48 protein-coding genes and 3 tRNA genes (1 of these 51 cut by a window edge) are annotated in these 57,671 nt (G+C 40.9%); 32 read left to right on the forward strand and 19 right to left on the reverse strand.

What is annotated here, in order from left to right:
• Positions 1–9: 9 nt before the first annotated feature.
• Positions 10–1,068, reverse strand: a complete 1,059-nt coding sequence (thiL, locus tag DDZ16_RS11410) for a thiamine-phosphate kinase (protein WP_109264603.1) — start codon at positions 1,066–1,068, stop codon at positions 10–12.
• 230 nt (positions 1,069–1,298) lie between these two features.
• Here thiL and sufB point away from each other — a divergent pair, with 230 nt between their 5' ends.
• The 7 genes from sufB (at position 1,299) to queG (ending at position 8,113) form a co-directional block, all read left to right on the forward strand.
• Positions 1,299–2,747, forward strand: a complete 1,449-nt coding sequence (gene sufB / locus DDZ16_RS11415) for a Fe-S cluster assembly protein SufB (protein WP_109264604.1) — start codon at positions 1,299–1,301, stop codon at positions 2,745–2,747.
• A gap of 78 nt (positions 2,748–2,825) precedes the next feature.
• Positions 2,826–3,581 carry a Fe-S cluster assembly ATPase SufC gene (gene sufC, locus DDZ16_RS11420; RefSeq protein ID WP_109264605.1) on the forward strand — a complete coding sequence of 252 codons (756 nt, stop codon included), beginning with the start codon at positions 2,826–2,828 and terminating at the stop codon, positions 3,579–3,581.
• Positions 3,582–3,624: 43 nt separating this feature from the next.
• Entirely contained in the window at positions 3,625–5,016 is a 1,392-nt protein-coding gene (gene sufD, locus DDZ16_RS11425; protein ID WP_109264606.1) for a Fe-S cluster assembly protein SufD, read from the forward strand.
• Between the two features lie 72 nt (positions 5,017–5,088).
• Positions 5,089–6,309, forward strand: a complete 1,221-nt coding sequence (locus DDZ16_RS11430; RefSeq protein ID WP_109264607.1) for an aminotransferase class V-fold PLP-dependent enzyme — start codon at positions 5,089–5,091, stop codon at positions 6,307–6,309.
• Between the two features lie 45 nt (positions 6,310–6,354).
• On the forward strand, positions 6,355–6,777 hold the full coding sequence (locus DDZ16_RS11435) for a SufE family protein (protein WP_109264608.1): 423 nt from the start codon (positions 6,355–6,357) through the stop codon (positions 6,775–6,777).
• Positions 6,778–6,829: 52 nt separating this feature from the next.
• Positions 6,830–7,147, forward strand: a complete 318-nt coding sequence (locus DDZ16_RS11440; RefSeq protein WP_109264609.1) for an SUF system Fe-S cluster assembly protein — start codon at positions 6,830–6,832, stop codon at positions 7,145–7,147.
• Positions 7,148–7,162: 15 nt separating this feature from the next.
• Positions 7,163–8,113: a tRNA epoxyqueuosine(34) reductase QueG gene (gene queG / locus DDZ16_RS11445; protein ID WP_109264610.1), complete on the forward strand. Its 951-nt coding sequence runs from the start codon at positions 7,163–7,165 to the stop codon at positions 8,111–8,113.
• A gap of 170 nt (positions 8,114–8,283) precedes the next feature.
• Here the strand turns inward: queG and DDZ16_RS11450 are convergent, their stop codons facing one another.
• The gene (locus DDZ16_RS11450; RefSeq protein WP_109264611.1) at positions 8,284–8,694 is read right to left on the reverse strand and encodes a secondary thiamine-phosphate synthase enzyme YjbQ; all 411 of its coding nucleotides are present in this window, start codon (positions 8,692–8,694) and stop codon (positions 8,284–8,286) included.
• A 213-nt stretch (positions 8,695–8,907) separates the two neighbouring features.
• On the opposite strand from DDZ16_RS11450, the gene DDZ16_RS11460 reads away from it, so the two are divergent.
• The 7 genes from DDZ16_RS11460 to glgP all read left to right on the forward strand — a co-directional run bounded on the left by DDZ16_RS11460 (position 8,908) and on the right by glgP (position 20,587).
• Positions 8,908–9,759 (forward strand): alpha/beta hydrolase, encoded by an 852-nt coding sequence (locus DDZ16_RS11460; protein ID WP_109264613.1) that lies wholly within the window; start codon positions 8,908–8,910, stop codon positions 9,757–9,759.
• Complete coding sequence (locus tag DDZ16_RS11465; protein WP_109264614.1) at positions 9,749–10,744, forward strand: GSCFA domain-containing protein; 996 nt, start codon at positions 9,749–9,751, stop codon at positions 10,742–10,744. The genes DDZ16_RS11460 and DDZ16_RS11465 overlap by 11 nt, the downstream gene beginning before the upstream one ends.
• A gap of 700 nt (positions 10,745–11,444) precedes the next feature.
• Entirely contained in the window at positions 11,445–13,382 is a 1,938-nt protein-coding gene (locus DDZ16_RS11470; protein WP_109264615.1) for an amylo-alpha-1,6-glucosidase, read from the forward strand.
• Positions 13,379–14,680, forward strand: coding sequence for a glycosyltransferase (locus DDZ16_RS11475; protein ID WP_109264616.1), 1,302 nt, complete (start codon positions 13,379–13,381; stop codon positions 14,678–14,680). The genes DDZ16_RS11470 and DDZ16_RS11475 overlap by 4 nt, the downstream gene beginning before the upstream one ends.
• Before the next feature lie 63 nt (positions 14,681–14,743).
• A complete protein-coding gene (locus DDZ16_RS20740; RefSeq protein WP_158275654.1) occupies positions 14,744–14,890 on the forward strand; it encodes a hypothetical protein in 147 nt (48 codons plus the stop codon).
• A 52-nt stretch (positions 14,891–14,942) separates the two neighbouring features.
• Complete coding sequence (locus tag DDZ16_RS11485) at positions 14,943–16,304, forward strand: glycoside hydrolase family 57 protein (RefSeq protein WP_109264618.1); 1,362 nt, start codon at positions 14,943–14,945, stop codon at positions 16,302–16,304.
• Positions 16,305–16,354: 50 nt separating this feature from the next.
• A complete protein-coding gene (glgP, locus tag DDZ16_RS11490; RefSeq protein WP_109264619.1) occupies positions 16,355–20,587 on the forward strand; it encodes an alpha-glucan family phosphorylase in 4,233 nt (1,410 codons plus the stop codon).
• 479 nt (positions 20,588–21,066) lie between these two features.
• Here glgP and DDZ16_RS11495 read toward each other — a convergent pair whose 3' ends face one another.
• On the reverse strand, positions 21,067–23,085 hold the full coding sequence (locus DDZ16_RS11495) for an alpha amylase C-terminal domain-containing protein (RefSeq protein WP_109264620.1): 2,019 nt from the start codon (positions 23,083–23,085) through the stop codon (positions 21,067–21,069).
• Positions 23,086–23,155: 70 nt separating this feature from the next.
• The gene (gene kdsB, locus DDZ16_RS11500) at positions 23,156–23,914 is read right to left on the reverse strand and encodes a 3-deoxy-manno-octulosonate cytidylyltransferase (protein WP_109264621.1); all 759 of its coding nucleotides are present in this window, start codon (positions 23,912–23,914) and stop codon (positions 23,156–23,158) included.
• Positions 23,915–24,836: 922 nt separating this feature from the next.
• Between kdsB and DDZ16_RS11505 the strand changes: the two genes are divergently transcribed.
• The 6 genes from DDZ16_RS11505 (at position 24,837) to groL (ending at position 30,369) form a co-directional block, all read left to right on the forward strand.
• Positions 24,837–26,108, forward strand: coding sequence for a sigma-54 interaction domain-containing protein (locus tag DDZ16_RS11505; protein WP_109264622.1), 1,272 nt, complete (start codon positions 24,837–24,839; stop codon positions 26,106–26,108).
• A gap of 5 nt (positions 26,109–26,113) precedes the next feature.
• Positions 26,114–26,641: an LptE family protein gene (locus tag DDZ16_RS11510; protein WP_109264623.1), complete on the forward strand. Its 528-nt coding sequence runs from the start codon at positions 26,114–26,116 to the stop codon at positions 26,639–26,641.
• Positions 26,642–26,656: 15 nt separating this feature from the next.
• Positions 26,657–27,751, forward strand: coding sequence for a hypothetical protein (locus DDZ16_RS11515; protein WP_109264624.1), 1,095 nt, complete (start codon positions 26,657–26,659; stop codon positions 27,749–27,751).
• A gap of 11 nt (positions 27,752–27,762) precedes the next feature.
• Positions 27,763–28,119 carry a preprotein translocase subunit SecG gene (gene secG / locus DDZ16_RS11520; protein ID WP_109264625.1) on the forward strand — a complete coding sequence of 119 codons (357 nt, stop codon included), beginning with the start codon at positions 27,763–27,765 and terminating at the stop codon, positions 28,117–28,119.
• A gap of 294 nt (positions 28,120–28,413) precedes the next feature.
• On the forward strand, positions 28,414–28,692 hold the full coding sequence (locus DDZ16_RS11525; RefSeq protein ID WP_109264626.1) for a co-chaperone GroES: 279 nt from the start codon (positions 28,414–28,416) through the stop codon (positions 28,690–28,692).
• 33 nt (positions 28,693–28,725) lie between these two features.
• Positions 28,726–30,369 (forward strand): chaperonin GroEL, encoded by a 1,644-nt coding sequence (gene groL, locus DDZ16_RS11530; RefSeq protein ID WP_109264627.1) that lies wholly within the window; start codon positions 28,726–28,728, stop codon positions 30,367–30,369.
• A gap of 87 nt (positions 30,370–30,456) precedes the next feature.
• Here the strand turns inward: groL and DDZ16_RS11535 are convergent, their stop codons facing one another.
• Complete coding sequence (locus tag DDZ16_RS11535; RefSeq protein ID WP_109264628.1) at positions 30,457–31,428, reverse strand: GDP-mannose 4,6-dehydratase; 972 nt, start codon at positions 31,426–31,428, stop codon at positions 30,457–30,459.
• Between the two features lie 479 nt (positions 31,429–31,907).
• Between DDZ16_RS11535 and lepA the strand changes: the two genes are divergently transcribed.
• Positions 31,908–33,695, forward strand: coding sequence for a translation elongation factor 4 (gene lepA, locus DDZ16_RS11540; RefSeq protein ID WP_109264629.1), 1,788 nt, complete (start codon positions 31,908–31,910; stop codon positions 33,693–33,695).
• Positions 33,696–33,850: 155 nt separating this feature from the next.
• Here the strand turns inward: lepA and rprY are convergent, their stop codons facing one another.
• The 5 genes from rprY to DDZ16_RS11565 all read right to left on the reverse strand — a co-directional run bounded on the left by rprY (position 33,851) and on the right by DDZ16_RS11565 (position 38,486).
• Positions 33,851–34,534 (reverse strand): response regulator transcription factor RprY, encoded by a 684-nt coding sequence (rprY, locus tag DDZ16_RS11545; RefSeq protein ID WP_109264630.1) that lies wholly within the window; start codon positions 34,532–34,534, stop codon positions 33,851–33,853.
• On the reverse strand, positions 34,507–36,108 hold the full coding sequence (locus DDZ16_RS11550) for a sensor histidine kinase (protein WP_109264631.1): 1,602 nt from the start codon (positions 36,106–36,108) through the stop codon (positions 34,507–34,509). Before DDZ16_RS11550 ends, rprY begins: the two co-directional genes overlap by 28 nt.
• A 110-nt stretch (positions 36,109–36,218) precedes the next feature.
• On the reverse strand, positions 36,219–36,959 hold the full coding sequence (gene rnc / locus DDZ16_RS11555; protein ID WP_109264632.1) for a ribonuclease III: 741 nt from the start codon (positions 36,957–36,959) through the stop codon (positions 36,219–36,221).
• Positions 36,960–36,961: 2 nt separating this feature from the next.
• Complete coding sequence (fabF, locus tag DDZ16_RS11560; protein ID WP_109264633.1) at positions 36,962–38,212, reverse strand: beta-ketoacyl-ACP synthase II; 1,251 nt, start codon at positions 38,210–38,212, stop codon at positions 36,962–36,964.
• A gap of 37 nt (positions 38,213–38,249) precedes the next feature.
• On the reverse strand, positions 38,250–38,486 hold the full coding sequence (locus tag DDZ16_RS11565; protein WP_010421658.1) for an acyl carrier protein: 237 nt from the start codon (positions 38,484–38,486) through the stop codon (positions 38,250–38,252).
• A gap of 172 nt (positions 38,487–38,658) precedes the next feature.
• On the opposite strand from DDZ16_RS11565, the gene purN reads away from it, so the two are divergent.
• Positions 38,659–39,231 (forward strand): phosphoribosylglycinamide formyltransferase, encoded by a 573-nt coding sequence (gene purN / locus DDZ16_RS11570; RefSeq protein WP_109264634.1) that lies wholly within the window; start codon positions 38,659–38,661, stop codon positions 39,229–39,231.
• On the opposite strand, the gene DDZ16_RS11575 is transcribed toward purN, so the two are convergent.
• From DDZ16_RS11575 to leuS, 3 genes are all read right to left on the reverse strand, one after another.
• On the reverse strand, positions 39,200–40,519 hold the full coding sequence (locus DDZ16_RS11575; protein ID WP_109264635.1) for a M23 family metallopeptidase: 1,320 nt from the start codon (positions 40,517–40,519) through the stop codon (positions 39,200–39,202). The genes purN and DDZ16_RS11575 overlap by 32 nt on opposite strands.
• Before the next feature lie 223 nt (positions 40,520–40,742).
• Entirely contained in the window at positions 40,743–41,651 is a 909-nt protein-coding gene (locus DDZ16_RS11580) for a YitT family protein (RefSeq protein WP_232526623.1), read from the reverse strand.
• 64 nt (positions 41,652–41,715) lie between these two features.
• Entirely contained in the window at positions 41,716–44,505 is a 2,790-nt protein-coding gene (leuS, locus tag DDZ16_RS11585; RefSeq protein ID WP_109264636.1) for a leucine--tRNA ligase, read from the reverse strand.
• Positions 44,506–44,698: 193 nt separating this feature from the next.
• On the opposite strand from leuS, the gene DDZ16_RS11590 reads away from it, so the two are divergent.
• From DDZ16_RS11590 to DDZ16_RS11610, 4 genes are all read left to right on the forward strand, one after another.
• Positions 44,699–44,771 (forward strand) — tRNA-Arg (locus DDZ16_RS11590).
• A gap of 322 nt (positions 44,772–45,093) precedes the next feature.
• Positions 45,094–46,323: a hypothetical protein gene (locus tag DDZ16_RS11600; protein WP_109264638.1), complete on the forward strand. Its 1,230-nt coding sequence runs from the start codon at positions 45,094–45,096 to the stop codon at positions 46,321–46,323.
• Positions 46,324–46,468: 145 nt separating this feature from the next.
• Positions 46,469–48,826 carry a TonB-dependent receptor gene (locus tag DDZ16_RS11605; RefSeq protein ID WP_232526625.1) on the forward strand — a complete coding sequence of 786 codons (2,358 nt, stop codon included), beginning with the start codon at positions 46,469–46,471 and terminating at the stop codon, positions 48,824–48,826.
• Between the two features lie 3 nt (positions 48,827–48,829).
• Positions 48,830–49,732, forward strand: a complete 903-nt coding sequence (locus DDZ16_RS11610; protein ID WP_109264639.1) for a DUF4249 family protein — start codon at positions 48,830–48,832, stop codon at positions 49,730–49,732.
• On the opposite strand, the gene DDZ16_RS11615 is transcribed toward DDZ16_RS11610, so the two are convergent.
• Positions 49,712–50,077 carry an Mth938-like domain-containing protein gene (locus DDZ16_RS11615; RefSeq protein ID WP_109264640.1) on the reverse strand — a complete coding sequence of 122 codons (366 nt, stop codon included), beginning with the start codon at positions 50,075–50,077 and terminating at the stop codon, positions 49,712–49,714. The genes DDZ16_RS11610 and DDZ16_RS11615 overlap by 21 nt on opposite strands.
• Before the next feature lie 198 nt (positions 50,078–50,275).
• Between DDZ16_RS11615 and DDZ16_RS11620 the strand changes: the two genes are divergently transcribed.
• The gene (locus DDZ16_RS11620; RefSeq protein WP_109264641.1) at positions 50,276–50,545 is read left to right on the forward strand and encodes a hypothetical protein; all 270 of its coding nucleotides are present in this window, start codon (positions 50,276–50,278) and stop codon (positions 50,543–50,545) included.
• A gap of 109 nt (positions 50,546–50,654) precedes the next feature.
• On the opposite strand, the gene DDZ16_RS11625 is transcribed toward DDZ16_RS11620, so the two are convergent.
• The 3 genes from DDZ16_RS11625 to DDZ16_RS11635 all read right to left on the reverse strand — a co-directional run bounded on the left by DDZ16_RS11625 (position 50,655) and on the right by DDZ16_RS11635 (position 53,308).
• Entirely contained in the window at positions 50,655–51,197 is a 543-nt protein-coding gene (locus DDZ16_RS11625; RefSeq protein ID WP_109264642.1) for a flavodoxin, read from the reverse strand.
• Between the two features lie 235 nt (positions 51,198–51,432).
• Positions 51,433–52,095 carry an O-methyltransferase gene (locus tag DDZ16_RS11630; protein ID WP_109264643.1) on the reverse strand — a complete coding sequence of 221 codons (663 nt, stop codon included), beginning with the start codon at positions 52,093–52,095 and terminating at the stop codon, positions 51,433–51,435.
• Positions 52,082–53,308: a M16 family metallopeptidase gene (locus tag DDZ16_RS11635; RefSeq protein ID WP_109264644.1), complete on the reverse strand. Its 1,227-nt coding sequence runs from the start codon at positions 53,306–53,308 to the stop codon at positions 52,082–52,084. Before DDZ16_RS11635 ends, DDZ16_RS11630 begins: the two co-directional genes overlap by 14 nt.
• A gap of 212 nt (positions 53,309–53,520) precedes the next feature.
• Between DDZ16_RS11635 and DDZ16_RS11645 the strand changes: the two genes are divergently transcribed.
• The 3 genes from DDZ16_RS11645 (at position 53,521) to DDZ16_RS11655 (ending at position 54,877) form a co-directional block, all read left to right on the forward strand.
• Positions 53,521–53,596: transfer RNA gene (locus DDZ16_RS11645), tRNA-Phe, on the forward strand.
• A gap of 147 nt (positions 53,597–53,743) precedes the next feature.
• Positions 53,744–53,819 (forward strand) — tRNA-Phe (locus DDZ16_RS11650).
• A 527-nt stretch (positions 53,820–54,346) separates the two neighbouring features.
• A complete protein-coding gene (locus tag DDZ16_RS11655) occupies positions 54,347–54,877 on the forward strand; it encodes a hypothetical protein (protein ID WP_109264646.1) in 531 nt (176 codons plus the stop codon).
• A 57-nt stretch (positions 54,878–54,934) separates the two neighbouring features.
• On the opposite strand, the gene DDZ16_RS11660 is transcribed toward DDZ16_RS11655, so the two are convergent.
• Together DDZ16_RS11660 and DDZ16_RS11665 are read right to left on the reverse strand one after the other, a co-directional pair.
• Positions 54,935–55,354: a hypothetical protein gene (locus tag DDZ16_RS11660; protein WP_109264647.1), complete on the reverse strand. Its 420-nt coding sequence runs from the start codon at positions 55,352–55,354 to the stop codon at positions 54,935–54,937.
• Positions 55,355–56,001: 647 nt separating this feature from the next.
• Positions 56,002–56,376, reverse strand: coding sequence for a hypothetical protein (locus DDZ16_RS11665; protein WP_109264648.1), 375 nt, complete (start codon positions 56,374–56,376; stop codon positions 56,002–56,004).
• A gap of 391 nt (positions 56,377–56,767) precedes the next feature.
• Here DDZ16_RS11665 and DDZ16_RS21110 point away from each other — a divergent pair, with 391 nt between their 5' ends.
• Both DDZ16_RS21110 and DDZ16_RS11675 read left to right on the forward strand, forming a co-directional pair.
• A complete protein-coding gene (locus tag DDZ16_RS21110) occupies positions 56,768–56,881 on the forward strand; it encodes a helix-turn-helix domain-containing protein (RefSeq protein WP_158275655.1) in 114 nt (37 codons plus the stop codon).
• A 176-nt stretch (positions 56,882–57,057) separates the two neighbouring features.
• A protein-coding gene (locus DDZ16_RS11675; protein ID WP_158275656.1) for an ATP-binding protein crosses the window boundary here: on the forward strand, positions 57,058–57,671 show its beginning. It continues 2,179 nt past the right edge of the window; the window shows 614 of its 2,793 coding nt (coding positions 1–614); it begins with the start codon at positions 57,058–57,060; the stop codon falls past the right edge of the window.

Consider the following 57,671-nt stretch of genomic DNA (forward strand, 5'->3'; position numbering starts at 1 on the left):
AACAGCCGCTTAGTTTTTGCTTTCAGCATCTTCATTTCCCCATCCTCTTGCCTTTAATGCAATTTCTTCACCTGCATTGGTTTCGAGAGTGTATCCTTTTGATTCGGGGGTAATGTGACCGATTACAAAAATGTCTTTCAACGATTTCCCTTCTTTCTCTATCCGTTGATAATCCTCGAGGGAAATGGTGAAAAGCAGCTCGTAGTCTTCACCTCCATTCAGTGCTGCAACAACCGGGTTTATTTCCATTTCTTCACCCAGTGTATTTGTCGAATGATCTATTGGTAATTTGTTTTCATAAATGTTGCATCCGGTTCCTGAAGCTTTACACATTCTGATGAGTGCGGCTGCCAATCCCTCCCTGACTAAAGCCATTGAGGTTGGTTTCAGATGTGCGTTTTTGATTTGATCCAGCAAATCAAGTCGTGCTTCAGGTTTTAATTGCCTTTCCAATAAATAGTCGTACCCGCCAAAATCAGGATTTTTCTGACCTGTCTCTTTTAAAACCTGCTTTTCCCTTTCAAGGAGTTGCAGCCCCATAAAAGCGGATCCCAGATCTCCGGTTACACATATCAAGTCATTTTCCCGGGCCCCAATTCTTGTTGAAGGAGATGATTCGCTGGCAAAACCTATTGCTGATACGGCAATCGACAAACCCGTTAATGAAGATGAAGGCCGGAAATTTACTAAGTCTAAATCGTATTTTTCGCAGGCAGTAGCGACCCCCTCCATTAATAACTCAACTGCTTCGAGCGACATTTTTCCACTGAGACCAAGTGAAATGCTTATCTGTGAGGGTTTTGTGCCTGTGGCAATGATGTCAGATATTCCTGATACAACGGCTTTAAATCCCAGGTGCCTGAGTGGGTAATATGTGAGATCAAAATGAATGCCCTCCAAAAGCAGGTTTTGTGCGGTGATGAGTTTGGAACCTGAGCAACTGACGACAGCCGCGTCATTCTCAATCCCGGTCAGGCTGTTTTCGTTTCTTTTCGGGAAAGTCTTTTCAATATGTTCAATAAGACCGAAGAGACCTATTTCGGAAAGTGGTGTAATCTTTTTACTCATTTTTTGGCTTTTAGTGTGCAAAGATAAATGTTACTATGGACAAATTGTTTGAAGTCTTTAAAATAGTGTGAATAAGTTCTTCGAAAAGCAAAATAACTGTGTAAATTTAGATTTAATCTAAATGTTTGGTAACTTTGCAAAGTAATAAAAGAGTTTTTAGTCCTTTTGAGATTGAACCCTGCCTTTAGTTTGTTGTTAAATCCCCCAGGACTGCAAAGATTTGAAATGATATGGCAACAGAGCAAGATAAAATATTAGACGAAGTAACCAAAGGGGAATATAAATACGGTTTTTATACCGATATTGAGATGGATGCATTGCCCAAAGGTTTGAGTGAGGATGTTGTGCGTGAAATCTCCAGACGAAAGGGAGAGCCTGAGTTTATGCTTGATTATAGGTTGAAAGCCTACCGCAACTGGCTTAATATGAAAACCCCTGATTGGGCGCATCTGAACATTCCCGAAATTGATTTTCAGGACATTATTTACTATGCTGCTCCCAAAAGCAAACCTAAATTGGACAGCATGGATGATGTGGATCCCGAACTTAAAGCCACTTTTGACAAATTGGGAATTCCTCTTGAGGAACAAAAGCAGCTTGCCGGAGTAGCAGTTGATGCTGTGATGGATAGTGTTTCTGTAAAGACGACTTTTAAAGAAACACTTGCCGAAAAGGGGATTATTTTTTGCAGTATCAGTGAAGCCATTCGTGAATATCCTGATTTGGTGAAAAAACATCTCGGAAGCGTTGTGCCTCCCAATGATAATTATTTTGCGGCATTGAATTCTGCAGTGTTTTCAGATGGCTCTTTCGTTTATATTCCTAAGGGGGTAAGAAGCCCGGTGGAGTTGTCCACATATTTTCGGATTAACGCAATGAATACGGGGCAGTTTGAACGTACGCTGATTATTGCTGAAGACGACAGTTATGTGAGTTATCTTGAAGGTTGTACAGCTCCCAAGAGGGATGAAAACCAGTTACACGCCGCTATTGTTGAAATTGTGGCAATGGAACGGGCTGAAGTAAAGTATTCAACCGTACAGAACTGGTACCCGGGCGACAAAGATGGTAAAGGAGGTATTTACAACTTCGTAACGAAGCGGGGAATGTGTAAAGGCGATTATTCCAAAATATCATGGACGCAGGTGGAGACCGGGTCAGCAATTACCTGGAAGTATCCCAGTTGTGTGTTGATGGGTGACCACTCTTCCGGGGAGTTCTATTCTGTAGCCCTGACCAATAATCATCAGCAGGCCGATACCGGTACCAAAATGATTCATCTTGGTAAACATACCAAAAGCCTGGTGGTATCAAAAGGGATTTCAGCAGGTAAGAGTCAGAACAGTTACCGCGGACTTGTGAAGGTTTCGAAACGTGCCGATGATGCCCGAAACTTTTCTCAGTGTGATTCCCTGTTGTTGGGTGATAAGTGTGGAGCACATACTTTCCCTTATCTGGAAATCAACAATAATTCAGCTAAAATTGAACACGAGGCCACTACTTCCAAGATTGGGGAGGACCAGATCTTCTATTGTAACCAACGGGGCATTGCTACTGAAGATGCCGTGGGCCTGATTGTGAATGGTTACGTGAAAGAGGTCATTAATCAATTACCAATGGAATTTGCCGTAGAAGCCCAAAAACTTCTGGAGATTAGCCTGGAGGGAAGTGTCGGTTAACAATTTATTTGCACAAAAAATATAATGGGGGCAGAATTGCTTTCAAACAACAATTAATCATCTAACGATCTGATAAATATGCTTTCTATAAAGAATTTACATGCCAAAATAGAGGACAAGGAAATTCTCCGTGGGATTGACCTGAATGTTAAACCAGGAGAGGTTCACGCAATTATGGGACCAAATGGCTCTGGAAAGAGTACCCTCGCTTCAGTATTGGCAGGTAATGAGATGTTTGAAGTGAGCGAGGGAGAGGTGCTTTTTAATGATAAGGACATTTTGGATATGGCACCTGAAGACAGAGCCCGTGAAGGGTTGTTTTTGAGCTTTCAATATCCCGTCGAAATTCCCGGTGTCAGCATGGTTAATTTTCTTCGTACCTCACTCAACGAACTGAGAAAATACAGACGAGAAAAGCCCTTTTCAGCCAGTGAATTTCTGAAAATTATGCGCGAAAAGAAAAATCTGGTTGAAATAGACTCTAATCTCACCAACAGGTCCGTGAATGAAGGTTTTAGTGGCGGAGAGAAAAAGAAGAATGAGATTTTTCAAATGGCAATGCTTGAACCAAAGCTTTCCATTTTGGATGAAACAGACTCAGGATTGGACATTGATGCACTTCGTGTTGTGGCCAACGGGGTGAATAAACTAAAACGTCCTGATAATGCTACGGTATTGATTACTCACTACCAAAGACTGTTGGAGTACATTGTTCCTGATTATGTGCACGTTCTTTATCATGGTCGTATTGTAAAAACCGGAGGCAAGGAATTGGCGCATGAATTGGAAGCCAATGGATACGACTGGATAAAAAAAGAGTTTGAAGATCAATAGCTGGTCATTTCTCTTTTGAGTCGAACAATTAACCTACAATTGAATGGACAACGTTATCAAAAATATAATTGGGAAGGATATAAGTATTGGAGAACTTTTTGAAGAGTATAGATCTCAGATAGAAGAGCATTCCTCTGAGGTGCTCAATAGTTTCCGTGGCGAGGCTTTTGATACATTTCAGGAAACAGGAATCCCCTCCAATAAGGTTGAAAATTATAAATACACCAATCTTCAGCCTTTTTTTAAGGGAGACTTTAAATTTAGTATTGCCCCCGGAAAGTCGGAACAGAATGTAGAGGATGTATTCTCATGTGATGTTGATACCCTTGATACCTACACCCTTTATGTTGTAAATGGCTGGTATTATCCGTTGAATGATCTGGAAGGACTTCCTGCCGGAGTCAGAATAGGAAGCCTGGCTCAGTTATCCAAAGACGACCCTGCTTTTTTTAAAAAATACTACGGCAAAAGGGTTCCTTATCTTTCGGACGGAATTGCAGCCATGAATACAATGTTTGCTCAGGATGGATTTGTGATACACATCCCTAAAGGAGTGGTTGTTGAAAAACCAATTCAGATTGTAAACATATTGATGTCCGAAGAATCCCTGATGGCTACTCAGCGCAACCTTATCGTAATGGAAGAAAACAGTGAGGCCAAAGTTATGGTTTGCGACCACACACTTTCTACCGATAAGTTTGTGATGAACAGTGTTACCGAGGGGCACATTGCACGTGATGCCCGTCTGGATTTTTACAACCTGCAAAATCAACATAATGCAACCACTCAGGTGGCAGGTTTCTATTTTGAACAACATGAGAACTCACTGGTAAGCACCAATAATCTTACACTGCATGCCGGAGTGGCCCGTAACAATATTGAATTAAAACTTGCCGGTGAACATGCAGAAGGCCGGGCTTACGGCCTCTATCTTCTGGATAAAAATCAACATGTTGACAATTTCTCATACATCGATCACGCTGTAGCCGAGTGCTTCAGTGATGAGTTATTCAAGGGCGTATTAGACGACTATTCTACCGGTGCCTTTACCGGAAAAATAATGGTTCGCCCAGATGCTCAGAAGACCAACGCTTATCAGTCTAATAATAATCTTCTTCTTACCAATGATGCAAAAATCAATACCAAACCTCAGTTGGAGATTTATGCCGATGATGTAAAATGTAGTCACGGAGCAACGGTGGGACAATTGGATGAAGATGCTATGTTCTATCTTCGTACCAGGGGCATCAACAAAGAGGAAGCCACGATATTGCTGATGTATGCTTTTGCATATGAGGTGATTGAGAAAATTAAAGTGAAGCCGCTTCGGGAACAAATCCGTGGTTTGGTAGAACAACGATTTCGAGGGGAACTGGATAAGTGCCATTCATGTGTGGTATGCGGACAAAAGGGCACCGAAATTACCTGTTTGTAGACAAACGTTTTTTCTAAAATTTTTTCCGGTACGTGTTATGGACGGGTACCGGAATCGTTGTATTTAAAAGCTATGACCTTGGACATCCGAAAAATAAGAAACGATTTTCCTATTCTCAGCCAAACGGTTCATGGTAAACCGCTGGTTTACTTCGATAATGCTGCGACAACTCAAAAACCCACATCGGTAATTGAGGCTGAAGCCGATGTATATCGTAAATTCAACAGCAACATTCACCGGGGCGTGCATCATCTGAGTAATGTATGCACCGAAGCTTATGAGGAAGTCCGAAAAAAGGTTGCAGATTTTATTAATGCAGAGTCAAAGGAAGAAATAATCTTTACAAAGGGAACGACAGAATCTGTAAATCTGCTTTCATCAAGTTTTGGAGGATCATTTCTGAAAGAGGGGGACGAGGTGATATTGACAGAAATGGAACATCACTCCAATATTGTGCCCTGGCAGCTACTGGAAAAAAGACAAGGCATTAAGGTAAAGGTATTACCTGTCTCGGATAAAGGAGAATTGGATGTTGAAGCCTTCAAAGGGCTGGTTTCTTTCCGTACAAAGATGGTAGCTGTGACTCATATCAGCAATGTGATGGGAACGATTAATCCCATCAGGGAAATAATTGAATTGGCCCATTTAAAGGATGTTCCCGTCATGATTGATGGAGCTCAGGCCATTCATCATGTGCCTGTTGATGTTAAAAGTCTGGATTGTGATTTTTATGTTTTCAGCGGACATAAAATGTATGGACCAACCGGAGTTGGAGTGCTCTATGGTAAAAGAAAGTGGTTGAAAGAGATACAACCCTACCAGGGTGGAGGCGAGATGATTGATAAAGTCGCCTTCAGCGGAACAACATATAACGATTTGCCTTATAAGTTTGAGGCCGGTACACCTAATTATGCAGGTGTTATTGGCATGGGAGCAGCAATTGACTATTTATTAACCAATGATCGTGAGTCCATATGGTCTTATGAGCATGAGCTCTTTGAGTATGCTTTGGAAAAGATGAAAACCATTCCGGGTATTCGATTCATTGGTGAAGCAGAGAACCGTACAAGTGTTATTTCTTTTTTGTTAGGCAACTCGCATCCATTCGATGTGGGTACTTTGCTTGATAAATTAGGATTCGCTCTTCGCACCGGGCACCATTGTGCACAGCCGTTGATGGACAAGATGGGGATTCCCGGAACTGTGAGGGCTTCTTTTGCTTTTTACAATTCCCGCGAGGAGGTCGATCGATTGGTTGAGGCTCTTAACAGAGTTGGGGCAATGCTTGGATGACCACAAAAGGTTTTCTGAAGTTTCTATCTTTGCAAAAAAAATATCATGACAATAAAAGAGAAACAAGACGAAATCATTGAGGAGTTTTCAGCTTTTGACGACTGGATGGATAAATACTCCCTGCTCATCGAATTGGGCAATGAATTAGATTCTTTTGACGAAGCCCATCGAAAAGATCAAAACCTGATTGAGGGATGCCAGTCGAAAGTATGGCTGCATGCCGAGTTGAATGATGGTAAAATTGAATTTCAGGGAGACAGTGACGCTATAATTACCAAGGGTATTGTTGCTTTGTTGCTCAGAGTCTTGTCTGGTCACACTATGGATGAAATATTGGATACAGACCTTTATTTCGTTGATGAAATAGGACTTAAGGAACATTTATCACCTACTCGCAGCAATGGTTTGGTGGCCATGATTAAGCAGATTAAAGCCTATGCACTTGCCTTTAAAGCCAAACAGGCATAGGATTGAACTACAGGCTGGTGCGGATTGTTTTTTACAGAAAAAGGGAAAAGCCATGAGTACAGAATTTTTAAATATTGAAACGGATATTGTAAAAGCTCTTAAGACAGTGTTTGACCCGGAAATTCCGGTTAACATATACGATCTGGGGCTTATTTATGAAATTGAGGTACGTGAAGAGGGAAAAGTGAGAGTGGTGATGACACTTACCTCACCCAACTGTCCTGTAGCAGAATCGTTGCCCGAAGAGGTTTATGATAAGGTATTGGCTGTTGAAGGCATTAATGAGGTTGAGCTCAATCTTACATTTGACCCGCCATGGTCAAAAGATATGCTTTCGGAAGAAGCCTTGCTTGAACTGGGATTGCTTTAATCAAATCTTATTTCTATGGATTTGGTGCTGGAACAACGGGCAAAATTAATCCGGGAGTTTGCACAGGACCTTGGGTTTGATGACGTGGGGTTTGTATCTGCCGAACCCATGCAGAAAGAGTCTGACTTTCTGGAGCAATGGCTTGAAAAAGGCTATCATGCCGGAATGGATTACATGGAAAGGAATTTTGAAAAACGTACCAATCCGGCTAAGTTGGTTGAAGGTGCAAAGTCCGTTGTAGTATGTCTTCAAAATTATGCTCCATCAAGAAAGGAGAAACCTTCAGGCGATTATAAGATCTCCAAATATGCCTATGGAAGAGACTATCATAAAGTGGTAAAGAACCGTCTGAAAAAACTCTTTACCTTCATACAATCAGAAGTGGATCCCCAAGCGGATGGTAGGTTTTTTGTTGACTCTGCTCCCGTTTCAGAGCGAGCCCTGGCTGCCAGTGCCGGTTTAGGGTGGAGAGGGAAAAATACCAATCTCATTCATCCCCGGTTAGGATCTTTTATTTTTATAGGAGAAATAATTCTAAACATTGATTTACCGTCAGGTTCTCCTATCAAAGAAGCTTGTGGGGGTTGCACTCGTTGCATCGAAGCTTGTCCCACAGATGCCCTCAGATCGCCTTATGAACTTGATTCCAATCGCTGCATCTCTTACCTGACCATTGAAAATAAGGGGAGCATATCAGCCGAATTTGCCGGGAAAATGGAAGACTGGATCTTTGGCTGCGATATTTGTCAGGATGTTTGCCCCTGGAACTGGAAAGCAAGGCCACATTCTGAGCCGGATTTTAAATTATGGCCGGTTTTCAAGAATATGGAAAATCAAAGCTGGGAGGAGCTCGATGCCGGTTGTTTTGACGAAATCTCCCGAGGCAGCCCAATACGCAGAGCAGGATTTGATGGGATTAAGAGAAATATATCTTTTGTGGTGAATGCCAAAGATCCCGATAATTAGAAACTGTTTAAATTTTGTTTTTGGAAGATGTTTTTGAAGATTTGAGTTCTTAGACAAGTCAAAATTGACACGAATAGCAACGCTATTTAAGGAAATTTTGACGAAGTATAAGAGCTCAAGACCAGAAAACATCCCAAAGGATAAAACTTAAACAGTTTCTTAGATAAGCCTTATTTTTCGGAATCATAAACAGTAACTACTATTCTTCTTTCTTGCCTGGGGCCATCAAACTCGCAAAGGAAGATATTTTGCCATGTTGAAAGCCCAATTTCACCATTAGTAATCGGGATTGTTTCGGAAGGTCCTACAATGCCGGCCTTTAGGTGAGAATCCCCATTGTTGTCCTGGGCGTCATGTTGCCATATTCCATGAGGGATTATTTTTCGCAGCCAGTTTATGACATCCGTTTGAACCGAATCGTCCCAGTTTTCCTGAATCATTATTCCTGCAGTTGCTCCCTGAACATAGACATTTGCCAATCCTGTTTGTATATTGCACTGGGAAATTATTTTTTTGACCTGGGTCGTAATGTCCAGGAGCTGATCATGTTGATGGGTTTGAATTGTAATTGCCTTTTGCATGTTTAATCCTTTTTCTGATTTTTTTCATCCGAAAGCTAAGTTAAGACAATCCATTTCGAAGTCAAAAGAGGTATTTGAGAAATATTATATTTTTGTTTGTTTGCAAAAATTAACTAAATTTAGCGGTCCCGGAGGCACATTCTTTGCAGCACGTTTTAACGGTTATGCATATGTTTGTGAGCTTTATTCACCTTAGAAAAATCCATCCCTGAAATGCAAAACAGAGAGTTTAATCTGGTTGCCAGCGATGGCACCTTTCTGGTAGGTCGATTTTGGAAACCAAGTGGTTATCCTGCTGCAGTGATCTGTCTTGTACATGGTATAGGTGAACACTCAGGGCGCTATCACAGTTGGGCGCAGAAATTCTGCAATGACGGTTTTATGGTTTACTCTGTTGACCTTAGAGGGCATGGATTATCTGAAGGTAAACGCGGGCACATCGATCACTTATCTAATTATCTCGATGATATTAATAGTCTCGTTCGTAGAGTAAAGCATAATTGGGATGATATTCCCATATTTATTTACGGGCACAGCATGGGGGGAAATCTGGTTCTTAACTTTTTGCTAAGAAAGAGGCAGGATTTTTCAGGTGCCATAATTACCTCGCCATGGTTGAAATTGGTCCATCCACCTTCACCAATCGTTTTAAAATTGGCTGAGACTCTGGATAAAATATTTCCCAAATTGATTTTTCATACCGGGATAAAATCGACACAATTAACTTCTGATACCAACGAACAGGAAACGAGTGATAATGATTCTTTGATGCATGGTCGAATATCGCTTCGTTTATTTAATGAGCTCCATAAATCAGCTGAGGAACTAATTGAAAGAAGCAGTCGGATCGTAATTCCTGTTTTTTTTGCTCATGGCACCAGGGATGAAATTACCGATATTGAGACAACCCGCAATTTAGCTGATAAATTGGGTGAAACTGCTACCTTTTATGATGCACAGGACGCAAAGCATGAAATTCACCGCGAACCAGTTTCAGATAAACTATTTGAAAGTGTCACATGTTGGATAGACCTAGTATTAAAAAGAGTTGAGCATGCCATTTGAATTTCGAACTGTTGTTGATCCCGGTATATTTGAAGACAGAATCGATGTTGGGTCTCCGGTTTTTTTAATAGGTTCTTGTTTTGCCGATAATGTGGGTGAAAAATTATTGGAGAGCCGGCTTCATTCGCTGACAAATCCTTTTGGAGTTTTGTACAATCCTGTTTCAATAGCCAAAAGTATTGAAAGGATTATCAATCGGAATTTTTGTGAGAAAGAAGAGTTGGTCTTTCATAATAATTTATGGCATCACTTCGATTTTCATGGGCGGTTCAATAATGCTGACCAGGATCTTGTCTGCGATGCGATAAATGAGGAGATTGAAAGAGCACATGCTTTTCTTGGGAGATCTGAATTTCTTATTATCACTTTTGGTTCCTCTTTTGTTTATGAACGTAACGATACTTCCGAAATAGTAGCTAACTGCCACAAGTTTCCAAATAATTTCTTTGACCGATATAAGCTGGAGCCTGATGAAATTGTTTCTCTTTATAAAGATTTGATTATTTCTCTTCGGATTTTTAATCCCAATTTGAAAGTGATTTTTACCGTTAGTCCTGTTCGTCATTGGAAAGACGGGGCACATGGTAACCAGTTGAGCAAGGCAACATTGCTTTTAGCCATTGATAAGCTTTGCAATTTGTTTGAGAAAATATGGTATTTCCCGGCTTACGAGATTATGATGGATGATCTGCGAGATTACAGGTTTTATGAACCAGGCATGCTCAATCCTTCTGGTCAGGCTGTTGATTATATTTGGTCTCGTTTTACTGAAGTGCTTTTTTCAGAGAAGGCACAAAAATTCATATCCCGGATAAGAAAGATTCATTTGGCGCGCCAGCACCGATTTCTTAATGCCCCCGACGAACGATATTTCAATTTTATTCGCAAAAATCTCCAATTGATTGAGGATATTCAGCGACAGTTCATGGAAGCAAATTTGGAAGATGACCGCAATTATTTCAGTTCTTTGGCTGAAAAAAAATAAGTCCTGTCCTTTAGGTTTTTATATCCTCTTCATCTTCATAAATCCACTGATAGGGGAGGGATAATTTTTTCTGTCGGTTAATAAAGGTTAATTAATGTTTTTGTTTCGATAATAATTATTTTATCTTTAGTACAACAAAAACAGGAATTCTTTTCAGGAACATGGGGCTTGAGTCGAAAAGATTTATCGGCCTGCTTTGAGGTGAATCGTTCCAAAATCAATCATTCTAAAGGTTAAATGGAAAAGTTGAAAGTTGGTGAAAACATCTTTCAAAGGTGTATTTCGTCTCGTAATAAGTTGAATTTCATAATTATGGAAACGTTTTAATATACCGTTAATTTATTCAATAGATCGTTAGTCACAAAGCTCCGGGATAGATATAGGATAAATCATATAGTTCTGGTTGTTTGGGTTTTGAGTTGGGCTTACTCCTGGTCGCAAGTAGATGATTGTTTGCCTTTCACAAAAGCTTAACGGGGTATTGTTATCTTGTATTTGATGCATTGGTTGATTTCCTGAAAGCTCAATAAAAGATTAGAATGGTGTTTTTAACAATTGATTTTTGATATCATTCTCGTTAACTTGAATCCCGATATGAACTGCTGTTTTCAATAAAGAGTGGGGAGTATCTGGCCCCCAATAATTAATTAAATATGGAAGTTCTTAAAATGAAAAAATAAACTAACCTAAAATATATTATATGGCCTACTATCAACTTGAAAAAGCCCGGCTTGTTAATTTGGAATACGCCCTATACAGGGAAATTCTCAGAACCAACAGAGCCGGATCTTATTGCAGCACCACCATCATCGGTTGCAATACCCGTAAATATCACGGTTTATTGGTATGCCCGCTGGAGAATTTTGGTGGAGATCTTTTTGTTCTTTTATCGGCGTTGGATGTGTCGGTTGTTCAGCATGACCGGGAGTTCAATCTTGGTATCCACAAATATCAGGGCAGTCATTATGAACCTAAAGGACATAAATATCTTACCGGACTTGAGGTGGATGATATTCCCAAACGATATTACCGCGTGGGAGGTGTTATTCTCTCCACAGAAATGGTGCTTGTGGAAAAAGAAGAACAATTATTATTCAAAGTCACTCTTGAAGAGGCTCATTCAGATACCAAAATTCGCTTTAAACCTTTTCTGGCTTTTAGGAGTATTCATGAACTAACCCATCAGAATCTTAATGCCAACACACGGTACCAAAAGGTTAATAATGGAGTCTCGCTGAAAATGTATGATGGATTTCCCAGTCTCAATCTTCAGTCCAGTAAGGAAACCGAATTCATACCTGTTCCTGATTGGTATCTGGGCGTTGAATACCTTAAAGAACAACATCGGGGATACGCTTTTAAGGAAGATTTATTTGTTCCGGGATATTTTGAAACCGACATCCGGAAAGGTGAGAGTATTGTGATGTCCGCAAGTACTTCAGAGGTTAAGCCAAACGGACTTAAAGCTAAGTTTACAAGGGAAAAGAAGAAAAGAATTCCCCGCGACAGTATGATTAATAATCTCCTTAATTCAGGACAACAGTTTCTTTTGGACAAAGGAACCGATGTTCGCTTACTGGCAGGCTTTCATTGGTATGGAGAAAGACATCGCGATACCTTGCTTTCTCTTCCCGGTTTGTCAGTTTACCAGGAAGAAAAAAAGGCTTACAAGAATATTCTGGAGTATATCTCAAGGGAAATTGAGGAAAAATATCTATACAATAATAAAAGCCTTCTTAATAGAGACATTGATGTACCATTGTGGTTTTTCTGGACATTGAAAAAATGTCCTACCAATTGCAGTCCTGAAAATATCTGGTCCAAATACAAGGAGATTATGCAGGCAATTCTGGATCATTATAGAAATCTTGATCAGACAACTATGTATATGAACGGCTCAGGGTTGCTCTATGCAAAAAAGGCCGGAGTTCCTCTTACCTGGATGGAAGCAATTGTAGACGACGAACCGGTTACATGGCGTCCTGGCTTCACTGTTGAGTTAAATGCCTTGTGGTACAATGCTTTGATGACTTTTTCTGAACTTGCCAATAAAGCCGGGGAGGAAGAGATTGCAAAACCTTATCTGGATTTGGCGGAAAGAGTGAAGGATGCATTTGTTCCTGCCTTTTGGAATGGGGAAAGCGAGTGCCTCTTTGATTATGTTGACGGTAATTATAAGGACGCATCTATCCGGCCCAATCAAATATTTGCAGCTTCATTACCATATAGTCCTCTCTCCGTTGAGCAGCGGAAGGCTATTGTTGATGTCGTGAAAAAAGAATTGCTTACACCACGTGGATTAAGAACCCTCTCCCCACAGGATCCTAAGTATAAAGGTGTTTTTGAGGGGGGACAGCGCATGCGGGATAAATCAATGCATCAGGGGACTGTTTTTCCATGGTTGGCTGCTTTTTTTGCAGAGGCATACCTGGATATTCATAAGCAGGGAGGATTGTCTTTTGTTAAGCGGATATTAGAGGGCTTTGAGGAAGAAATGGGCAATCATTGTCTTGGATCCATCTCCGAGTGTTTCAATGGTAACCCGCCTCATTTAGGAAAAGGAGCGATATCAATGGCCTGGAATGTTGCAGGGGTTCTTCACATTATTTATTTAATCGAAAAATACAGTATCGCATGAGGGTATTAATGTTTGGGTGGGAATTTCCACCTCATATATCCGGAGGCTTGGGGACTGCTTGTTTTGGACTAACCCGCGGGTTGTCCTATATCTCCGATTTGCAGGTTTTATTTGTTGTGCCGAAGGCATACGGTGATGAAGAACAGCATGGGATTAGCCTTGTAGGGGCCAACAACGTACCTGTTAAGCATCGAAAACTCAATCTCAAACATTTCAGCAAAAAGCTTGATTATATTGAGGTGGGTTCCAGGCTTATGCCGTATACCGACCCGGATGAATATTATCAGATTCAAAAATCTAAAACCGAGAAAAAGGCTTTTCAATACATCCAGACCGATGAGTTTGGGAAAATCCCCTTTACAGGGGCCTATGGCGCCAGTTTATTACAGGAAATACATAACTACGGCCTGGTGGCTAATGTAATTGCACAGGATTATTCTTTCGATTTGATTCATGCCCATGACTGGCTTACTTATCCTGCAGGAATAGCTGCCAAAGAGGCTACGGGTAAACCTCTGGTAGTGCATGTTCATGCCACAGATTTTGATCGTAGCGGAGGTAGCGTTAACCCGGTTGTTTTCGATATTGAGAAAAGAGGAATGGAAGCCGCCGATAAGGTTATAGCAGTAAGTAACCTTACACGGCGTACTGTTATCGAGAAATATGGTATTCCCGCCGAAAAAGTGACAACTGTTTACAATGCGGTGGAACCTCTTGAAAAGAAAGATAAACCGGTATTTCAAAAAGGAACCAATGAAAAGGTAGTTACTTTTTTAGGGCGTATCACCATGCAGAAAGGGCCTGAATACTTTGTTGAAGCTGCCCACAGGGTGTTGCAGCGCATCGATAATGTGCGTTTTGTAATGGCCGGTAGTGGAGATATGATGCATCGGATGGTGCGACGGGCAGCTCAATTGAAAATTATGGATAAGTTTCACTTTACAGGGTTTTTGAGAGGAGATGAGGTTTTTAGTATGTTGGCGATGAGTGATTTGTATGTTATGCCGTCTGTTTCAGAGCCTTTTGGTATTTCCCCTCTCGAAGCCATGCAAAGCAATGTGCCTGTGTTGATTTCCCACCAATCGGGAGTTGCAGAGATACTTACCTACGCCATAAAGACAAACTTTTGGGATGTGGATGCTATGGCTGATTCTATTTATGGTGTTTTGAAATATCCCGCACTCTCCAAAATGTTTGTCAAGTATGGTAAAAAAGAAGTTGATTCCCTGAAGTGGGAGAAATCCGCGCTCAATGTTAAAGAGGTTTACGACTGGGCTGTTAAAGAACACAACCAATAAATGAGATATCCCGGGTTAGGTTGGTTTGCTGATTTAGAGTCGCTTCCGGAAAATCTTGAATTTATGGGAAAAGCATTGAAGCCCTGTTTTTACTTCATGAAAGTCGAAGCTCCGGGAATTGCATTTGAATGGAGCTTGGAAGAAAAGAATATAAATAGGAATAATAGAATGAAACAGGTATGGCTCAGTCTTTTTCCAAAAGTAGTATGAAAGAGACCAGTTGAGAGTTTCATACGATCATAAAATAGTAAATAATACAGTTATGAAAACAATATGCTTATACTTTCAGGTACATCAACCATTCAGATTTCGCCGTTACCGTTTTTTTGACATTGGTAATGATCATTATTACTTTGATGATTACACCAACGAGTCTATTCTCAATAAAATTGCCAAAGATTGCTATTTGCCGGCGAATGAACTTTTGTTGAAGATGATTAATAAACACAAGGGCAAATTTAAAGTGGCATTCAGTATCACCGGAGTTGCCATCGAGCAATTTAAACTATATGCCCCTGAGGTTTTGGAGAGTTTTCGGGCTCTTGCAGCTACCGGGCAGGTTGAATTTCTTGCCGAGACTTATGCCCACTCACTCGTTGCCTTAAAAGATGAGGAGGCTTTTAAAGATCAGGTGACCATGCATGCAAAAATGGTTGAAGAGCTATTCGGCCAGAAACCAAAGGTTTTTCGCAATACAGAATTAGTTTATTCAGATAAAATAGGGGATATGGTGGCTCGCATGGGCTTTAAAGCTATGCTGACAGAAGGGGCCAAACATGTGCTGGGGTGGAAGAGCCCAAATTTTTTGTATTGCAATGCTTTAAATCCCCGGTTGAAGATTTTGCTTAAAAACTTTAAACTGAGCGATGATATCGCTTTTCGTTTTGGCAATAAGGATTGGAGTGAGTGGCCTCTGACAAGTGCAAAATTTGCAAAATGGATTAAACAATTGGATAAAAAGGAGGAGGTGATCAATTTGTTTATGGACTATGAAACTTTTGGGGAACATCAGTCTAAAGAAACGGGTATTTTTGATTTTCTGGAACATTTACCTGCCGAAATTCTTAAGTATAAGGATATGAGTTTTTCTGTACCTTCTGAAGTTGCTTCCGAACTTCAGGTGGTAGCTCCTGCTAATGTTCCAAACCCCATTTCCTGGGCAGACGAAGAGCGGGATCTGACTGCATGGTTAGGAAATGAAATGCAACAGGAGGCTTTCGATAAACTCTATTCTTTGTTGCCAAAAATGAAAAGGTGCACCGACTCTAAGTTGATGAAGGATTGGAATTACATGCAGTGTAGTGACCATTTTTACTATATGTGCACCAAGTTTTTCTCTGATGGAGATGTACACGCATATTTTAACCCATATGAAACACCTTATGAGGCTTTTATTAATTATATGAATGTATTAAGTGACTTTACTTTACGGTTAAATGCAGCGGTTCCTTTTAACTCTGAAGAAAAGGAACTGGCTAATCTGGCAGGTATACTCGAAGAGCGAGACATTAAAATCAAGAAACTTGAAGAGGAGTTGCAAAAACTTCGGAGTCGAAAAAAACGAAACAGCAATAAAAAAAATCCAACGCAGAAAAGAACCCGCGCAAAGAAAGTTGAAGAGTGATACATAGGATAGTTCTATGTGAGTTAAGTAAAAATCAAAACTGAGAAAGAATGATGGATAGTTTTCTTAAGCCGGACTTTGTATTTGAAACAAGCTGGGAAGTCTGCAACAAAACAGGAGGAATTCATACCGTATTAGCTTCAAAAGCTAAAACTTTAGCAGATCAGTTTGGAGATCAACTGGTTTTTATCGGACCTGACGTCTGGCGTGGGCCTCATCAAAATCCTGAATTTATTCCGGATCATACCTTGTTTGCCGAGTGGCAGGAGGTTTTGAAAGGTGAAGGGTTAAGAGTTAAAACCGGGCGATGGAATATTCCGGGAACACCGATTGTTTTTCTGGTTGATTTCAGCCCCCTGGTTGCGAGAAAGAACGAAATTCTTGCCCGTCTTTGGGAATCTTTTAAACTGGATAGTTTGTCCGGACAATGGGATTATGTAGAACCTGCATTGTTTGGATATGCTGCCGGTATGGTGATCGATAGTTACTACAGGTTTTATATCCCCGACAGCGAAAAGGTTGTTGCTCATTTTAACGAATGGATGACCGGTAGCGGGGCCCTTTATCTGCGGGATCATTTGCTTCAGATCGGAACGGTATTTACTACTCATGCCACTGTTGTAGGAAGGGCTCTGGCTGGAAAGGGGGCTTTGGTTTATGAGCATCTGAATGAGTATGATGCCGATTCAAAAGCCGGGGAGTTAAATGTGGTTTCCAAACATTCCATGGAGAAAGTTACCGCAGGGAATGTGGATTGCTTCACCACCGTTTCTGATATCACCTCACATGAGTGCGCCCGGTTTTTGGCGCGAGAAGTGGATGTGGTTACCCCAAATGGCTTTGACACCAGCATTGTTCCATCGGAGGCGGATTATCAGGACAGACGAAATAAGGCCCGTGAGCGATTAATTAAAGTTACCGAGGCGCTTTTGGGAATAAAAGTGAGTGAAGATGCGTTTTTTATTGCCAACAGTGGAAGATATGAGTACCGTAACAAAGGAGCTGATGTTTTTCTCGATGTCCTGAAAAAGCTAAATGAAGAAGCGAATAGTCAGAGGGAAATACTGGCTTTTGTATTAATTCCCGCCAACACTTACGGGCCTCGAAAAGACTTGATGGGCAAATTGAAAAAAGGGGGTGATAAAAAACCTTTGCCAAATCCGTTTTTGACCCATGGACTTAACGACATTGGTTACGACCCCATTATTAATAAAATTCAGGACATCCATCTCAGCAATGAGGCTTCTGAACGAGTGAAGCTTATATTCGTTCCCAGTTATTTGAATGGGGATGATGGTATTTTTGATATTCCATATTACGATCTCCTGCTGGGGATGGATCTCACAGTTTTTCCATCTTACTATGAACCATGGGGATATACGCCGCAAGAAAGCGTGTCTTATGGGGTGCCTGCCGTTACAACCACCCTTGCCGGTTTTGGACTTTGGGCTTCAAAACATTCCAAAGGAATTGATGAAGGAGTGGAGGTAGTTCCCAGAAATGATAAGAATTACGATCAGGTTGTAACAAATATCGCATCTGTGGTGGAAAATTTCTCCCAAAAATCAGAGGAAGAAATTGTCACAATACATTCTAAAGCGCGTAAGTTAGGTCAACTTCTGGAATGGGAATCTCTGATAAAGAATTACTATCAGGCCTATGATATTGCCCTTAAGGAAGTAAACAACCGGCGCGATAAATTTACTGCTGTTAAGCGTGATGTTCGCATTCGTCTGGTACCTGAAACCAGTGCAGTTCCCGGTTGGAAAAAACTGGTTGTTAAGTCTCGCTTACCAGAGCGAATTAAAGTCTTGCACGAGCTTACCCGTAACCTTTGGTGGGCCTGGAATTACAAACTTGTAGAACTCTTCGAAACCATTGATCCTGAAAAATGGGAAGAGGTCGGCAAAAACCCGGTTCAATTGCTCGATAAAGTTTCTTTTGACCGTTTGAGTGAGCTGGCTTCTGATGATCAATTCGTGGAAAAACTGGATTCTATCTATGCAGAGTTCCGTGAATACATGGATCATGATTTCACACAAGAGCCTCGCATAGCCTATTTCAGTATGGAGTATGGCTTGAGCAATGTACTTAAAATTTATTCGGGAGGTCTTGGGATTTTAGCCGGAGATTATCTCAAGGAGGCAAGTGACAGAGGGGTGAAGATGGTTGCCGTTGGCTTACTCTATCGATTTGGATATTTTACCCAAACATTGTCGATTAATGGTGAGCAGTCTGCCAATTATGAAATGCAGGATTTCTCTCAGCTTCCATTGGAAGAAGTACGTGGTAAAGATGGCCAACCACTATATGTATTCATCGAACTTCCGGGAAGAAGTTTGTACGCCAAAGTCTGGAAAGCACAGGTCGGAAGAGTGTCTCTCTATTTAATGGATACTGATACTGATAGAAATACACCCGCTGACCGGCAAATAACACATCAACTGTATGGCGGTGATTGGGAAAATCGCCTCAAGCAGGAAATTTTACTGGGTCTGGGGGGAATTCGTTTATTGCAGGCACTCGATGCCCATGTGGATATTTTCCATGCAAACGAGGGCCATGCTGCCCTGATTAATGTTGAACGGCTTGTAAATCTCGTTGGTCAAAAGTACAGCTTTGCCGAAGCTATGGAGATTGTAAGAGCTTCTTCATTATTTACCACCCATACACCTGTGCCGGCAGGTCATGATAAATTTGAGGAGGACATGTTCAGGGTTTATCTCCGGCATATCCCTGAAAAGATCAATATCTCATGGGAAGAGTTTATGGATATGGGACGTGAGCATCCCGGGGGAAAAGAGAAATTCTCAATGAGTGTGCTGGCTGCCAAAACTTCTCAGGAAATGAATGGCGTAAGTCTTTTGCATGGAGATGTATCAAAGAAAATGTTCCAGAGTTTATGGCGGGGGTATTTCCCTGAAGAGTTACATGTGGATTATGTCACCAACGGAGTTCATTACGGAACCTGGACTGTATCTGAATGGCAAAATTTCTACAGGGAAATATTTGGAGAGAAATTTCTCAGTGATGTTTCCGATAAAAAATTCTGGAAAAAAATATACGATGTTCCGGATGAAAAAATATGGGAAGTTAGACACACTTTACGAAAGAAATTGATGGATTTTATCCGTTATCGTCTGGAGGGTAGTATGTCTCAGCGCCATGATTCCCCGGGGCATATTGTGGAGGTACTGGACATTTTGAATGAGGATGCTTTGACTATTGGGTTTGCACGGCGATTTGCCACATATAAAAGAGCTCACTTACTTTTCCGCGATCTGGAACGGTTATCCGAGATTGTAAATAATTCAGATTACCCTGTTCAGTTTATTTTTGCCGGAAAAGCTCACCCTGCAGATGAAGGAGGTCAGGCCCTTATCAAACATATTGTTGAGATATCCAAGCGACCGGAATTTGTAGGCAAAATAATTTTCCTTGAAAATTACGATATGGAACTGGCCAAAAGATTGGTCAGTGGTGTGGATGTCTGGTTAAATACACCTACAAGGCCGCTGGAAGCATCCGGAACCAGTGGGCAAAAAGCTGAGCTGAACGGTGTGCTTAATTTTAGTGTTCTTGATGGCTGGTGGTATGAAGGTTTTGAAAAGGAGGCCGGTTGGAGCCTTACTGAAAGACGCTCCTTTGAAAATCAGGATTATCAGGATGACCTGGATGCAGCTACCATTTATAGTATTCTGGAAAATGAAATTATTCCTTTGTTTTACGATGTGAATGAGAAAAGTATTCCGGAAGGCTGGGTACGCTATATCAAGAATTCTATCGCACATATTGCACCTCAGTTTACCACACGCAGGATGATTGATGATTACTTGGACAAGTTTTATAACCCTATGTTTGAAAGACTTGAAGAGCTATGTGTTAATGAATGTGCCCTTGTCCATGAAATTGCTTCATGGAAAAGACAGGTTTCAGCGGGTTGGGACAGTGTTGAATTGGTTGAGGTTAACATGCCGGATATAGCCCGTCAGGAACTCGGTATAGGTGATGATTACATTGTTGATGTAACGCTAAACCTTAAAAAACTGGAAGGTGTTGATGTTGGTTTGGAAATGCTGATTCTGGAGTCCACCGATGAAGAGTTTCCACCCATTCTTCACAAAGAACCTTTTAAATTGATAAAGAAAGAAGGTGCAATTGTATGTTATGAGATGAAATATCAGCTCAACCTTCCGGGGTCATTTAAGTTTGGCATTCGTATGTTTCCTCGAAACAAACATTTGCCTCATCAGCAGGATTTTGGATTGGTGAGATGGTTCTGATGTTTGATAGCACAATAAGCATATAAAAAACCCTGTCGGTAGTATTCCGGCAGGGTTTTTTTGATTGGGGAGTGCTGAAAAACGCATGTTTTATTACTTGTTTTAAGTAGGAGCTGCTGAAAAAGTCAAAAGGACAAAATTTACTACATCATCCGAATCTCGAAGTATTTCAATATATCTTCGATTGGGGGGCTTGTAAATTTTGCCTCTTTCTGCGCTCCCTAAGTATCCCATTAACTAATTGTTGCAAGGTTATTTTCCTGCAAACTCTAATTTCATCGCTCTTTTAACGTTCAATACTCCGTTATCCCGATTGTTCGGGATTGTAAAAGGCTATCAATCAATTTTTTGGAATTGCACGCACAGTCATTCTAAAGGCCTGGTAATTAGTAATATTGATTCGTCTTAAATCTTTCATCTAAAAATCTAACGATCTATTGAACGTTGCAATTGTCTTTAATTCACTTTCTGCTGATGCTTTAATGAACTCTTGGTGTTGGAATCTTCCTTAAGATTAGTCCGGTTCTGTTAGGCAGATATAGTTTTAATTGGTGGCCGTTTTTAGGATTGCCCCCTACTGGTTCCGAAAAATACAGAGGTGCTTGGTCTATTCTGTCAAACCCTCCATACTCCGGGCGGTCAGAGTTCAATAATATCTTGTATTTGCCGGGAGCCACTGGTATGCCGTAGTCTGGAAATGAGGCTGAAGGATGAAAATTGAATACCATCAGAAAATCTCCACGATTAAACACCAGTATTTTATCGCCTTCGTTGGCCAGGTTCTGATAAACCGGCAGCGGAGTTAAAACTTTTTCTTCGACAACGGTATTGATCATGGCCGTGTCAAAGGCCTTTAGCCATTCGTATTTCAGGGTTTTATCATCTGCAAGGTTCCATTGTCTCCTGGCGTATTTGTAAGACCAATTGTTGCCTTCCCTGGGGAAATCAATCCATTCGGGATGTCCAAATTCATTGCCCATAAAGTTAAGGTAACCTCCGTTGGCGGTTGTTAACGTTACCAGGCGAATAAGTTTGTGCAAGGCTATGGCCCTGTCGATTACCAGGCTGGGGGTATCCTTGCTCATGAAGTCATACATTTCCTTATCCGCCAGTCGGAAGATAATTGTTTTATCGCCTACCAAAGCCTGATCATGCGATTCGGCATAAGAAATGGTTCTCTCTTCCGGTCTGTGTTGTGTGAGTTCATGGAAAATTGTGCCCATGTCCCAATCTTCATCTGGTAACTCTTTGATGAGTTTTATCCAAAAATCCGGAACCCCCATTGAGAGACGAAAGTTGAATCCCAGGCCACCCTCCTCCGGTGGGGCTCCTGTTCCGGGGAATCCGCTCATTTCTTCAGCAACAGAGATGGCCTTAGGCTTGATCTTGTGAATGAGATGATTGGCAAGCATTAGGTAGACCAATGCATTCCTGTCCTGACTGCCATCAAAATAGTCGTTGTAGTTGGTAAAAGCTTTTTCTAAACCATGGTGATGATAAAGCATGCTGGTAACACCATCAAAGCGGTAACCGTCGAAGTGATATTCTTCCAACCAGAACCGGCAATTGGAAAGCAGAAATGCCTGAACCTCTTTTTTCCCGTAATCAAAGCACCTCGAATCCCAGGCAGGGTGAAACCCCCTGTCTCCGGGATAAAAATATTGATCCAGGGTTCCGTCAAAACGGCTTAAGCCTTCCTCCTCATTTTTTACAGCATGAGAGTGGACAATGTCCATGATAACCGCTATGCCTAACTCGTGGGCACGGTTTACCAACTCTTTTAAATCTTCGGGGGTGCCAAAACGGCTGCTGGCAGCAAAGAAATTGGATACATGGTAGCCAAAACTGCCGTAGTAAGGGTGCTCCTGAACCGCCATCAGTTGAATGACATTGTATCCGGCTTCATTAATTCTGGGCAGAATGTTATTTGTAAACTCCTTGTAGGTTCCTACCTTTTCATCTTTCTCGGCCATTCCCACATGTGCTTCATATATGACCGGATGTTTGAATGCGGGTTGAAAATCATTATCGGTCCAGTTAAATGGTGTTTGGGGTTGCCATACCTGAGCGCTGAAGATCAGGGTTTGAGGATCTTGAATCACTCTTTTTGCATAAGCAGGGATACGATGGCCGGTCCCGAATTCCCATTCTACATATAATTTGTAAAGATCCATATGCTTCAGGGTATTTGCAGGAAAGAAAATTTCCCAAATGCCATGGTCTTTCTGCTGTAAGCGATAGGATTCCACTGGTTGCCAGTTGGAAAAATCACCGATGAGGTGAATTTTTTTTGCATTTGGAGCCCATTCGCGGAAGACCCAACCATCTCCGTAAGGGTGCAATCCAAAGAACAGATGATTGCCTGCAAAATTTACAATGCCATCATGACTGTCACCGAATTCGTCCAGTAAATCCTTATAATTATGGAAGGTGGCTTCAATGGCCCCCTGGTGGGGGCTCAGCCATGCATCTTTTTCAAGTAGGGATAGTTTGCTCATAGTACTGGCTTTGCTCTACAATATAGCAAAAATGCAGGAAACGGAGGAGGATTTTTCCCTGTCTTTTTTGTTAAAAAACGCCCTTTTTCTTTAGCTCATCAATGTCCATAGGGGTATCGATAGACCAGCTTTCAAATTCTGTTTTTCGGGTGGCTATGATGTAACCATTCTCCAGCCATCTGAGCTGTTCCAAAGATTCTGCCATTTCCAGTGAAGTTGGTTTCAGGAGTGTTATTTCCCGCAAAACATCTGTGCGATAGGCGTAAAGACCAACGTGAACCAAATAACTGTGACGGGTATGCCACTCGTCTTCAGGGATGTTTCGAACATACGGGATAGGGGACCTGCTGAAATAAAGGGCCTGGGAACTTGCATTCAAGACAACCTTTGGTTTATTGGGATCAAAGAGCTCTTCTTTCTTTTTCAGAGGTTTAACCAAGGTGGCAATTTCTGTGTCGGCATTGTGAAAACAAGATGTGAGCCTGTCAATTTGTTCCGGTTGCACAAAGGGTTCATCTCCCTGAATGTTAACAACTACTTTGTATGATTTGCCGTGCTTTTTTTCAGCAAGATTAAGCGCTTCTGCACATCGGTCTGTTCCACTTTGATGTTCTTCGGAAGTCATAACCGATTCACCACCAAAATCGCTCACTGCCTTAAGAATCCGTTCATCATCTGTGGCAACAATTACATTGTTCAAAACCTTTTTGGTTTGTTCATAAACCCTTTGAATCATCTGTTTTCCACCAATGTCAGCCAGGGGTTTTCCTGGGAATCGGGTAGAACCATACCTTGCAGGTATGATACCCAGAATATCTTCATTTTTCATGATCCTGTTTTTTTATAAACTAATATTACTGATTTATTAAAACACAACTATTTGTAATACTGTTGTTTGGTTCAATTAGGTATTGTCCTGTAAAGTCTAAATTATCAGCGTCATACAAAGCGATCTGGCTTTGGTTTAAAACAGCGTGTATATAGTCAGGTAACTTAAAAAGAAACGCTGCTGATGCGAATTTGAAATTCACACCTTATTAACAATGGATTTCTTTGTGAGCCAAACAGAGCGGTAATCCATTTAAATCAGGGGTTAGAGTAAGAGTCTTATTATTCTATTCATTAATAGAAATACAAGCTCTCCTTAAGGCTTAGAAATTGAGTTGAATGGATGGATATCGCCATATTAAACCAGATCAACAATTTTTCTTTAATTTAAGATTAAACATTAGTGTGTTGTCATCTTTTAACTCATGTGCGTTAGATGTTTGCTTATCCGGCAAACTTTCTCAAAATGCTGAATGATGACTGACCTTTCAATGGTTTTTCTTCTGCTTTCTACCGTTTTCCATTCAAACTTCTGCCTGTTATTACAAACAAAATAATCTAACGATCTATTGAAAACAACAATGATAACAAATACTTTTAAGACAATATAAGCATTTTCTATTTTGCCATCGCCTTTGTTTGCATTTCTTTTGGCATCTTTTGAATGGCTGTTTTTTTATGATTAAGTGCAAAGAAATCCGAGTGTGATGTGGAATAACCTTGCACTTAGGAATTTGTTGATATGATTTAAAGTATTAAACGCTAATAAAGTAGGTGTTTTTCAGGGCTCCCTAAAAGGAATGGAGCAATACTTAAAAATAGGGTTTTGTTTTGGTAAATACCATTTTATTGATTTGTGAAATGGAAAAACAGACAAAGAATAGTAACTTTGTCAGTTGGTACTGAAAAAATAGCAGTCGGTTATGATCAATATACAACAAATCAAGCAAAGATTCGGTATTATCGGGAATTCGGAGGCCCTTACCCGTGCCATTGATGTGGCCGTGCAGGTTGCTCCTACTGATTTGTCGGTGCTCATTACCGGTGAAAGTGGAACCGGTAAAGAGTCCTTTCCTCAAATAATTCATCAGTATAGTATTCGCAAACATGGTACTTATGTGGCCGTAAACTGTGGTGCGATACCTGAAGGAACCATTGATTCAGAGCTTTTTGGCCATGAGAAGGGAGCTTTTACAGGAGCATACTCCGACCGGAAGGGGTATTTTGAAGAAGCCAATGATGGTACCATCTTTCTGGATGAGATAGGTGAGCTGCCCCTGGCTACGCAGGTACGCTTACTTCGTGTTTTGGAAACCGGTGAATTTATGCGTGTAGGATCTTCACGTATTATAAAAACAAATGTCCGTGTTGTAGCAGCAACCAATGTCAATCTTGAAAAAGCCATTGATGAAGGGGATTTTAGAGAGGATTTGTTTTACCGGTTGAATAGTGTCCCTATTAATATACCCCCGTTAAGGGATAGGGTTGAAGATATTTACCTTTTATTTAGGAAGTTTGCATCCGATTTTGCAGATCGTTACAGAATGCCTGCTGTTAAGCTGGATGAAAGTGCACGGGAAATGCTGGAGCGGTATAGATGGCCCGGCAATATTCGTCAGCTCAAAAATATTACAGAACAAATTTCTATTATTGAAAAGGAGAGGGTCTTAACTGCCCACGAACTAGAAAGGTATTTACCTTACCATAAAGGTGATAATTTGCCGGCTTTAATTGGGGGCCATGAGCCAACCGGAGGGACAGACTTTTCAACAGAAAGAGAAATACTTTATAAGGTGCTTTTTGATATGAAGCGCGATATGAATGATCTGAAAAAGCTTGTGCTCGAGATAATGCAGCATGGCAATGACGTTAGTACGGAAGGTGAAAACGCCGAGATTATTCAAAATCTTTATCAGGAAACAGGCGAGGATTTGCATCGTGCTGCACCTCTGGTCAATAAGGGGGCTATGATGCCCTACAATCAGACTAAATCAGAACAAAATACTCATCACAACCATATAGAGGATACTGAAGAATTTGTTGAAGAATCGCTTTCACTGGAGGATAAAGAAGTGGAGCTGATTCAAAAAGCATTGGAGAAACATGCAGGTAAACGCAAACTTGCTGCAAAAGAATTAGGTATCTCCGAACGAACGCTTTACCGAAAAATTAAGGAACATAATATTGATGGATAATAGGTATGAAGTTGACCATTTTTTCTAAAAGCCTTACAATTGGGGTTGTATTGATTGCGCTTGTGTGCATGATCCAGGGATGTAAGATTCAAATGACATTTAACGGAGCCTCCATTCCGGAGAATATTCAAACAGCATCGGTTCAGTTGTTTGATAATCGGGCAGCTTATATTAATCCGGTTCTGGCCCAGACCTTCACCGAAGGTCTTAAAGACCGCATAATTAACGGATCGAGATTAACGTTGGCAGAGGAGACCGGAGATGTTGATTTTTCGGGGGCAATAACAGGCTATGAAACCGAGCCCCTGGCGATACAAGCTGATGCAAGGGCATCTGAAACCCGCTTGACTGTGCGTGTAAATGTTCGGTATGAAAACTTCAAAGACCCTGAAAAGAGCTGGGAATCATCATTTTCCGCTTACAGGGATTTCCCTAGCGATCAGAATATCACGGCTATTGAAGGAGAGCTGGTCGACGAAATTGTAGAAGAACTCACTGAGAATATATTTAACAAAGCCTTTGCTGACTGGTAAAATAGAAAACATTTTATGTCCCGTATGCGTCTGATTGATCTTTTATCGCATCCACAGGAACTGGATGAAAAAACGCTAGAAATGCTCAAGGAAGCATTGGATGCCTATCCGTTTTTTCAGGCAGGAAGGATGCTTTGGATCCAAAATTTGCATAAACTGGACCACATTCGTTACAACAATGAGCTTAAACTTGGAGCTGCGTTTATTCCGGATCGTTCAAAATTATTTTTTCTCATAAATGATGTATTCTCTTCTCTTTCAGTACCTGAAGATTTATCTTATGAAGATGATTCAGAGGCTGCATCAGAACCACAAAAAGAGAAGGACGCCAATGTTGCTGCAATTAAAGATGTAAAGGATGTTGAAGAAAATCAGATTGAAGATCTTAGTGAACACTCGGAGGTCGAAAAGGAATCAGCAAACCGTTCCCTTGATGAAGGGTTGAGTGGTGTTGTAGGAGCAGATGCCAACTATTTTGAAGTGGATGACTCCATTACTTCGGCGACAGGCGAGTTAATTGATTTCTCTTTATCTGGCGGGGAAGAGTTTGGGGTGACCGCAGACGATGATTTCGATGGGGGTGAAGAACAGCATTTTTCCGGCGAAAATGACGAGTCGGTTTCCACGCCTTCTGAATTGTTGGATTATGAGAAAGAAACTTTTTCTTCAGCCTACTCTGTTGAAGAGGAAGTGCCTCCAACACCTTTAGACTTTAATGAAAACCATTCTTTTTCTGAATGGTTAAATCTCTTGAAAAAGCAGCCGGCCCAGGTTGCTAATGAAGAAGAGGACTCATCGGCAGAAAAAAGTGAAAAACAGCCCAAAAAATCCGGAATGGATTTGATTGAGAGCTTTTTGAATAGCTCGGGTAGTGAAAAACGTATTTTACCCCGGGAAGAGAAAGAGGTCACTAATGAAGATTTTTCAGCCAATAGTATTACGGAAAGTGAAGATTTGATGACCGAAACACTGGCCAATATTCATATTAAGCAGGAGAGATATCAAAAAGCTATTGAGATATTCGAGGGTTTGAGCTTGAAATATCCCGAAAAAAGTGTTTACTTTGCACGTCGTATTAAAGAAATGGAAGATCTTATTAATAATCAGTAATTAAGAAAGATATGTATCAGTTTGTTTCAGTTTTGGTAATTCTGGTCAGTATTCTGTTGATACTGATAGTGCTAGTTCAGAATTCCAAAGGTGGTGGGCTAGCTTCAAATTTTTCAGCCTCAAACCAGGTTATGGGAGTTCGTAAAACTGCCGATTTTCTGGAGAAGGCAACTTGGACTCTTGCTAGTGGCCTTTTAGTGTTGGCTTTTGTGGCAGTAATGGTTTTGCCACGTGGCGAAATGCAGTCAGGGTCGGCCATCGATGAAGAAATTCAGAATATGAGTACACCTGGACAGGAGTTGCCCGAGTTCGGTATTGGTGAAGAAGATGCTGCTGCCGGACAGGAAGCTGCCGGAGATAGTTTGTAGGTATTAGGATACCTGTCAAAGACAGTGACAGAGTGTCAGCGTTTGCTGACACTCTTTTTTTTGCTCTTGAGTTTATGATTTTTCTTCAGTGGATGTGATGGTTTGTTTGAAGATCAACGGATTAATGTCGACTCTTTTTTCCAAACAAGTCTGAGCAGGTGGAATGAAGGTAATTTTGAATGGTGAAAAAATGTCTGCTTTTTCGCTCGCAAGGGGATCATAAGGCCTTTGGCATAGTTTGTGATTTAATGCATGCGGAATAATTAATTTGTTTAACATCTAAATAAAATAGAAATGTCAACATTGAAAGGAAAAATTCTTGCCGGTAAGGTTTTGGTTAAACCACAGGCAGCCGAAGAAAAAACTTCAAGCGGAATTATCATTCCCGATTCAGCTCAGGAAAAGCCTTTGAAAGGTGAAGTGGTGCTGACAGGTACTGATAAAAAAGATGAGCCAATGGAAGTAAAACCCGGTGATGTGGTTTTGTATGGGAAATATGCCGGAACCGAATTGAACATTGATGGTGAGGATTACCTGCTTATCTCTCAGAACGACATTTTGTACATAGCGTAACTAAAAAGTTTAAAACATTAAATTCCAAATAATATGGCTAAAGAGATAAAATTTGATATTGATGCCCGTGAACGTCTGCAAAAGGGTATTGATCAGCTTGCCAATGCGGTAAAAGTGACTTTGGGACCAAAGGGTCGCAACGTTGTTATTGATAAAAAATTTGGTGCACCTCAAATCACCAAAGATGGTGTAACTGTGGCCAAAGAAATTGAATTGTCTGAGGCTTATGCCAACCTTGGCGCACAAATGGTAAAAGAAGTGGCATCCAAAACTGGTGATGATGCCGGAGACGGGACTACTACTGCTACTGTTTTGGCTCAGTCAATTGTAAATGTAGGTCTTAAAAACGTTACTGCAGGTGCCAATCCTATGGACCTGAAGCGTGGTATTGATCTGGCTGTTTCCAAAGTGGTTGAGAATATTCGTAGTCAGGCTCAGGTTGTGGGAGAAGATAACAGCAAAATTGAGCAGGTTGCCCGTATTTCGGCTAACAACGACGAAGAAATTGGTCGTTTGATCGCTCAGGCTATGGAAAAAGTCGGTCACGAAGGCGTAATCACTGTTGAGGAAGCCAAAGGCATCGAGACAACTGTTGAAGTAGTTGAAGGTATGCAGTTCGATCGTGGTTACATCTCTCCATACTTTGTAACCAACACCGAGAAAATGCAGGCTGAACTGGAGAATCCTTACATCCTGATTCACGACAAGAAAATCAGCACCATGAAGGATCTTCTTCCTGTTCTTGAGCAGACTGCTCAGTCAGGTCGTCCTTTGTTGATTATTTCTGAAGATGTTGATGGTGAAGCTTTGGCTACTTTGGTAGTAAACCGTCTGAGAGGTTCTTTGAAGGTAGCTGCTGTTAAAGCTCCCGGATTTGGAGACCGTCGTAAGGAAATGTTGCAGGATCTTGCTGTTTTAACTGGCGGTACTGTAATTTCGGAAGAAACCGGACTTAAGCTTGAGAATGCTACCATCGAAATGCTTGGTCAGGCTGAGAAAGTGACCATCGACAAAGAAAACACGACTGTTGTTAATGGGAGTGGAGATAAAGATGCTATTGCTCAGCGTGCTCAGCAAATCAAAGCTCAGATTGCCAATACTACTTCAGACTACGATAAAGAAAAACTTCAGGAGCGTTTGGCTAAATTAGCCGGTGGTGTTGCTGTACTTTATGTCGGTGCTGCATCAGAAGTTGAGATGAAAGAAAAGAAAGACCGCGTTGACGATGCTTTGAGTGCAACACGTGCTGCTGTTGAAGAAGGCATCGTTCCTGGTGGTGGTGTTGCTTACATTCGCGCTATTGCTGCATTGGAAAGCCTGAAAGGTGAAAATGAGGATCAGACTACCGGTGTTGAAATTGTTAAGCGCGCCATTGAAGAGCCATTGCGTCAGATTGTAGCTAATGCTGGTAAAGAAGGTGCTGTAATTGTTCAGAAAGTAAAAGATGGAAAAGATTCTTATGGTTACAATGCCCGTATAGATGAATACCAGGATTTCTATGACGCTGGTGTAATTGATCCGGCTAAAGTAACCCGTGTAGCTCTTGAAAATGCTGCTTCAATCGCAGGTATGTTCCTGACTACAGAATGTGTACTGGTTGAAGAAAAAGAAGAGGAGGGAGCTGCTCCTGCTATGCCTAACCCAGGAATGGGGGGTGGAATGCCCGGCATGATGTAAAAAACCGGACATGCGTCTGTTATATAAAAAAAAGGGTGTCGGCTGACACCCTTTTTTTAGTTTTGTTAGATGGGTGAATGGTTCCGGTTAAGCTTTGCTGATTAAAACTTTTTTGAACCAGTCCACAAAAGACTTAAGTCCATCCTCCAATGTTACCTCCGGTTTATAGCCAAACATTTTTCCTGCTTTGTCAATATTGGCAAAAGTGATATTGACATCTCCTGGCTGCATGGGCAATCTCTCAATCGTTGGTTGCGTTTGAGTGGCTTTCGCTATTTTATTAACGAGATCACTTAATGATATTGGATGGTTGTTCCCAAGGTTCACTGTTTCAAAAACTTTATCGTGATTCAGAAGGTAGGAGATGGCCCCGATTATACCCGATACAGTATCCGAAATATAGGTGTAATCCCTTGACGTAGTTCCGTCTCCAAATAGGGTGAGAGGTGTGTCCTCAAACATCATTTTTATGAACTTGTGAATGGCCAGGTCCGGACGCTGGCGGGGGCCATATACCGTAAAAAATCGCATGTTTATGATGTCTAAATCATAAAGATGGTGCCACGTATGATTAAGTAATTCGCACGACTTTTTCGAGAATGCATAAGGTGATATCGGGTTGTCCACATTCAGATTTTCACTCCATGGGGTATTGGGATTATTTCCATAAACGGATGAAGAACTTGCAAATGCCATTTTTTTAATGTTGCTTTTTTGCATGGCACTTAAAACAACCCTTGTAGCGGTAATATTGTCCTCAATATAGCTCTGAGGATCTTCTATGCTTGGGCGAACCCCGGCTTTACCGGCCAAATGAACCACCAAATCTGCTCCTTTTTCAAATATCAGGAATGTGCTCCCTTCGCTGGTGAGATCATTCTCAAAAAACTCGAAATTTTCATGTTCGATGAAATTTTCCAGATTAGATCTTTTAATGGCAGGATCGTAGAAAGGATCAAAATTATCGATTCCAATTACTTTATAACCTTTCTTTAATAATGTTTCTGAAAGGTGGGAGCCGATGAAACCGGCACATCCGGTGACAATTATTTTATACATGTATCAATGTTTTAACAGTGTTGCTATTTTAACCTATTTTCCTGCCAATTTCAAGGGCTGACGGTAATATATTTTTCCAAGGTTTACATTTATTTGGTGAGCACCGCTTTTTTTGAGATGAACCGAATTTGAACTTCAGGGTGACGGATTTTCAGGAAGGCACCTCGAAGAATTAAGAATATACATCGTGAGCTCCTTCTGATTTAGCATTTAGTCAGCTGAGTTTTGTCTTTTTAGTGTAAAATAACTGGTAATTCCGATGGTTGAAAAATAAATCAGCGTATGATTTTCAGGAATGTAATTTTCCCTTGTCTAAAAGTCTTAAGATCTATAATATTAAGATTTTATTTGAATATCTTTGCACCCTGGATTTAAGGGTGGCAGAAAGCATTGCCATAATTTGAATGCGTCTGTTATCTTTGCATCAGAAGCGAAAAAAGATTCGCTTGGTTTACTGAGTTTTGAAAATATTGTAATTCATGAAGCATATAAGGAATTTCTGCATTATTGCCCACATTGATCATGGGAAAAGCACGCTTGCAGACAGACTGCTGGAGCGTACAAAGACCGTGACTGACAGGGAGCTGTTGGAGCAGACGCTGGACAGTATGGATCTGGAGCGGGAGCGGGGCATTACGATAAAAAGTCATGCCATTCAAATGCAATACCCCAAGGATGATCAAATATATACTTTAAACCTTATTGACACGCCCGGACACGTTGACTTCTCTTACGAAGTATCGCGGTCAATTGCTGCCTGCGAAGGTGCTTTGCTGATTGTGGATGCCACCCAGGGCATACAGGCTCAGACGATAAGTAATTTATATCAGGCGGTAGATCATGATTTGACCATTATTCCTGTACTTAATAAAATGGATATGGATAGTGCCATGCCCGAAGAAGTAGAGGACCAGATTATTGATCTTATAGGTTGTGACCGGAGTGAAATCATTCGTGCCAGTGGTAAGACGGGCATGGGAGCTGACGATATCCTTGATGCTATTGTAGATCGAATTCTCCCGCCTGTTGGAGATGCTGATGGCCCTTTGCAGGCTTTGATTTTCGATTCAGTATTCAATAGTTTCCGGGGCATCATCGCCTATTTTAAAGTGGTGAATGGTGAGATTCGGAAAGGCGACAAAGTTAAGTTTGTTAATACTGCAAAGCAGTATGAAGCCGATGAGATTGGAGTTCTTAAACTTGGAATGGTTAAGCGGGATGTTCTCAAGGCCGGTGATGTAGGTTATATTATTTCAGGTATTAAGACAAGTAAAGAGGTTAAAGTGGGCGATACCATTACTCACGTTCAGCGACCATGTGACAAAGCCATTTCTGGATTTGAGGAGGTTAAGCCCATGGTTTTTGCCGGTGTTTATCCTATTGATACCGACGATTATGAGGATCTTCGTACAGCGATTGAGAAATTGCAGCTGAATGATGCCTCGCTGACATTTGAACCTGAATCATCTGTTGCTTTAGGGTTCGGATTCCGTTGCGGGTTTTTGGGTATGCTTCACATGGAAATTGTTCAGGAAAGGCTTGACCGTGAATTTGGAATGGATGTAATTACTACCGTTCCAAACGTACCTTATAAAGTTTACACCAAGCAGGATGAAGTGCTGGAGGTGCACAACCCATCTGGTTTGCCCGAACCTACACTGATTGAATCTGTGGAGGAGCCTTACATAAAAGCTCAAATGATTACGCATGCCGATTTTATAGGGCCAATAATGACACTTTGTCTTAGCAAGCGTGGTGAACTGGTCAACCAGCACTATATTACCGCAGACCGAGTTGAATTAAGCTTTGATATGCCTCTTGCTGAAATTGTTTTTGACTTTTATGACAAACTGAAAAGTATCTCTAAGGGTTACGCTTCTTTTGATTATTATACTACCGGCTACCGGACATCGAAACTTGTACGTCTGGATGTATTGCTCAATGGCGAGCCTGTTGATGCCTTGTCAACTCTTACTCACTTCGACAATGCATATACACTTGGTCGCCGGATGTGTGAAAAGTTGAAAGAATTGATTCCCCGACAGCAGTTTGATGTTGCTATTCAGGCTGCAATAGGTGCTAAAATTATTGCCAGGGAGACCGTAAAAGCGCTTCGCAAGGATGTAACAGCAAAGTGTTATGGAGGGGATATTTCCCGTAAGCGTAAGCTTCTTGAGAAGCAGAAAAAGGGGAAAAAGCGGATGAAGCAGGTAGGTAATGTGGAAGTGCCCCAAAAAGCCTTTTTATCAGTGCTGAAACTGGATTAAATTAGATATAAATGAAAAAAACCGGTCCATTTAAGAGACCGGTTTTTTTATGTCCTAAAAAACGAAAGAAGCACTAACAAAAATACCCGGCCCGTAATACACATTGTGCACCGAACCGGTGATATTTTGAAATATTCCTGACCAGAGGAGTATACTTAGAGAACGAGTTTGTAACCTTTTCCGTGCACGTTGATGATTTCAACGGCAGGCTCGTCTTTTAGATGTTTCCTCAGTTTGGTGATGTAAACGTCCATACTTCGGGCATTAAAGTAATTGTCGTCTACCCAAATTGTTTTCAGGGCAAAGTTACGCTCCAATACCTTGTTGGCGTTATTGCAAAGCAGTTTCAGAAGTTCAGACTCCTTTGTAGTAAGCTTAACTACTCTGTCACCGTCAATCAGTTGCTGTTTCTGAGTGTCAAATTTGTATTTGCCCAGCTGGAATACTTCCTGATTAGCCAATCCGCCTTTGGTGCGTCGTAAGATCGCTTCAATGCGGAATAAAAGCTCTTCCATGCTAAAAGGTTTGGCAATGTAATCGTCAGCACCGATCTTAAACCCTTGGAAAATATCCTCTTTCATTGATTTTGCAGTGAGGAAAATAATGGGTACATCGGTGTTTACCATCCGGATTTCTTTAGCCAGTGTAAAACCGTCTTTTTTAGGCATCATCACATCAAAAATACAAACATCGTATTTTTTGTTCATGAATGCATCGTAACCTTGTTCCCCATCTGGTAACAAGTCGGTTTCATAACCTTTGGCTTCGAGATATTCCCGGAGCAACATGCCTAAGTTCTCATCGTCTTCGGTCAGGAGAATTTTATACTCTTTTTCCATTCCTTGGTGCTTTTAAAAGGTAAAAATATTTCAAATTTAGTGCCTGTATTCAATTCACTTTCAACGTTAATGGTACCCCCGTGGTCTTCCACGATCTTTTTTACGTAGGCAAGCCCCAGGCCAAACCCTTTAACGTTGTGTATATTGCCGGTAGGAACCCGGTAAAACTTTTCAAAGATACGTTTTAAATTTTCTTTTGAAATACCCAGGCCGTTATCTTGTACGGAAATTACGATTCCTCCTTTGGGCCTGTTCCATGTTTTTACTTGAAATACAGGCTTTCCACGGCGGTATTTCAGGGCGTTGTCCAATAAGTTGTGTATTACATTTGTAAAATGTACTTCATCCACATAAGCCGTTGGTGTCTTAGCTTCCAGCTTCTCAATGATCTGACCTTCTTTATTCTCCACTTTCAGTTTAAAGTTGTTGGTGACTTTTGCAATGAGTTCATTGATGTTCACCTTCTTTATCTTTAAACTGTTGCTTCCTTTTTCAAAGATAGCCATTTGCAGGACTTTTTCAACCTGAAAACTCAGTCTTTTGCTTTCGTCCTGAATGACACCTGATATATGTTTCAGACTATTAGGGCTTTTGGCAACCGATCCGTCTTTTAACATTTGTGATGCTAAAGAGATTGTGGAGATCGGTGTCTTAAACTCATGGGTCATATTGTTGATAAAATCATTTTTGATCTCATCAAGCCTCTTTTGCTTTACAATAATAACAATTGTTAAGATAGATGCCAAAACCATTATTAAAGTAAACACGGCACTGGGCAATACCATGCCCATCGATTCCATAATGTAATTGGGCCTTTCAGGGAAATACAACTGAATGTGATTAGCCTTTGGATGGAGATCGTTGGGGAAGAGATATTTTTGATAAATAACATTGGCTTTTTTCTCGTTAAATCCGGAAGTTGAAACGACCCGTTTGCCCCTTGAATCTACAATTGAAAACTCATAAGGTAATTTTATCCCCCTTTCCTCGAATTCTTTGAGAAGGAAAACATCAACAAGTTCCCGGTCTACCCTTTGCTCGATGGGACGATCATCTAATAGGTCCTTGAGAAGCCTTTCGCGCTGTTCATCCATTTTGTTTCGTACCTGGTGCTGGATGTTGTTGAAAGCTGTTGCAAAGGGGTCCATTTTCTCAGAGCTGTTGAGAATCATTGGGGTCGTTTCCCGGTATGAGAATACAAGAGAGTCCTTTTTGTAAGTTGAAAACTCAGTGTCCATTTTGGAGCCCCGGATAAAGAAGTCAAAAGTGATGTCCAACTGAGGGATTTCTTCCTTTGTTTGATCTCTGTTCTTTCCCGAAAAATACTTGTTCTCCTTCCTAAGTTCTTCCGGAAGATTGTTTATGGGGTTCAGCTTAAGTTTAGCGCCAAGACGTGATGTTTCGTTGATTTCAAGACGTGAAATAACCTGGTCCATAGTTTGGCGGACCGTCTGATCGAAATGTTCTTCTTTGATTCTGGTAGCATTCTTAATCCAAAGGGTTTGTATGTAGATCAAACCCGTAAGTGTGAAGGCTATGATAAAGGTCAATACCCAAATAAATTTCCTGCTCATACTACAAAAATAATGGGTTGTGCCGGATTATCCTTTTGATTAACATTAATTAACTCTAGGTCTTGATTTTCAGTTAATAAAGGTTTATTAAAAAGTAAAAACGACCTCTGTTATGGTTCTTCTGATTCTACATTTTCAAGGGCTTCATTGGCTGCTTTTTGTTCGGCTTCTTTTTTGGAACTACCAATGCCTTGTCCGCTCACCTCCTCGTTAATTATGGCACGGGAAATAAACAATGGACCATTGTCTTCAGTTACCGGGTGCTCTTCAGTTACAAAATGTACATTGCACTTGTGTTTTTGCCCCCATTCAATGAGGATAGATTTGTAATTTGTGTCATTTTCAATGATATGTTGAAGATCCAGATATTCTGACAAAATGCGGTTTCGGACAAATTTTCTGGCACTTCCGTAGCCTTTATCCAGAAAAATGGCTCCAATGATAGCCTCAAGGGCATCGCCCAATATGTGGGTTTGAGAAATATCTCCCGGTGGATGAAATTTTATCCAGTTTTCAAGGCCCATGTCCTGGGCAATTTGATTGAGGTTGGCACGACTCACTATACGCGATCGTGTTTTCGTGAGAAATCCTTCATCTTCCAGTGGATAAAGTAAATACAATTCCTGAGCAACGATAGCACCCAGGATTGCATCTCCAAGGTACTCCAAACGCTCATTATTGAAAGATTCTTTTGAGGAATATGGCCGTCTTAATACCGATTTGTGGACCATTGCCTGTCTATACAATTCGGTTTTGCCGGGACGAATACCGGTAGTTGATAGTATAAATCTATAAAACTTTCTTCCCTTGCGGGAAAAAAGCTTTATAGATTTGAAAAGCGGTATAAACACAATTAATCTAATGCTTTGAACACCACGGATGCATTGTGACCTCCAAATCCAAACGTGTTGGATAATGCCACTTTTACTGAACGTTCCTGAGCCTTATTGAAGGTGAAATTGAGTTTTGAGTCTATTTCCGGATCGTCTTCGAAGTGATTGATTGTTGGTGGCACAATGCCATTTTTAATTGCTAAAATTGATGCAATGGACTCTACAGCTCCGGCGGCACCTAAAAGGTGACCTGTCATCGATTTTGTGGAGCTGATGTTCAGCTTATACGCGTGATCTCCAAATACCTTTTGAATGGCAAGTGGTTCAGCGATGTCTCCCAATGGGGTGGATGTGCCGTGAACGTTGATGTAATCAACCTCTTCAGGTTTTATGTTTCCATCTTTCAGTGCATTGGCCATTACTTTTTGCGCACCCAGTCCTTGCGGATGTGGGGCGGTTAGGTGGTGAGCATCGGCAGTCATGCCTGTTCCTACCACTTCACAATAAATTTTTGCACCGCGTTTCACAGCATGTTCATATTCTTCTAATACCAGGGAACCAGCACCTTCACCCATAACAAAGCCATCACGGCCTTTGTCGAATGGTCTGGAGGCAGTGGTCGGATCATCGTTACGTGTCGAAATTGCCTGCATTGCATTAAATCCGCCTACACCTGCTTCATTTATAGCTGCTTCCGATCCTCCGGTGATAAACATTTTGGCTTTTCCCAAACGGATAAGATCGAATGCATTGCCAATGGCGTGCGTTGATGAGGCACAGGCTGATACAGTCCCGTAATTTGGACCTCTGAAACCATACTTCATGGAAATGTGTCCTGCTGCGATGTCAGAAATCATTTTGGGAATGAAGAATGGATTGAATCGAGGTACTTCGTTGTTCTTTACAAAAGAACGTGTTTCGTTGAGGAAAGTGATGATGCCACCAATGCCCGCACCCCAGATGACGCCTGCCATATCCTGGTCTATGGCCTGGGTGTCTATGCGTGCATCCTGGAATGCCTGCTCAGCTGCAATCATTGCAAACTGAGCAAACATATCCAATTTTCTTGCCTCTTTACGATCGAAGTAATCGTTAGGATTGTAGTCTTTTACCTCGCAAGCAAATTTACTTTTAAAATGGGTGGCGTCAAATCGAGTAATGGGTGCAGCACCACTTACTCCTTGAACCAGGTTGTTCCAATACTCATCGATTGTTTTCCCAATCGGGGTAAAGGCGCCGAGCCCTGTAACTACTACTCTTTTTAACTCCATAACTGCTTTTAAAGTATAACTCTACTTTTTTGACTGATTACTTTGCGTTCTCTTCAATGTAAGCAATGGCGTCACCCACTGTACCGATGTTCTCTGCCTGATCATCAGGAATGGCGATGTTGAATTCTTTCTCGAATTCCATGATCAGCTCTACAGTGTCAAGAGAGTCAGCACCCAAGTCGTTGGTGAAGCTAGCTTCGTTAGTAACTTCTGTTTCGTCAACTCCCAACTTGTCTACAATAATTGCCTTAACTCTTGATGCAATGTCTGACATAGCTTTAAATTTTAAGTTAATAATTGAAAATTTGGTTTTAAAACAACTGTGCAAAGAAAAAGATTTGCCCAAAATAAATCAAATATTCCTCAAAGGAAATTAGTTTTCAGGTCTCTTTTTTCTAATTTTGGCTTCTGAAAACAGATTTTTCACCGCTTTTAAATAATTAACAATGAAGAATATAGTATTGTTTGCTTCGGGGTCGGGAAGTAATGCTGAAAATATTTCACTTTTTTTTAAAAACCATCCCGATGTGAATGTTTCGTACATTTTATCCAATCGGTCGAATGCGGGTGTTTTGGATAGAGCTAAGAAGTTGAATATTAATGCAATGGTGTTCGATAAGGAGATGTTTTCTAATACCGATGAAGTCCTGAATTTCTTGCATCGTGAGTCTCCGGATCTCATTGTTTTAGCGGGTTTTCTGTGGTTAGTGCCCAAAAAGATTGTTGAGGCTTTTCCTGACCGTATTATAAATATTCATCCTGCACTTTTACCTCAATATGGCGGAAAAGGAATGTATGGCGATCGTGTTCATCAGGCCGTCATTGACAATAACGAAAAGGAATCAGGTATCACCATTCATTTTGTTAATGAAAAATACGATGATGGTGATATAATTTTTCAGGGGCGTTGTAAGGTAGAGGAAGGTGATACCCCTGCAACTCTGGCTGAAAAAGTACATCAATTAGAATATAAATACTATCCGGAAGTTATCCGGCAGGTGCTGAATCAGCAGAAATAGTGTTGCGTTCCCGGAAAAATGAGGTGGTCAGGGAATCCAGCTCGTTTTTCCGGGGCCGTATGTGTTCCAGGTATTCCGGTAATCTTTCTTTTTTAATAGGGTCAACCGGAGGTGCTTCCACTTTTAAAGGATCTATCGGCCTTCTGTTTTTATATACTCTGAAATCAAGGTGCGGACCTGTCGCCAGGCCTGTTTGACCTACATAACCAATGAGTTGTCCCTGATTGACAAAGTCTCCTTTTTTTAGACCCTTAGCAAATCCCGATAAATGCATATAAACAGTCGTGTAAACACTGTTGTGTTTTATTTTAATATAATTCCCTCCACCTTTGGTGTCCCATGCTCTGTGTGTTACTCTGCCATCTCCTAATGCATAGACCGGTGTTCCGGTTGCTGCAGCATAATCAATTCCGTGGTGGGGGCGCCTTATTTTTAATACCGGATGCAATCTGCTGTTGCTAAATCTGCTGCTGATGCGTGAGAATTTCAGAGGGGCTTTCAGAAAGGCTTTTCTGAGACTTGCTCCTTCCTCGTCAAAATAACTCATTATGCTGTCTTGCTCATAACGGAAAGCATAAAAAGGTTTACCCCGGTGATGAAAATAAGCTGTATGAATGGTGCCAATACCAATGGGGATGCTATCGACATATTCTTCGTCATAGACAACCGTGAAATGGTCTCCTTTTTCAATTCCGAAGAAATCTACAGTCCAGGCAAAAATGTCGGAGAGGTCGAGAGCCAGGTTGGGATTTAGGTCCTGATCCTTGATGGTATTCCAGAGCGATGTTTCAATAACGCCGACATCGGTTCTTCTTTTGGTGATTACTTTTTTCTTTTCCCTATAAATAATGGTGTCCCCTTTTAATGACATTACCAAATACTCAATGGGATCTATTTCGTATACAAACCACGCCGGGTGTTCAATGGAATCCTTTTGATTAAAGAATAAAGTGTAGGAATTGCCGGCTTTTATGTCCCGAACGTCAAAAACGTCTTTTGATTTCTGTGCCAGGTGATGGATGATGCTGTAATCTACATCGTGGGATGATAAAATGGTGGCCAGATTTTGGGCATATCTGATTCGGCCTTTCTCTATTCGGAAAGAATCTTTTTCAATTCCATAGAGCAATTCCGGGGGAGGGGGTGGAGGCATTTTAACTTGTCCCAGACTATCCGTTAATTCTTTTGGATCCGGAGTTTTTAATCCTCCGAATTGCCGGTAACACCATACTGTTGAGAATACTAAGATGATTAATACAGCAATGCCAAGTATATGTTTCTTTTTCATTTTTGTCTCTGTTGTTTGTGTAAAGCCTTAATTTACGGGTTCTCAGGTGTTAAGGTTTTTTTTTGTTAGGTTAAACAAGAGTCAGAAGAAGATCGTTCATGTTTCCTAATTGTCAGAATTGAAGTAGGCTGTCCCGATTTGAATGGCTCCTTAATTGATCTGCAATGCAAATTGCGGTAATATAAGACTTTTCAGATAATTATTACGGAGGCTGTCCCTTGCTTTAAAGTTCTGCTTCTATTTCATTAAGGGGCTTTTGCTTTTTTCTTCTGATTTTCAGTTTATCGTATCCTTCTCCATAAATTCCCATTACGTTACCCATGGTGATGAATGCCTCCGGGTCAACACTTTTAATAATTCTGAATAAGATGGAAGACTCTTTTTTTCTGGCATAGACCATTAAAATCTTAATATCTTCGCCTGTGTATCCCCCATAGGCAGGAATTATAGTCAGCCCTTTTTTCCCGGTATAAACAATCTGTTCGGCCAGTTCTTTGTGTTTTCTGGAGAAAATAAAGAATTGAACTGTTTGCTTGTTACCTGAAATTACGAGGTCGATGGTATATGCAATAACAGCCATGGTCATAAAGCCATAAACCAGTGTTTCGATGGATTTGAATATGGGATAGGCCGTAGCAATAATAATACCATCCATTGCCAGCAACAACCGGCCCATGCTAATGTTCTGGTATTTGTTGATGATTCGGGCAATGATGTCGGTGCCTCCGGCACTGCCTCCGTGGGTGAAGATCAATCCTCCCCCAACTCCGCTTAAGATGCCTCCGGTTACAGCAGCCATCATTTTTTCAGATACCAATGGTTCAGTGAAAATGTTGCTGAAGAAGGAAAGAAATCCTGCAAAAACCACCACACTATAGATGGACTTTATTCCAAAAGAGGCGCCGAGGATTTTCATGGCCAAAAGCAGAAGTCCTACATTGATAATCAGGCTGCTCATTCCGACGTCAATGTCGAATAAGAAGAAAAGAATACTTGAAATACCGGTAAGGCCACCACCAATTATTTCACTGGGTATGATGAAACCTGTCCAGCCGATTGCGCCTGAAGCAAGGCCGGCGGTAATAATTAAATACGACTTTATTTCTCTCCAAAGATATTCTTTCTTCATCATATTATAAAGAAAACCACCGGAAAAGAGAATCTTCTCCGGAGGTATATATTTTTATGTTGCTGTTTTATCCAACAACAATATTAACTATTTTCCCGGGTACAACAATGACCTTGCGGACAGTTTTTCCTTCTGTCCATTTGGCAGCTCCTTCATGTGCAAGTGCGGCTTTCTCGATCTCTTCTTTGCCCGCATCTGCAGGCATCTCAAGTTTAAAACGCATTTTCCCGTTAAACGAGACCGGATACACTACACTATCATCCTTGAGGTACTTATCCTCAGCCTTTGGCCATGGGGCATCTACAATGGATGTTTTATGTCCGAGCATGTGCCATAGTTCTTCTGCCATGTGTGGGGCAAAAGGAGACAAAAGAATGGCCAATGGCTCCAGGATGCTACGTTTGTGGCATTTAAGGTCGTTTAACTCGTTGACGCAAATCATAAATGCACTTACACAGGTGTTGAACGAGAACCGTTCAATGTCATCACTTATTTTAGCGATGGCCCGGTGCAGTACTTTTAATTCGTCTTTTGATGGTTCTTTATCTGTAACCAGAATACCATTGTCACGGTCAATAAAAAGGCGCCATGCCTTTCTGAGGAATTTATGGACTCCGTCAATTCCGTTGGTGTCCCAAGGCTTGGACTGTTCTAATGGTCCCAGAAACATTTCGTAAAGACGAAGTGTGTCGGCTCCGTATTGTTCAATAATGTCATCAGGATTGACCACATTAAACATCGATTTTGACATTTTTTCCACAGCCCATCCGCAAACATATTTTCCTCCATCTTCAAGGATGAATTCTGCATCCTTGTATTCCGGATTCCAGTTTTTGAAAGCTTCGATGTCCAAAATGTCGTTCTGAACTATATTGACATCAACATGGATTGGTGTGGTGTCGTAGTCTTTCTTTAGATTGTACGAAACAAACTTGTTGGTGCCTTTAAGGCGATAGACAAAGTTTGAACGTCCCTGAATCATTCCCTGGTTCACAAGTTTACGGAAAGGTTCTGATTGGCATACTTCTCCAATGTCGTAAAGAAATTTGTTCCAGAACCTTGAGTAAATCAGGTGCCCTGTAGCATGCTCGGTTCCTCCAATATAGAGATCCACATCCTTCCAGTACTCATTGGCTTCCTGACTTACAAGTTGCTTGTTGTTGTGAGGATCCATATACCTTAAGTAGTAGGCAGATGACCCTGCAAATCCTGGCATGGTGTTCAGTTCAAGCGGATACCCCTCCTCGGTTTTCCAGTTTTTTGCACGTCCCAGTGGAGGCTCACCTTGCTCAGTTGGCAGATATTTGTCCACTTCCGGAAGTTCCAATGGTAAATTTGATACATCCAAAGTGTAGGGCATGTCATCCTTGTAATAAACAGGGAATGGTTCCCCCCAGTAACGCTGACGGCTGAAAATGGCATCACGAAGACGGTAGTTGACATTAACTTCTCCAATTCCTTTTTTGCGGATGTATTCCTTTGTTTTATGGATGGCTTCCGGGACATCCAAACCATTGATGAAGCCGGAGTTAACCATGTAACCCTCCTTTGAATCAATGGAGTCATCCCATTGGTCTGTGTCGGCAGGTTCTTCTCCGTGAGGAACCACTACTTGTGTGACGGGAAGGTCAAAAGTACGTGCAAAAGCAAAGTCACGACTGTCGTGAGCAGGAACAGCCATAATAGCCCCGGTACCATAGCCGGCCAGCACATAATCACTTACCCAAACCGGGACTTCCTCATTGGTCAATGGATTAACAGCATAAGCCCCCGTGAAAACACCTGTCATTTTTTTGACTTCCGACATGCGTTCACGTTCGGTGCGTTTTTTGGCATCGGCAATATATTGCTCTACTTCTTTTTTATGATCGGAATGAACCACCTGATTTACCAGTTCGCTTTCCGGAGCCAAAACCATGAAAGTTACACCAAATACAGTGTCTGCACGGGTAGTGAAGATCTTCATCTCGACATCCGAGTTTTTTACCGGAAAAATCATTTCAGCACCTTCGGAGCGGCCGATCCAGTTTTTCTGTATTTCTTTCAAAGAGTCTGACCAGTCAATGTTGTCCAGTCCGATAAGTAAGCGCTCTGCGTAAGCGGAAACTCTCAGTGACCACTGTCGCATTACTTTTTGCTCAACGGGATGTCCACCTCTTAAGGAAACCCCCTCTTTTACTTCATCGTTGGCAAGAACGGTTCCTAATTCCGGACACCAGTTGACCATGGTGTCGGCCAGGTAAGCAATACGGTAGTTTAATAGAATTTCCTGCTGTTCTTTTTCGGTCTTGCCGTTCCATTCATCTGCCGTAAAAGAGAGTTCATCAGAACAGGCTGCATCGATGTCTTTGGTTCCTTTTGCTTTAAAGTGATCGATCAAGTCATTGACTGGCAGGGCTTTTTCTGCTTTGTTGTCGTAGTAGTGGTGAAACATTTGAATAAAAGCCCACTGTGTCCATTTGTAATATTCCGGATCACAGGTTTTTACTTCTCTATTCCAGTCGTATGAAAAACCTATCTTGTCTAACTGCTCGCGATAGCGCTTAATGTTTTTTTCGGTTGTAATGGCCGGATGTTGCCCTGTTTGAATGGCATATTGCTCTGCAGGCAATCCGTAGGCATCATAACCCATAGGGTGGAGTACGTTAAAACCATTCAACCGCTTAAACCGGCTGAAAATATCCGAAGCAATATAGCCAAGAGGGTGTCCCACATGGAGTCCGGCTCCCGAGGGGTAAGGAAACATGTCAAGTACATAGTACTTTGGCTTTTCTTTGTCAACGTCTACCTGGTAAGTTTTCTGATCTTTCCAGTGCTTTTGCCACTTTTTTTCAATCTCTTTAAAATTGTACTCCATGATGCAGTAAAATATAGTATTTCTATCTTTTTTGTTCTCAAAGCTGCGAAAATACAAAAAGTTTCAGAGAATTGTAAGGTCTTTTACGTGTTCGTTATTCCTTAAAAACCAGGGGCAGAAAAAGATTCTCAAAGGGATTATTTAAACAGAGTTTGAGTGATGCGTAAAAAATCCTATATTTGCGGCGCAAAAGGGCTCCGTAGTTTAACTGGATAGAACGTGGGATTCCGGTTCCTATGGTGGGGGTTCGAGTCCTCCCGGAGTCACTGGGAATAAACCGCAATTCAATGTAAGCCATTGTTTTGCGGTTTTTGTTTTTTGTGTGCCAGTTTCTGGGTGATTAGATTATGTGAGCTTTTTGTTTTCTTAGCACTCCACAATAATTATCCCGATTTGATGGAGCTATTCTTTCTTTTTTTCCTTTAAACTTGAAGAGGTCAATTTTTGGGTGTGATGCAAATGAGTCCTCTTTGTTAAAAAAACGGGTAAGTTTTTTTTTACAACATTTGCCGGGGAATTGCGTAGTAATTTTACAACCTGAAAACATGTAAAACGTCAATTAAATAATCTAATTTTAAACATTAACTTATGAAGATCAAAGTATTATTTGTATCGGTTTTAGCGTTTGCCCTGGCAGTAGGTTGCCAGGAAGATGAAAAAGGAGAAAAAATGAGCCCACTGGGTGTCGAGGAACATAAGGCCAATTTGGAGCAAAGTGGTTTGAATGTAGTCGACAAAATGGATGCCATGAGCGACATGGAAGCCCTTCATGTTGTCAATGAATTTGTGTCTCTGATCGAAAATACCTCAGGAGAGGAATCCGGGATTGTTTCTGAGCAATCCGGAGTGGTTACAGTTATGAAATCAGTAGGAGAATTTGAAAATGGAATGGAAGCCGCGGTAAACCTCAAGTCCACTACTGTTGACAACACTACCCTGGCCGGGGAATTTGACCAGGAGGCTGGGATTTATACCTATGATCCTGAGACGCAATCATGGATTAAAGGAGAAAGTGGCGACCAGATTACTTATCATTTTCCTGTGAATGGCAGCGAAACCAACAATGCCACTATTTCGGTTACTAATTTCAGCGCCTTTACAACCACCAATCCCGATCTTGCAGAAGTGGAGGATCTGTTGGAATCGGTTAATATTTCTCTGACAGTAAATGAGGAACAACTGATCTTGTTTGAATTTGAAGCTTCCTATGACGAAAATGATATTCCTGAATCCATCACCGAGAGTCTTACTTTAGGAAAATACATTATTGAAACTTCAGTGGAAAAGGACAATTCAACCATGGCTTTTGAGCAATCATTTGAATTTGACGGTAACAATATTATTTCTTACCATTTTGAAAGCAATGGTGAATTCACTTATGACAATATTGAGGATAATACTTCAGAAGAGCCCAATCCTTTTGATCAATCTGTTGTGAATTCTGCAAATTCCTGGGTTGCCGTTGACAATCTTAAGCTGGAAGGAACCATTGACTGGAAAGGCTTTCAAAATGATGCCGGAAATATTGACGAAGATAGCTTTGAATCAGAGCAGGTATGGGTGGAAACTCTGGCCGGACTCATTAACAACAATGCCAGTATTGAATTGAAGTACAACGACAGCAATGAAATTATTGCAGTTGGAGAAGCTTACTCTGCAGATTCTGATGAGGGCTGGGAGTTAGATTTTCGTGTGAAATTCAGCGATGGATCTTATATGGATGACTCTTTCTTTGGGGAAGAAAATTTCACTGATTTTGTGAATAGTGTTGATGAAATGATCAATGAAGTAGAAACCAATTATGGTATGTCTGAATAATCTATGGAGAGCTTATTTTGATTGAAAAAAACTTGGAGGCTACGTATTTCGTGGTCTCCAAGTTTTTGTTTATGGCGTAAAGTTTTAAGAAAAAAAATTAGGCTCGTTTTAATGGGAAGTATTGTTTTACTTCACTGCAAATAATATGGATTCCCTGAATCGTATGATGAAATCGTTCTTTCATATTTCACTGACTACCGGATTGGCTTTTCTGCTTCCATTTCTGGCAGGAGCCCAGGATCATTGCCTTCGGGGCAGGGTGGTTGAAGCGGAGTCAGGTAATCCTGTGCAGGATGCACATATATGGGAGAGTGTTGGCGAAACCGGAACCGTAACCGATTCCGTTGGCTTTTTTAAAATTTGCAGCGAACGTCCCGGTCAGTCAATGATTTTTGTAAGTCATACTACCTATAAAGATACATCTGTTGTAATTCAAATGGATTCTCCTGACATTGCCGTAATTGAACTTCGCACGAAAGAATTTTTGGCTGATGAGGTGAGAATCACAGGGAGGGACGGAAGTTATGCAAATAAGGTAGTTCCCGGGCAGAGTCAACTTAAATCTTCCGAGCTGTTCAATCTTCCATCTGTAATGGGAGAAGCCGATGTGGTAAGAGGCTTGCAGCAGATGACAGGGATTCAGTCTGTAAGTGAGGGTATCGGAGGAATCTATGTAAGAGGAGGCGGACCCGGGCAAAACCGGGTGGCTCTGGATGACATGGAATTAATGAATCCGGTTCATTTGATGGGCGTTTATTCTGTCTTTAATCCGCTAACCACCAAACGTGCTGATGTTTTTAAAGGGCATGCCCCGGCTTCTGTTCGCAGTGGACTCTCCTCTTCTATTCTTGTAACATCCAAAGATCCTCTGTTGGAAGAGAGTCAGATAAATGGGGCACTTGGAAATTTGGCTGCCAATTTGACTTTTTCCTGGAGATCGAAGAACCAAAAACTAGGAATAACAGCTGGTTTTCGGCGCAGTTACCTGGAACTTTACAGATCAGTTTCTTCTCTCTTTATTTCTGAAGAAGACAATTATTTTAAGCGAAGTTTCTATCGGTTTTATGATTTTAACGGAAAGATGGCTTTTAAACCCTGGCCAAATACCCGCTTTTTGTTGACCTGGTATTTGGGAGCTGATGATTTTTCGATTGATAATGATGAAATTGGTTATAATGCCGGTACCAATTATGGCAATAGGGCAGTAGCTTTTAAATGGAATCAGCGATTAGGCAGTGGTCAGTCATTTTCTTCCACACTGAGTTACTCGGGGGCCTGGTCCGATTTTGATGGTGAGATAATTGACAATGACTTGTGGTTTAAAAGTTGGCATGAGAGGTTTTCATTTAAAAATCAGTGGCTGATTGAAGGTAGTGATCATATGGTGAAGTTTGGTGCCGATGCTTATCTGTACAACACCAAACCTCAGGATATGGAATTGATAATGCCTGATGATACCACCCAAACAGAAGACCGCTTCAAAAATGCAGCTTTGAGTGTATTTCTGGAAGACACATATGATGTTACCCCTGATTTTAGTGTTTATGCAGGTTTAAGAGGGTTTTATTATATGGTGCTTGGGCCTTATTCGTATTCCGCTTCCGGCAGATCCATTTCAATAGATGATGGCAACTGGTTAGAGGGTGATTTTTACTGGTCGCCATCCGTTTCATTATCTTACACTCCCGATTTAAATCAGGAATTTCGTTTGGCCTGGTCGCGGAATGTTCAGTTTATGCATCTGGCCGCATTGAGTTCCATGCCATTGCCCAACGATATTTGGATGATGGCTTCCCCGCGTCTGAAACCTCAGAAAAGTCATCAGTTTTCAATTGAATATAATCGACAGTGGCCATCGTTTTCTTTTACAACAGGGGCTTTTGCCCGGTGGATGGAAAATCAGTTGATTTTTAATGTGAATGTTGATGGTCGCGAAATGAATTTCGAAGATCATTTTTATCATGGAAAGGGACGTGCTTACGGTCTGGAATTTTCTCTGCAAAAAGTGCGCGGCGACTTACAAGGGGCTCTAAATTATACACTTTCCAGGTCTGAGAGAGCATTTCCCGAGATATTTAATGGCGAATGGTTTAATGAAAAATTTGACCGTACACACGATCTTTCGCTTCAAGCATCTTATGAATTGAATGAAAAATGGACCATCAATGCCAACTGGATTTATGCCACCGGAAATAATATGACTCTTCCCTCCGGACGAATGTGGATGATGGGAACCATTATGAACGATTACGATGGATATAACAATTTCAGACTTCCCCCTTATCACCGGTTGGATTTGTCTGCCAGACTCAGGTTAACGAGTGATGTTTTTAAGGAATCGGTTCTCGATTTTTCAATCGTAAATGTCTACAACAGGGCCAATCCATATTTCGTATTTTACAAAGTTATCAGAGGTGACAGTAATTACGATATTGATATTAATATTGCCCAGGTATCGCTTTTCCCCGTGATGCCATCCGTTAGCTGGAAATTTAAATTTTAACAGATGAGGTTTGCGTTAAGTATTTTGTTGCTATTGGTTTTTGTTTCCTGCACCAAGGAAGTCGATTTGGATCAACCTTTTTATGAACGGCAAATTGTGGTTGACGGATACATTGAAACTGACCGTCCGGCTCATGTTTTCCTGACCCTGAGTACTCCCTATTTGACGCATTATGATTCAGCCTCTATCAGAAGTTCTTTTTTGAACTATGCAAAAATCACTCTTTCCTCTTCAAAGGGAGAGGATGAAGTTCTGACCATTTTCCGCGAAAAAGCCTTTTTTCCGCCCTTTGTTTACAAAAGTGTGGAAATGAAAGGAGAAGAGGGAGTGCAATATGACTTAAAAGTGGAAGTTTTCGGTCGTACAATTACTGCAGTTACCACTATCCCTGAGGTGTTGCCGATAGAAGAAACCAGAGTGAAAGCGACATCTGACACAACCGGTTTCCTTGAGTTTGCAGTTAAGCCATCCGGTCAAAAAATCCATTACTATTTTTCAAGGATTGCCAGTCGTTTGGAAGATGACGACCTTCATCCTTCTTATGAGCCTATGGAGTTGATAAAAGGGGAAGGGGGGAATCTTATTTGGAACCGGTTGTTAAGAAGCACCGAGACCAGCTTGTACCTTGAAGATTCTGTTTCTGATTTTTATTCTGATTATCCCCGTTTTGAATACGATTTGCGCGATACTGTAAAATTGATGGTTGGCACCGTAGATTCCGTGTCCTATAAAGTTCTGAATAGTTTGTTTACCGACCGGGCCAATCAGGAAAATCCTTTTGCATTTAATGGCAACAGTATTCAAAGCAATATTAAAGACGGCATTGGGCGATGGACAGGCATTGGCATCTCAGGCGTGAAAGAAGTGGTTCTGAAAGAGCAGCCATCAGCAGGTGATATGGAATAATCCCAGAAGGTGTTTGTCCTCAGTCATGTTCCACTTTTCAATAGCAATAGGCGTTGGATAAAGCTGTACTTTACAACTATTTTGCTCAAAAAAAGTCTCAGCTTCTTTTGATAACTCAACATAACCGGTTTGCCCGGTACCAATGATTAATTCAGAAGGATGTCCTTTGAAAATGAACCTGGCTTCAGCTTCTGAGATGATGTGAGAAGTGCCATAAACAGATTTTGAGAGTTTCTTTTTTCGCTTCAATATTTCACCGCTTGGGGTAATTACAACATCGTGGTTGTAAGAATTCCCTTCAATGGTAATGCTGCCAAAACTGGTGTTGTAAATCCTTGGTTTCATTTGAGAATGCGTTATTTCAGTTATGGATAATTTTGGTTGGTCTAATCTAACCCTCTATTGCTAAAGGTAGTTACCAGGATGCGGGCTGTCAATCCCTTTCGAGTCTCGAATCTTGAGTCGCAAATAGGGTCAGGTATTCCTGTGTAAATCCCTTATTTTTATTTAATTTTGCCTCATCCAAAAAAGAAAAATGCTAATATGGCCAGGAAAGCCAAAGGTTCTGATAATAATTACGTTGATAGAAATGCGGCCTATAAGCGCAAGCATAAAGCGACTTTTTTGTTGAACGACAAAGAGATGGAGGCCTTTGAGGTGTATTGCAAAAGATACAAAGTAAAGAATAAGGCCCGCTTTATGCGCGAATCTGTTATGCGCGTGGTTATGGATCAATTCATGGAAGATTATCCTACCCTGTTTGAGAAAAAAGATCTTGACCGGCTTCGGGTTGAGGGTGGTTCAAAAGAATAAAGGGGAAATGGTATTCCCCCTCTGTATTTCAATAAAACCGTAATTGTTCTTTGGATGGCTTTTGCCGAATGCCCCGACCAGGTTATGGGTCAAGAGTTTTTCTGTATCTTTAGTGGTTGTCTGATTTTTTGCTTGCTTCGGTCTGGTATTGCTTTTCCAGAGCTTCTTTTAAATCTTCACTCCAGATGGCAATGCGGCCATCTGTTAAATCCGGTTCATTGTCTTCATCCAGAGGAAGCCCCACAAACATTCCATTTTTAAATGCTTTTGATTCACTAAAGTCATAATCGTCGGCCGGCCATTGTCCGATAAACCTGGGTTTTTTACCTTCCAAAAGCTCATAGAGTTTTCCCATGCCATCGCAAAACGTGTCAGGATATGTCTGCTGATCTCCTAATCCAAACAGGGCAATTGTTTTATCTGATAAATCCAGGGTAAGAAACTTTTCCACAAATGTTTCAAAGTCATCCTGAATTTGCCCTACACCCCAGGTAGAGGTACCCATGATTAGAAAATGATAATCTTTTAATTTTTCAATATCGGCAGTTTCAGCGGCTATAAGATCAGCATCGGGAAACACTGCATGCACTTTTTCTGCTACAAAACGGGTATTACCTACTGATGATCCATATATGATGGCGGCTTTTTGCATAATAAAATTTGTTTTGGCTGTTTGTGATGATGTTGATGAAACAGCCAAAACATTAAAGTGTTCAACCTATGTTGAGCAGTATGAGGGTGCTTAAGAAACACTTTTCTCAGTGTTAACTCCAAATGATAAAGCATTGGTCTCTTTGGTTTCAAAAGAGGACTTACATTTTCTAAACGGGTTCTTCAGGAATTTTTCAATCGGCATTAACACTGGCGTGCACAAAATTTGTATTAAGTCACTTTACTCTTATTATCATTAAGCCGTCCCGGATGGGCAGAATGACCTGTTCTACCCTTGGGTCATCTTTCACTTTGTTGTTAAATTCTAAAATCCCTTTGGTGTAATCATCCCCCGGATCAAGGGGTTCTATTACTTTTCCATTCCAGAGAATGTTATCGGCCAGAATATAGCCGCCAGGGTTCATCTTTCTTATTACTGCGTCGTAATAGGCCGGATACTCTCTTTTGTCACCATCCATAAACACAAGATCAAAGGATCGGTGGATATTCTCAATCACCTTGAGTGCATCTCCTATGTGCAGATTAATTTTGCCTTCCAGGCCTGCTTTTTGGAAATAATTTCTAATTAAAGGTTCCAACTCGTCATCTCTTTCGATGGTGTCCAATGTGGCATTATTGGCTGTTCCCCGGGCCATGCAAATGGCAGAATAGCCGGTAAAAGTACCTATCTCCAAGATGGCTTTTGGACGGATCATCCGGCAAAGCATGGTGAGTAATTGTCCCTGCACCGGGCCTGAGACCATACGCGGACGAAGCACTTTCAAATGTGTTTGTCTGCGCAATTCGTAAAGCACCTCGTCTTCCTGGGAGGTGTGTTGTTCTATGTAATTCTCAAGGTCGGGGCTGGGATTACCTGTCTGATTTTTATGATTGCTCATAGATTAGATATGAGAGTTGTTTTTCATCAAATATTTCATTGGCAATTTCCAGTAAGTTCATCGCTGTTAGATTGTCAATTTTCTTGTAAATGTCTTCCAATGAGTCCACTTTGTTGTAAAGCAGGAAACTTTTACCAATGTTGAGCATCAGATTTTCTTTGTTTTCTGATGAAATGGTAATTTGCCCTTTGAGCTGACGTTTGGCTTTTTGAAGCTGCATCTGACCAAGTTTTGTTTTTCTTAGCTGCCCTAACTCGCGTCGGGCAATGCGCAGGCTTCTGTCTATATTTTGCTGATCGGTACCAAAATAAATGCTAAATACGCCGGTGCCATAGTATGGGGAGTATATGGATTCGATATTGTAAGCAATGCCGTTTTTTTCGCGTAAAGCGATGTTTAAACGGCTGTTCATACCCGGACCACCCAATAAATTATTGAGGAGTGACAGTCCAAGACGCTTTGGGTTTTCCAGGTCGTAAGCAATGTTGCCAATGGTAATGTGACTTTGGAAAGTATCCAGCTCTTTTCTGAATTCCGTAGGTTTATATTCCGGAGGGGCAGGACGTTTTTGGGTGCGGTAATTGGGCTGCTCTACTCCAAAGTACTTTTCGGCTGCTTTCAAAACTTTAGTAGGGGGAAGATTGCCCACCATACAGAGTACCATCTGATCTGTATGATAGTTGTTTTGAATGAATTTTAATATGTCTTCCCGGTTGAAGTTCTTGATGGATTCTGCTGTTCCAAGTATGTTGTGCCCCATTGGGCCCTCATTAAAAACCAATTCTTCAAAATCATCGATGATAAGTTCAGCCGGGTTGTCTTTGTAGGAATTTATCTCATCAATGATGACTTCCTTTTCCTTTTTTATTTCTTTCTCAGGAAAAACCGAGTGAAAAGTTATGTCATGAAGCAATTCCACTGCTCTTTGAAAATCCTGAATCAGGAACGAAGAATAAATAGCTGTTTCTTCTTTCGATGTGTAAGCATTGAGTTCTCCTCCCACATCATCCAGTCGGCTAAGTATGTGCCAGGTTTTTCTCTTTTGGGTGCCTTTAAAGATAACGTGTTCAATGAAATGTGCCATGCCATGTTCATCGTTCTGCTCATCGCGTGATCCTGTGTTGATAATTAACCCGCAGTGTCCAACGGGGGAAGCTACACGGTGATGAATCAGTCTGATGCCATTGGGTAACGTATGTGTGAATAACTCCATGTTCTTGTTTTTTTGATTCTTTGCCAAGCAAAAATGCTGATGAGGGGGTGTTGCTTTGCAATTTTGGATGATTTTTTTGAAAAAAATTCGCCCGCAAAAATAACTAAACCTCAGCGAATATCACCTCAAAAAACAAAAAAGGAAAGAGTAAATTTTGTCATATGGTTTTGTCAAAACAAATCTTTCCGTATATTTGCAACCGCTTTTGAAAAGGTACCATAGCTCAGTCGGTAGAGCAACGGACTGAAAATCCGTGTGTCCCTGGTTCGATTCCAGGTGGTACCACCAAGGTTGGTTTTGATTGGGCTGGCCTTCATAGTAAAAATGGAAATTATTCATTATTGTTTGGATTGTTTCCAAAATAGAAAAAGGGTTATTGATTGATTGGGTTTTTGGTTATTTTTGCACCAATTGAAAAAAGTAAAAATAACAAAGGGTACCATAGCTCAGTCGGTAGAGCAACGGACTGAAAATCCGTGTGTCCCTGGTTCGATTCCAGGTGGTACCACCAAAAAAGCCGGTTTTTTACCGGCTTTTTTATTTTATAAATCTTTGCTTTTTGGTACGTGAATTGTTGTTAGTGCCAGCAAGAAAACTCATGTTTTTCATCTGTGTTTGCAGGAAGGTGTCAAGTGCAAGGCTTGCGATGTCTGAAAAGCAGGAGTCCCGATGCTTCGGGATGACTGTATTGAAGACAAGCATTGAGTTTACCCCGACCCTTCGGGGCAGCAATTGTCGTTTTCTTGCAAACACTGGTTCTGTTAATTCAACCCAAAATTAATATCAAAATGCGAATTTTTTTTATAACCCTGTTTCTGCTGGCTTCATTTCATTGCATGGCTCAAGTGCGCGATATTAAATCAAAAGTAAAGGAAGATAATCAACAAAAATTGCAACAGGTGGGGTTATTACCGCGGAGAAGCTTCAGGGTGGGATCCGCCTGAGTGGGAAGATGGAATTGCAGAATATATAGTAGGGAATCTTTTTTACTATTCTATTTATGGTGTTTACCGTGCAGCCGATTATGGACAATCACAGATGCAATACAGGCGCGTTGACCATCCGGAGATATTTTCTTTTCAGTCGGATGTAACTTCCGGGTTTGACTTTAATTCCAATGCCCTTTTAATCACTCCTTCAGTCAGAATAAACCGGGGGCTTTTTGCTTCTGATCTTCGATATCATTACACCCATGATGTTACCGATGCCTTAAATGTGATTGATTGGCAGGTTCTGAAACTGCGATTGCCAATCAGTAATTTTAAGGTAGAGTATGGGATTGGGTTTAGTCATATTTTTGACCCTTCAAAAACCTATTTTGAACAATCTTTGGGATTTGACTGGTGTTTTCTAAAGAGAAAAACAACGGTGCAAGGAGAATACAGATGGACACAGTCAACAAACATAGGGGAAAGGTTTCGCAAGGAAGCCAGTGTTACGGGAGATTATGAAATTAAAAGAATTGATCAATTAAGTATATGCCCGACGCTGGGATTTGTTTACCAGAATTTTTTTGAAAGCACCCGCTTTCGTTTTTTTCGGGCAGGTTTGAGAATCAGGATTTACTAGACTTTGCTTGCTTTATGCTTTGTAGGGTTTTGTGTTGTTTTCCTGATTCACCCATCTTTAAGATTTTTTGCTGCAAATATTAAATGCTTCAACATCGAGCATCCAGTCCTGGACGGTTAAAATTTCCATCTTGTCTTCAAAAAGTCGTTCATCCAGCATCCAGCTTTCAACTTCTATCATTTCTTTTGAATCTGAAAAAAGGGTTTCGTCAAGCATCCAGTTTTTAACCTCAATTCTGGATTCAACCAAATAGTCAAAGTTGAGCATCCACTCTTTTACTTCCATTATTGCGTACTCTGTTTCAAATGTGTTCTCGTCCAACATCCACTCAGCTATTTCAAGGTTCTCCTCTGTTGCTTCATTTATGACTGAAAGAACATTTTCTGATGGAGGCAGAAGTTCGTTGTTTGGATTGGTTGCATTGACGTTAATGGTTAAAGCGGTAAAGATGATGGTGAAAAATACTGAAGTTTTCATATCTAATTCCTCCTGTTTTAATTTTAAATAATTGTTCTTGTTAGGTTATTAATCAATGCTTGTGCCAAAAAGTGTAATAAGCAGTATTGTAGTTGTTTATGTTGGCGTGGGTGTTGTTTTGAACATAGAAAATTGTACGGAGGCGTAACAATATAGTGTGCGAAATCGAACGATGATTTTTCATTTAATAATCCAGGGAATGATTTCGTTTAATTACCTCGAAGTATTTTGGCTCGTATATTCTAAAAGACATCATGAGATTAAACTCAAATCAAACTCAATATAAAGTCATATTAAACTTTAATTAAAAACGGTTATAATAGACTTTAATTTGAGTTTAATATGCGTTTATCATGAATTAGTGCCTTTCCTGTTACAAACAAGAATGGAAGATGACCGAAAGAAGATTGCCGGTGAGAAAAGAATAGAAGGAGACAGTGATTACAAGCAAGACCGAACATGTGAAAATGTTTCAGCATGAGTCTTAATTTGTAGCATTGGGAAGTGCCGGTATTAATTCGGAATAATCACACCTAAACAGCTTTCTGGAGATCGGGAAGGATGTCAGGAGAGATACCTGGACAATAATGGCTGCCTCGGGGGCTTTGGGAGTACGCAAGTGATTGATGATGAGTGTTTGTGGGGTGTTATTTCTTCTGGAGTGCTTCCGGATCCAGCATCCAGTCCTCAATCTCTATGATCTCTTCATCAGAGGTGAAATCCTCAGGGGTTAACATCCAATCTTCAATTTCTACCAATTCTTCAGTTTTTTCAAATTCTGATTCATTGAGCATCCACTCTTCAATCTCCAGAAGCTCCTCTTCTGTCTCGAATGATTCAATATCTAACATCCAGTCAGCGATTTCGGTGAAAGATTCCTCATATTCATTAGTGTTTATGTATTCGAAGAAATTAGCATTCAATCTGGCTAGTGTTTTGGTCAGGTTCAGGTTCGGATTTTCAGCATTAATGTTGATGGTTAATGCAAGGGCAATGGCGGAAAAAATAGCTGCGGTTTTCATGATATAAATTTTTTAGTTTCGTTCGATTAGAGTATTCCAATAGATGTGCCAATGCTTGTAACCAATTGTAGGGTAGGTGCTTAGGTTGAGTGTTTTGACGTTAGGGCAAAGGATTAATGTTCGTTTCTGCAACAAGTAAATGTTCGATTTCGGACATGCTTTTCAAGCCTGTTTCAAGGGTCAATTACTCAAAAATGAGTATGGACAAAAGGCCAATTCCTAAATAAATTTTGGTTTATATGGATAAGAGGGCTCTGTTCTGTGCCTCTGTCTTGGATGAATTGTTTGACATTGAGGGGAATCGTCTTATGATTTTATAAGCGTTCGAACGATAATTGAAAAAAGGAGTTATGAAAAGAATTGTTGTGATTTTGCCGGGATTGGTCAAATATTGAACATCAGCCGCCATACTGTAGACATTCATCGTCGAAATATGCTGGCTAAATCCCGCCTTTGCAACACCGCTGAACTCATCGCTTTTTCAAACGAAAACCGTCTGCTTTAGATATTTTTTTGTCATCCGGGAATTCATAAATCCCTTTTTAAGAAGCCTGTTCAATAATTTACCGGTGATGAAAATCACCGCCAAAATGCTATTTCAGTCCCAACCTATTTTAGTTGTTTGCGTACAATGATGGGTTATCACTTTATTGATTAACAGAAAGGTTAAGCGGTTTGATGATGTCTGGTGCCAATAAAAAATATCAAGAGATACATGCCCGTAGAGACAAGATATTCGGTGTCCTTTCCGAATACTGTCTTTCGGGTGGCGATGCAAAAAGGGAAATACTGGATTTTGTTTGCGAAGGCGTAGCAATTCTTGATAATTTGGGAAATCCGGAGTTTATGAACATGGCATGGCAGCAATTTTTTCCTTTTGAAATTAAGGATAAAGAAAAACTAATTATTCATTGGATTTCACAAGCTTCCGAAAATAAGCTGGATGATAAAACAAGTTTTTTTGAGTTTCAGCGTGAACTGGACTTGTATGAATCTGAGGTTTCGGTGGAGTGCTTGTTTTTTGTAAAAAAGCAGAGATCTCATTCTGATATCGGATGTGCTTATCAGGTAATAATGTTTGATGTTTCGTTTCTCAGTAACTTGAAATCTGACTGGAAGCAAAAACTGGATGCTGTTGACGACATTGTTTTTTTAGTGGATGAGAAATTGGAAATTACAGAAACCAATCAAAAAGGATTAGATCTTACTTCATTGAGTATCCGGGATATTAAAGGGAAAAATATTTACGAATTATTGTTCGGGCACTCTCATGTCTGCAGGGAATGTTTAATTAC

The sequence above is a fragment of the Marinilabilia rubra genome, from assembly GCF_003121985.1.
Classification (GTDB): domain Bacteria; phylum Bacteroidota; class Bacteroidia; order Bacteroidales; family Marinilabiliaceae; genus Marinilabilia; species Marinilabilia rubra.

Excerpts from the sequence above, each read along its gene's own strand:
- DDZ16_RS11580 (WP_232526623.1), bottom strand. The coding sequence starts at position 41,651 with ATGATGAAGAAAGAATATCTTTGGAGAGAAATAAAGTCGTATTTAATT.
- DDZ16_RS11465 (WP_109264614.1), top strand. The coding sequence starts at position 9,749 with ATGCCATTTGAATTTCGAACTGTTGTTGATCCCGGTATATTTGAAGAC.
- DDZ16_RS11450 (WP_109264611.1), bottom strand. The coding sequence starts at position 8,694 with ATGCAAAAGGCAATTACAATTCAAACCCATCAACATGATCAGCTCCTG.
- DDZ16_RS20740 (WP_158275654.1), top strand. The coding sequence starts at position 14,744 with ATGGGAAAAGCATTGAAGCCCTGTTTTTACTTCATGAAAGTCGAAGCT.
- fabF (WP_109264633.1), bottom strand. The coding sequence starts at position 38,212 with ATGGAGTTAAAAAGAGTAGTAGTTACAGGGCTCGGCGCCTTTACCCCG.
- DDZ16_RS11610 (WP_109264639.1), top strand. The coding sequence starts at position 48,830 with ATGAGGTTTGCGTTAAGTATTTTGTTGCTATTGGTTTTTGTTTCCTGC.
- DDZ16_RS11550 (WP_109264631.1), bottom strand. The coding sequence starts at position 36,108 with ATGAGCAGGAAATTTATTTGGGTATTGACCTTTATCATAGCCTTCACA.
- DDZ16_RS11575 (WP_109264635.1), bottom strand. The coding sequence starts at position 40,519 with ATGAAAAAGAAACATATACTTGGCATTGCTGTATTAATCATCTTAGTA.
- DDZ16_RS11460 (WP_109264613.1), top strand. The coding sequence starts at position 8,908 with ATGCAAAACAGAGAGTTTAATCTGGTTGCCAGCGATGGCACCTTTCTG.
- DDZ16_RS11615 (WP_109264640.1), bottom strand. The coding sequence starts at position 50,077 with ATGAAACCAAGGATTTACAACACCAGTTTTGGCAGCATTACCATTGAA.
- DDZ16_RS11470 (WP_109264615.1), top strand. The coding sequence starts at position 11,445 with ATGGCCTACTATCAACTTGAAAAAGCCCGGCTTGTTAATTTGGAATAC.
- DDZ16_RS11635 (WP_109264644.1), bottom strand. The coding sequence starts at position 53,308 with ATGGAGTTATTCACACATACGTTACCCAATGGCATCAGACTGATTCAT.
- DDZ16_RS11475 (WP_109264616.1), top strand. The coding sequence starts at position 13,379 with ATGAGGGTATTAATGTTTGGGTGGGAATTTCCACCTCATATATCCGGA.
- DDZ16_RS11565 (WP_010421658.1), bottom strand. The coding sequence starts at position 38,486 with ATGTCAGACATTGCATCAAGAGTTAAGGCAATTATTGTAGACAAGTTG.
- DDZ16_RS11665 (WP_109264648.1), bottom strand. The coding sequence starts at position 56,376 with ATGAAAACCGCAGCTATTTTTTCCGCCATTGCCCTTGCATTAACCATC.
- sufC (WP_109264605.1), top strand. The coding sequence starts at position 2,826 with ATGCTTTCTATAAAGAATTTACATGCCAAAATAGAGGACAAGGAAATT.
- DDZ16_RS11535 (WP_109264628.1), bottom strand. The coding sequence starts at position 31,428 with ATGTATAAAATAATTGTCACCGGATGTGCCGGTTTCATCGGCTCCCAC.
- DDZ16_RS11605 (WP_232526625.1), top strand. The coding sequence starts at position 46,469 with ATGGATTCCCTGAATCGTATGATGAAATCGTTCTTTCATATTTCACTG.
- DDZ16_RS11485 (WP_109264618.1), top strand. The coding sequence starts at position 14,943 with ATGAAAACAATATGCTTATACTTTCAGGTACATCAACCATTCAGATTT.
- groL (WP_109264627.1), top strand. The coding sequence starts at position 28,726 with ATGGCTAAAGAGATAAAATTTGATATTGATGCCCGTGAACGTCTGCAA.
- purN (WP_109264634.1), top strand. The coding sequence starts at position 38,659 with ATGAAGAATATAGTATTGTTTGCTTCGGGGTCGGGAAGTAATGCTGAA.
- rprY (WP_109264630.1), bottom strand. The coding sequence starts at position 34,534 with ATGGAAAAAGAGTATAAAATTCTCCTGACCGAAGACGATGAGAACTTA.
- DDZ16_RS11655 (WP_109264646.1), top strand. The coding sequence starts at position 54,347 with ATGCAATACAGGCGCGTTGACCATCCGGAGATATTTTCTTTTCAGTCG.
- sufB (WP_109264604.1), top strand. The coding sequence starts at position 1,299 with ATGGCAACAGAGCAAGATAAAATATTAGACGAAGTAACCAAAGGGGAA.
- DDZ16_RS11620 (WP_109264641.1), top strand. The coding sequence starts at position 50,276 with ATGGCCAGGAAAGCCAAAGGTTCTGATAATAATTACGTTGATAGAAAT.
- DDZ16_RS11660 (WP_109264647.1), bottom strand. The coding sequence starts at position 55,354 with ATGAAAACTTCAGTATTTTTCACCATCATCTTTACCGCTTTAACCATT.
- DDZ16_RS11515 (WP_109264624.1), top strand. The coding sequence starts at position 26,657 with ATGTCCCGTATGCGTCTGATTGATCTTTTATCGCATCCACAGGAACTG.
- sufD (WP_109264606.1), top strand. The coding sequence starts at position 3,625 with ATGGACAACGTTATCAAAAATATAATTGGGAAGGATATAAGTATTGGA.
- kdsB (WP_109264621.1), bottom strand. The coding sequence starts at position 23,914 with ATGAAAAATGAAGATATTCTGGGTATCATACCTGCAAGGTATGGTTCT.
- DDZ16_RS11495 (WP_109264620.1), bottom strand. The coding sequence starts at position 23,085 with ATGAGCAAACTATCCCTACTTGAAAAAGATGCATGGCTGAGCCCCCAC.
- DDZ16_RS11525 (WP_109264626.1), top strand. The coding sequence starts at position 28,414 with ATGTCAACATTGAAAGGAAAAATTCTTGCCGGTAAGGTTTTGGTTAAA.
- leuS (WP_109264636.1), bottom strand. The coding sequence starts at position 44,505 with ATGGAGTACAATTTTAAAGAGATTGAAAAAAAGTGGCAAAAGCACTGG.
- DDZ16_RS11625 (WP_109264642.1), bottom strand. The coding sequence starts at position 51,197 with ATGCAAAAAGCCGCCATCATATATGGATCATCAGTAGGTAATACCCGT.
- DDZ16_RS11430 (WP_109264607.1), top strand. The coding sequence starts at position 5,089 with ATGACCTTGGACATCCGAAAAATAAGAAACGATTTTCCTATTCTCAGC.
- DDZ16_RS11435 (WP_109264608.1), top strand. The coding sequence starts at position 6,355 with ATGACAATAAAAGAGAAACAAGACGAAATCATTGAGGAGTTTTCAGCT.
- lepA (WP_109264629.1), top strand. The coding sequence starts at position 31,908 with ATGAAGCATATAAGGAATTTCTGCATTATTGCCCACATTGATCATGGG.
- DDZ16_RS11600 (WP_109264638.1), top strand. The coding sequence starts at position 45,094 with ATGAAGATCAAAGTATTATTTGTATCGGTTTTAGCGTTTGCCCTGGCA.
- DDZ16_RS11440 (WP_109264609.1), top strand. The coding sequence starts at position 6,830 with ATGAGTACAGAATTTTTAAATATTGAAACGGATATTGTAAAAGCTCTT.
- thiL (WP_109264603.1), bottom strand. The coding sequence starts at position 1,068 with ATGAGTAAAAAGATTACACCACTTTCCGAAATAGGTCTCTTCGGTCTT.
- queG (WP_109264610.1), top strand. The coding sequence starts at position 7,163 with ATGGATTTGGTGCTGGAACAACGGGCAAAATTAATCCGGGAGTTTGCA.
- DDZ16_RS11630 (WP_109264643.1), bottom strand. The coding sequence starts at position 52,095 with ATGAGCAATCATAAAAATCAGACAGGTAATCCCAGCCCCGACCTTGAG.
- DDZ16_RS11510 (WP_109264623.1), top strand. The coding sequence starts at position 26,114 with ATGAAGTTGACCATTTTTTCTAAAAGCCTTACAATTGGGGTTGTATTG.
- secG (WP_109264625.1), top strand. The coding sequence starts at position 27,763 with ATGTATCAGTTTGTTTCAGTTTTGGTAATTCTGGTCAGTATTCTGTTG.
- DDZ16_RS11505 (WP_109264622.1), top strand. The coding sequence starts at position 24,837 with ATGATCAATATACAACAAATCAAGCAAAGATTCGGTATTATCGGGAAT.
- glgP (WP_109264619.1), top strand. The coding sequence starts at position 16,355 with ATGATGGATAGTTTTCTTAAGCCGGACTTTGTATTTGAAACAAGCTGG.